Annotated in this window: 48 protein-coding genes (2 of these 48 running past the window's edge); 19 read left to right on the plus strand and 29 right to left on the minus strand. The window is 43.4% G+C overall.

Annotation, left to right across the window (positions count from 1 at the left end; genetic code table 11):
- Both KSMBR1_RS08210 and KSMBR1_RS08215 read left to right on the plus strand, forming a co-directional pair.
- Positions 1–405 carry the end of an IS4 family transposase gene (locus KSMBR1_RS08210; RefSeq protein WP_099324880.1) on the plus strand. It extends 1,020 nt beyond the left edge of the window, so 405 of the gene's 1,425 nt are visible here — the last part of the coding sequence; the start codon falls outside the window, past its left edge; it ends in the stop codon at positions 403–405.
- A 460-nt stretch (positions 406–865) separates the two neighbouring features.
- The gene (locus tag KSMBR1_RS08215; protein WP_099324881.1) at positions 866–1,207 is read left to right on the plus strand and encodes a hypothetical protein; all 342 of its coding nucleotides are present in this window, start codon (positions 866–868) and stop codon (positions 1,205–1,207) included.
- A 162-nt stretch (positions 1,208–1,369) separates the two neighbouring features.
- Here KSMBR1_RS08215 and KSMBR1_RS08220 read toward each other — a convergent pair whose 3' ends face one another.
- From KSMBR1_RS08220 to KSMBR1_RS08270, 11 genes are all read right to left on the minus strand, one after another.
- The gene (locus tag KSMBR1_RS08220; protein WP_099324882.1) at positions 1,370–1,720 is read right to left on the minus strand and encodes a hypothetical protein; all 351 of its coding nucleotides are present in this window, start codon (positions 1,718–1,720) and stop codon (positions 1,370–1,372) included.
- 412 nt (positions 1,721–2,132) lie between these two features.
- Positions 2,133–2,411 (minus strand): hypothetical protein, encoded by a 279-nt coding sequence (locus tag KSMBR1_RS08230; RefSeq protein WP_197705381.1) that lies wholly within the window; start codon positions 2,409–2,411, stop codon positions 2,133–2,135.
- A 1-nt stretch (position 2,412) separates the two neighbouring features.
- Positions 2,413–2,559, minus strand: coding sequence for a BrnT family toxin (locus KSMBR1_RS23330; RefSeq protein ID WP_099324884.1), 147 nt, complete (start codon positions 2,557–2,559; stop codon positions 2,413–2,415).
- Positions 2,560–2,571: 12 nt separating this feature from the next.
- Positions 2,572–2,829, minus strand: coding sequence for a hypothetical protein (locus KSMBR1_RS08240; RefSeq protein WP_099324885.1), 258 nt, complete (start codon positions 2,827–2,829; stop codon positions 2,572–2,574).
- Positions 2,830–3,021: 192 nt separating this feature from the next.
- Complete coding sequence (locus KSMBR1_RS08245; protein WP_099324886.1) at positions 3,022–3,222, minus strand: type II toxin-antitoxin system HicB family antitoxin; 201 nt, start codon at positions 3,220–3,222, stop codon at positions 3,022–3,024.
- A 212-nt stretch (positions 3,223–3,434) separates the two neighbouring features.
- A complete protein-coding gene (locus KSMBR1_RS20915; protein ID WP_172953478.1) occupies positions 3,435–3,578 on the minus strand; it encodes a hypothetical protein in 144 nt (47 codons plus the stop codon).
- A 138-nt stretch (positions 3,579–3,716) separates the two neighbouring features.
- On the minus strand, positions 3,717–4,187 hold the full coding sequence (locus KSMBR1_RS08250; RefSeq protein WP_157820475.1) for a hypothetical protein: 471 nt from the start codon (positions 4,185–4,187) through the stop codon (positions 3,717–3,719).
- Between the two features lie 243 nt (positions 4,188–4,430).
- Positions 4,431–5,315, minus strand: a complete 885-nt coding sequence (locus KSMBR1_RS08255; protein WP_099324888.1) for a hypothetical protein — start codon at positions 5,313–5,315, stop codon at positions 4,431–4,433.
- Between the two features lie 611 nt (positions 5,316–5,926).
- The gene (locus tag KSMBR1_RS23335) at positions 5,927–6,217 is read right to left on the minus strand and encodes a DUF559 domain-containing protein (RefSeq protein ID WP_099324889.1); all 291 of its coding nucleotides are present in this window, start codon (positions 6,215–6,217) and stop codon (positions 5,927–5,929) included.
- 55 nt (positions 6,218–6,272) lie between these two features.
- The gene (locus tag KSMBR1_RS08265; protein WP_099326979.1) at positions 6,273–7,928 is read right to left on the minus strand and encodes an IS1634 family transposase; all 1,656 of its coding nucleotides are present in this window, start codon (positions 7,926–7,928) and stop codon (positions 6,273–6,275) included.
- Positions 7,929–8,046: 118 nt separating this feature from the next.
- On the minus strand, positions 8,047–9,900 hold the full coding sequence (locus KSMBR1_RS08270; RefSeq protein ID WP_230408060.1) for a DEAD/DEAH box helicase: 1,854 nt from the start codon (positions 9,898–9,900) through the stop codon (positions 8,047–8,049).
- A gap of 103 nt (positions 9,901–10,003) precedes the next feature.
- Here KSMBR1_RS08270 and KSMBR1_RS08275 point away from each other — a divergent pair, with 103 nt between their 5' ends.
- Positions 10,004–11,107, plus strand: coding sequence for an IS4-like element ISCku3 family transposase (locus KSMBR1_RS08275; protein WP_076611654.1), 1,104 nt, complete (start codon positions 10,004–10,006; stop codon positions 11,105–11,107).
- 182 nt (positions 11,108–11,289) lie between these two features.
- Here the strand turns inward: KSMBR1_RS08275 and KSMBR1_RS08280 are convergent, their stop codons facing one another.
- The 6 genes from KSMBR1_RS08280 to KSMBR1_RS20925 form a co-directional block, all read right to left on the minus strand.
- Positions 11,290–13,437, minus strand: coding sequence for an AAA domain-containing protein (locus tag KSMBR1_RS08280; RefSeq protein ID WP_230408061.1), 2,148 nt, complete (start codon positions 13,435–13,437; stop codon positions 11,290–11,292).
- 275 nt (positions 13,438–13,712) lie between these two features.
- The gene (locus KSMBR1_RS08285; RefSeq protein WP_099323573.1) at positions 13,713–15,449 is read right to left on the minus strand and encodes an IS1634 family transposase; all 1,737 of its coding nucleotides are present in this window, start codon (positions 15,447–15,449) and stop codon (positions 13,713–13,715) included.
- Positions 15,450–15,938: 489 nt separating this feature from the next.
- A complete protein-coding gene (locus KSMBR1_RS20920) occupies positions 15,939–16,088 on the minus strand; it encodes a hypothetical protein (RefSeq protein WP_157820477.1) in 150 nt (49 codons plus the stop codon).
- Positions 16,089–16,112: 24 nt separating this feature from the next.
- On the minus strand, positions 16,113–16,520 hold the full coding sequence (locus KSMBR1_RS08290) for a hypothetical protein (RefSeq protein ID WP_169703193.1): 408 nt from the start codon (positions 16,518–16,520) through the stop codon (positions 16,113–16,115).
- A gap of 14 nt (positions 16,521–16,534) precedes the next feature.
- Positions 16,535–17,203, minus strand: a complete 669-nt coding sequence (locus KSMBR1_RS08295; RefSeq protein WP_099324892.1) for a carboxypeptidase-like regulatory domain-containing protein — start codon at positions 17,201–17,203, stop codon at positions 16,535–16,537.
- A gap of 111 nt (positions 17,204–17,314) precedes the next feature.
- The gene (locus KSMBR1_RS20925; protein ID WP_157820478.1) at positions 17,315–17,638 is read right to left on the minus strand and encodes a hypothetical protein; all 324 of its coding nucleotides are present in this window, start codon (positions 17,636–17,638) and stop codon (positions 17,315–17,317) included.
- A 247-nt stretch (positions 17,639–17,885) separates the two neighbouring features.
- On the opposite strand from KSMBR1_RS20925, the gene KSMBR1_RS08300 reads away from it, so the two are divergent.
- Together KSMBR1_RS08300 and KSMBR1_RS08305 are read left to right on the plus strand one after the other, a co-directional pair.
- On the plus strand, positions 17,886–18,503 hold the full coding sequence (locus tag KSMBR1_RS08300; RefSeq protein ID WP_099324893.1) for a sigma-70 family RNA polymerase sigma factor: 618 nt from the start codon (positions 17,886–17,888) through the stop codon (positions 18,501–18,503).
- Between the two features lie 366 nt (positions 18,504–18,869).
- The gene (locus KSMBR1_RS08305; protein WP_099324894.1) at positions 18,870–22,532 is read left to right on the plus strand and encodes a serine/threonine-protein kinase; all 3,663 of its coding nucleotides are present in this window, start codon (positions 18,870–18,872) and stop codon (positions 22,530–22,532) included.
- A gap of 962 nt (positions 22,533–23,494) precedes the next feature.
- Here KSMBR1_RS08305 and KSMBR1_RS08310 read toward each other — a convergent pair.
- Positions 23,495–25,045 (minus strand): sensor domain-containing diguanylate cyclase, encoded by a 1,551-nt coding sequence (locus tag KSMBR1_RS08310; protein WP_099324895.1) that lies wholly within the window; start codon positions 25,043–25,045, stop codon positions 23,495–23,497.
- A 383-nt stretch (positions 25,046–25,428) separates the two neighbouring features.
- Here KSMBR1_RS08310 and KSMBR1_RS08315 point away from each other — a divergent pair, with 383 nt between their 5' ends.
- Complete coding sequence (locus KSMBR1_RS08315; RefSeq protein ID WP_099327017.1) at positions 25,429–26,382, plus strand: cytochrome-c peroxidase; 954 nt, start codon at positions 25,429–25,431, stop codon at positions 26,380–26,382.
- Positions 26,383–26,498: 116 nt separating this feature from the next.
- On the opposite strand, the gene KSMBR1_RS08320 is transcribed toward KSMBR1_RS08315, so the two are convergent.
- The 5 genes from KSMBR1_RS08320 to KSMBR1_RS08340 all read right to left on the minus strand — a co-directional run bounded on the left by KSMBR1_RS08320 (position 26,499) and on the right by KSMBR1_RS08340 (position 37,927).
- The gene (locus KSMBR1_RS08320) at positions 26,499–27,266 is read right to left on the minus strand and encodes an MBL fold metallo-hydrolase (protein ID WP_099324896.1); all 768 of its coding nucleotides are present in this window, start codon (positions 27,264–27,266) and stop codon (positions 26,499–26,501) included.
- A 166-nt stretch (positions 27,267–27,432) separates the two neighbouring features.
- On the minus strand, positions 27,433–29,358 hold the full coding sequence (locus KSMBR1_RS08325; protein WP_099324897.1) for an NAD(P)/FAD-dependent oxidoreductase: 1,926 nt from the start codon (positions 29,356–29,358) through the stop codon (positions 27,433–27,435).
- Between the two features lie 139 nt (positions 29,359–29,497).
- Positions 29,498–30,619, minus strand: a complete 1,122-nt coding sequence (gene mqnE / locus KSMBR1_RS08330; RefSeq protein WP_099324898.1) for an aminofutalosine synthase MqnE — start codon at positions 30,617–30,619, stop codon at positions 29,498–29,500.
- 683 nt (positions 30,620–31,302) lie between these two features.
- Positions 31,303–36,033, minus strand: coding sequence for a DUF7948 domain-containing protein (locus tag KSMBR1_RS08335; protein WP_099324899.1), 4,731 nt, complete (start codon positions 36,031–36,033; stop codon positions 31,303–31,305).
- A gap of 238 nt (positions 36,034–36,271) precedes the next feature.
- Positions 36,272–37,927 carry an IS1634 family transposase gene (locus KSMBR1_RS08340; protein WP_420886561.1) on the minus strand — a complete coding sequence of 552 codons (1,656 nt, stop codon included), beginning with the start codon at positions 37,925–37,927 and terminating at the stop codon, positions 36,272–36,274.
- A gap of 419 nt (positions 37,928–38,346) precedes the next feature.
- On the opposite strand from KSMBR1_RS08340, the gene KSMBR1_RS08345 reads away from it, so the two are divergent.
- Positions 38,347–38,760: a hypothetical protein gene (locus tag KSMBR1_RS08345; RefSeq protein WP_099324901.1), complete on the plus strand. Its 414-nt coding sequence runs from the start codon at positions 38,347–38,349 to the stop codon at positions 38,758–38,760.
- Between the two features lie 718 nt (positions 38,761–39,478).
- Here the strand turns inward: KSMBR1_RS08345 and KSMBR1_RS08350 are convergent.
- Positions 39,479–40,261, minus strand: a complete 783-nt coding sequence (locus KSMBR1_RS08350) for a hypothetical protein (RefSeq protein ID WP_157820480.1) — start codon at positions 40,259–40,261, stop codon at positions 39,479–39,481.
- A 342-nt stretch (positions 40,262–40,603) separates the two neighbouring features.
- Here KSMBR1_RS08350 and KSMBR1_RS23340 point away from each other — a divergent pair, with 342 nt between their 5' ends.
- Complete coding sequence (locus tag KSMBR1_RS23340) at positions 40,604–40,945, plus strand: DUF1837 domain-containing protein (protein WP_261341706.1); 342 nt, start codon at positions 40,604–40,606, stop codon at positions 40,943–40,945.
- The gene (locus KSMBR1_RS20935) at positions 40,866–41,042 is read left to right on the plus strand and encodes a hypothetical protein (protein ID WP_157820481.1); all 177 of its coding nucleotides are present in this window, start codon (positions 40,866–40,868) and stop codon (positions 41,040–41,042) included. Before KSMBR1_RS23340 ends, KSMBR1_RS20935 begins: the two co-directional genes overlap by 80 nt.
- Positions 41,043–41,221: 179 nt before the next feature.
- Here the strand turns inward: KSMBR1_RS20935 and KSMBR1_RS08365 are convergent, their stop codons facing one another.
- Genes KSMBR1_RS08365 through KSMBR1_RS08380 form a run of 4 tightly spaced genes read right to left on the minus strand, consistent with a single transcriptional unit; the run spans position 41,222 to position 47,178 of the window.
- Positions 41,222–41,458, minus strand: coding sequence for a sodium/glutamate symporter (locus tag KSMBR1_RS08365; protein WP_099324905.1), 237 nt, complete (start codon positions 41,456–41,458; stop codon positions 41,222–41,224).
- A complete protein-coding gene (locus KSMBR1_RS08370) occupies positions 41,455–42,936 on the minus strand; it encodes an efflux transporter outer membrane subunit (protein ID WP_099324906.1) in 1,482 nt (493 codons plus the stop codon). Before KSMBR1_RS08370 ends, KSMBR1_RS08365 begins: the two co-directional genes overlap by 4 nt.
- The gene (locus tag KSMBR1_RS08375) at positions 42,933–46,028 is read right to left on the minus strand and encodes an efflux RND transporter permease subunit (RefSeq protein WP_099324907.1); all 3,096 of its coding nucleotides are present in this window, start codon (positions 46,026–46,028) and stop codon (positions 42,933–42,935) included. Before KSMBR1_RS08375 ends, KSMBR1_RS08370 begins: the two co-directional genes overlap by 4 nt.
- Entirely contained in the window at positions 46,021–47,178 is a 1,158-nt protein-coding gene (locus tag KSMBR1_RS08380) for an efflux RND transporter periplasmic adaptor subunit (RefSeq protein ID WP_099324908.1), read from the minus strand. Before KSMBR1_RS08380 ends, KSMBR1_RS08375 begins: the two co-directional genes overlap by 8 nt.
- 1,172 nt (positions 47,179–48,350) lie before the next feature.
- On the opposite strand from KSMBR1_RS08380, the gene KSMBR1_RS08390 reads away from it, so the two are divergent.
- Together KSMBR1_RS08390 and KSMBR1_RS08395 are read left to right on the plus strand one after the other, a co-directional pair.
- Positions 48,351–48,782, plus strand: a complete 432-nt coding sequence (locus KSMBR1_RS08390; protein WP_099324910.1) for an FKBP-type peptidyl-prolyl cis-trans isomerase — start codon at positions 48,351–48,353, stop codon at positions 48,780–48,782.
- A 353-nt stretch (positions 48,783–49,135) separates the two neighbouring features.
- Positions 49,136–49,414: a carboxypeptidase-like regulatory domain-containing protein gene (locus KSMBR1_RS08395; RefSeq protein WP_172953479.1), complete on the plus strand. Its 279-nt coding sequence runs from the start codon at positions 49,136–49,138 to the stop codon at positions 49,412–49,414.
- On the opposite strand, the gene KSMBR1_RS08400 is transcribed toward KSMBR1_RS08395, so the two are convergent.
- Positions 49,395–50,513, minus strand: coding sequence for an XdhC family protein (locus tag KSMBR1_RS08400; RefSeq protein ID WP_099324912.1), 1,119 nt, complete (start codon positions 50,511–50,513; stop codon positions 49,395–49,397). The genes KSMBR1_RS08395 and KSMBR1_RS08400 overlap by 20 nt on opposite strands.
- Positions 50,514–50,666: 153 nt before the next feature.
- Between KSMBR1_RS08400 and KSMBR1_RS08405 the strand changes: the two genes are divergently transcribed.
- The 8 genes from KSMBR1_RS08405 to KSMBR1_RS08440 form a co-directional block, all read left to right on the plus strand.
- Complete coding sequence (locus KSMBR1_RS08405) at positions 50,667–51,914, plus strand: NAD(P)/FAD-dependent oxidoreductase (protein WP_099324913.1); 1,248 nt, start codon at positions 50,667–50,669, stop codon at positions 51,912–51,914.
- A gap of 203 nt (positions 51,915–52,117) precedes the next feature.
- Positions 52,118–53,059, plus strand: coding sequence for a UDP-glucuronic acid decarboxylase family protein (locus KSMBR1_RS08410; protein ID WP_099324914.1), 942 nt, complete (start codon positions 52,118–52,120; stop codon positions 53,057–53,059).
- A gap of 172 nt (positions 53,060–53,231) precedes the next feature.
- Positions 53,232–53,804, plus strand: coding sequence for a flavodoxin family protein (locus KSMBR1_RS08415; protein ID WP_157820483.1), 573 nt, complete (start codon positions 53,232–53,234; stop codon positions 53,802–53,804).
- Between the two features lie 27 nt (positions 53,805–53,831).
- Positions 53,832–55,340 (plus strand): phosphomannomutase/phosphoglucomutase, encoded by a 1,509-nt coding sequence (locus KSMBR1_RS08420; protein ID WP_099324916.1) that lies wholly within the window; start codon positions 53,832–53,834, stop codon positions 55,338–55,340.
- The gene (locus tag KSMBR1_RS08425) at positions 55,340–56,197 is read left to right on the plus strand and encodes a HEAT repeat domain-containing protein (RefSeq protein ID WP_099324917.1); all 858 of its coding nucleotides are present in this window, start codon (positions 55,340–55,342) and stop codon (positions 56,195–56,197) included. The genes KSMBR1_RS08420 and KSMBR1_RS08425 overlap by 1 nt, the downstream gene beginning before the upstream one ends.
- Before the next feature lie 160 nt (positions 56,198–56,357).
- A complete protein-coding gene (gene nusG / locus KSMBR1_RS08430; RefSeq protein WP_099324918.1) occupies positions 56,358–56,867 on the plus strand; it encodes a transcription termination/antitermination protein NusG in 510 nt (169 codons plus the stop codon).
- A gap of 68 nt (positions 56,868–56,935) precedes the next feature.
- The gene (locus KSMBR1_RS08435) at positions 56,936–57,508 is read left to right on the plus strand and encodes a winged helix-turn-helix transcriptional regulator (RefSeq protein WP_099324919.1); all 573 of its coding nucleotides are present in this window, start codon (positions 56,936–56,938) and stop codon (positions 57,506–57,508) included.
- A gap of 99 nt (positions 57,509–57,607) precedes the next feature.
- Positions 57,608–57,671 carry the 5' end (the start) of a sulfite exporter TauE/SafE family protein gene (locus tag KSMBR1_RS08440; protein WP_099324920.1) on the plus strand. The gene runs 653 nt beyond the window's last position, so 64 of the gene's 717 nt are visible here — the first part of the coding sequence; its start codon is at positions 57,608–57,610; its stop codon lies beyond the right edge, outside the window.

Genomic DNA, 57,671 nt, shown 5'->3' on the forward strand with positions numbered 1-57,671 from the left:
GGTTGCAAGATAGAAGAGCGTCAATTGGAGACAGCGGAGCGTATCAAGCCGTGTATTGCTCTTTATATGATAGTGGCATGGCGGGTATTGTTTGTTACCATGCTTGGAAGGGAATGCCCGGATTTGCCGTGTACAGCGCTTTTAGAGGATGATGAATGGAAACCCGTGTATATGATTGCCAAAAATGAAGCTCCACCCGAAACCCCGCCATCGCGCGTAGACTTTACCTTAATGGTATCAAGTCTGGGAGGATACTTAAATCGCAAATGCGATGGCCCACCAGGCCCAAAAACCATGTGGGTTGGCCTGCAGCGAATGGTAGACTTCACATTGGCATGGAAAGCCTTTGGGCCTGTGCAACCGAAAACACGGAATGGAAAAGATGTGTATAAACATAAGGGTTGAGGGGTGGGTAAAAAGCCGTTGAAGTGCATGGTGCTTAGGGAATTGGATTTTTCTATTGTACCGTAGCGCTCAGCAGTCTAAAGTCGGCAAAATTGCAGATTGAGGACTGATTTCGTGCTTGTTTGGTTCTGGCTATGCCAACTTAGGATTAATGAGGACTCTGATATTACATTCCCAAATTCTGGCGACACCATACTTAATTTTGAATACTCCCATTTTTTAGCAATTAGTAAGCCTCATCGTGTTTCCCAATATCAACAAAAACGTAACACTTTAGTTTTTTGAAAAAACTCTATAAAATTAAGGATTGCGTGTTTTATAGGAAATATAGAAGTATGGACACTTCCTTTATTTTTCCCCCAGATCAAGCAAGAAATATGGGATGTGTCCCTAATTCTCCAATTCAGGAGTTTCACCGGAAGAGAAAAGCACTATAGTCAATAAAGTTCCGAATGCTCTTATGGTAGGCGATGGAGTAAACGACGCCCTTGCCATGTCATCCGGTTCCATTGGCATTGCGGTTCTGGGCAGCATAGAGGCGAGCTTGGTCGCAGCGGACATCTATTCAACGAAGGAGGGGGTTTCTCCTGTTTTAGACCTGATTTTATTAAGCAAAAACACCCTCTCTATTATTAAGAGAAACCTTGTAATTTCGTTTCTTTATAACTTTGCCGGCGGAATAGCCGCTCTTTTCGGAGGTATCTCGCCCCTTGTTGCGGCAATACTTATGCCTGTAAGTTCTCTCGTTATACTACTTTCTACGGTAACAGGCACAAGATTTACCAGAAAATTCAATAAATGATAACACTTGCAACACTTTAGTTTTTTAAAAAAGACTAACGTGTTACAAAATTGCGTGTTTTATTGAAATATAGGGACGCATCCCTTATTTTTCCACCAGATCAAGCAAGCAATATGGGAAGTGTCCCCTAATTCCCTTTCGCGCGTCGGCAGCAGTGCCGTGTTAGCTGCGCTGTTGGCACTCAATTGCTTGGATATTTTCTATCTTAAGCTTGCGTGTATCCGGCCAATAAATAGTTGTTACATTAAACGAAAAACGATGCTTATCAAAAAACCGATGAAATTCTTTTTTTAACAATGCAAAGATAGTAATTGAGATTCTCTTCGACGCCTTGAGTGGATCAATCTTTAGATTAGAGTATTTAAAATTCCATGCGGTCCTACCTTGTAGAAATAGTTGTTCTTCGACGAGGTCAGGCAGGGCCGGAAGATACTTCGCTTCCAGCTCGCGCTTTACCCAAAACCGCACGGTATACAATTCTTTGGAAAGGATAAGATCATTTTCTTCTGGCATGTCCGTTATCACTTGAAGCGGTTAAATTTATATCAGACTTCCCAAATGTCACATTATTTTACGGCAATTATGAAATATATTTTTATTTGTATGCCTTACTGCTAAGTGCTTGAATCATATTGGCGAACTCCAGAAATATAATCATATATGCAGTTGCAACTTGTTCATGATCTTTGTTTATAGTTGACAAGTATGCTACGGTTGCGGGAATACATCTTGTGGTCGGGTTTAAGTACGCGGCTCCCTCGTAATGATCGTCGACTTCATCAACATTGATCATGACCCGCCCTTCCGCACTTCCTTGATAGTAGCCGATCCATTGCCCCTTCATAATCCTCCCTTCAGTGCATAACGACCAAGCTCGCCTGCCGCTATGGAGCGTAGCGGAATAGCGGTCAGGTGGAGTGCTTTGTTAGGCTTTCTTTGTTTTTACCTTACGCTTTTGTGACAGCAGCGGAATTAAACAACGCAAAGCCCTATTCACAGATTCTGAGTCTGGGAAATACGCTCTAACATCTGGTTCTAGTATAACCGACCCCTCTTTTGGCGTCACATCCTTAACAACAGTTGTGCCATTTGCTTCATGAACAGTAATTGTATATCCAGCCTGCATGGCTCTATAATGCTTACCACGTACTCCACTACTGAAATCATATTTAGCGCGCATATCGTTATTCTCAAGCTGTGCCATTTTATTTACCTCCTTCTTCATAAAGTGACAGCTCCGACTGACTTGCCTTGCGACAACTGATAATACGAATATTTGAACTTCGCTCAGTATAAACCACTACCAACACATGACCCTTATCAGAGCTTCCGATGTCAATATTCCTCGGCATCGGGTAAAAACGTTATTTTATACAGAGTTCTTCCCAGAGGGATTGCCAGTCTTTTCCTTTTACCTGCATATCATCCTGTCTTGCTTTGCGCATGTTTTTTATAAACTCAGGATTTTGTGATAAAAGCCAGTCTTCAAGGTCTTCTTTTGTATCAGCGGTTTCAAAAACACTCAGTGGAAATGTAACTGTCTGCTTTTTTGATTTTTTCCTGGTTAATGCCATGCAATTTTTCCTTTCTTTTTCTTTATACACCTTCAGAATTAAAACCATCTGCAATCAGAATTCCACCGTCCAAAATCCTGACACAGCGAAAGCTTAACCATCTTTCAACACAGAATCAATAATCAATAATTAAGTATGGTGTCCCCAGAATTACCTCATGGCTGCCTTTTCGATTAATTTCTTTAAATTCCATCCGTTTTAAAGCTGCCAAAACCTCTCGTCCTGATAATATCTGGAGTTTCATATCGCCACTTCATAAACTTTGTGTTTACTGTTTTCTGTTAAGTCCTCGTCAGGTTCTAAATATAATTCTATTGCTTCCCGAATATTCTGCAATGCCTCATCTTCTGTCCTTCCCTGACTCCAACAGCTTTTTAACGATGGACAATATGCAGCAAAGTAACCATCTTCTCCTTGCTCCAGTATAACTTTTATTTTCATATCTTTTATTCTCCTCGTTGAGTTTTATTAATCTATCATATTTATCGAGTAGTCATGGCAATAGTCGTTGATTCTAATTCCTACCGCAGTTACTTTGATTTGGTATTCTGCCATCCAAAACTATCTCAAAATAACTGAAATCCACAACAATGACACGTCTCTTTGCCGTACTAAAACATTTATGAATATGGGGAAAGCAACCTTTTTCCTCTTTATTGGTTGAGTAACTGTTCTATTTCCTTTTCCAGTTCTTCTTTTCTTACTGGATCAATAGTTTGTTGCCATATTTTTAAGAGGTTGCTTGATTCATAAATTTTTTGCCGTTCTTCGGGAGTAACTTCAATAGTATCGAGCAACGATTTTGCCTCATTTTGCATAATTTTTGGAAAAAACTTTAATACATCAAAGCTATCAAGACTAGCCTCTAGCGTGCTTTGGGCAAGAAGGACTTTTGCTATAGCTTTGCTGGCATCGGAAATTTTTTTCTCGGCTTGTTAGGCATGTTCTAAAGCCTTTTTCGCATCTTCACGCTCTTTTTTTGCTTCATTATATTGCCAATAAGCAACAACTAAAAGAAAAATAGAAATGAACGTCGCAACATGATTAATATACTGGTTAAACCACTGGATACGCTTTTTCTGATAGTGCCCACAGTGAAAGCATATCTTTGCATTTTGTTTAATTTTCTCTTTGCAATAATAGCAGTCTACATTTTGATTTTCAGTAATTTGTTTTTTGTGATAATTGGTGTATCTATCAATCGGATATCTAATCGCCATAATAATCACAAAGACAACGATACCTGAAAATACTCCACCGTAATTATTGCACGTGATCTCAAGGAAAGCAGCGAATTCTGGCCTACTATGAATTAAATAGTACAATAAGTAATCTCCAGGATAAAAACAAAGCCACTTAAACCACAACCACACGTCACTAATTGTGGTTGAGCCGCTACAGTTCATATCCGCTACGAACCCCCATTCCCTTGGATCGGACACTTATTATGTCTCCTATTTACGATCCACATATAAAAGTTTTCAAATTACGGCATATCGCTCATAAATTATTTTGAGCAATTTTTCTTCCATTTCCTTGTTAATTTTCTTCGTGATCACAAAGACTCCTAACTTTAAATTATGGGGTTTTGGTGGAGCGCCAGCGCAACCAAAATCCCTCTTGAACAATTTGTTAGATATCAAATTTTCCTAATAATAAAGTTTTGAAAACCAGTCTTGAAGGTCTTTCAATGAGTCCGTTTTATAATGCTCTCCATTTCTTAAGAACTTACCTTCAATAGAAACAGAATACTTCCATTCAAAAGTCCTTCTTGGCCAGATAGCTATAGATGATTTCCAAAAATCTGAATTAATAATACTATGCCCAAGAGGGAAATAATTTTTCCAACATTTAACAATTTCCTCTTGTTTTTTTATATCAATAATTTCCGCATGACAAAACTGTTTGAAATTATTTGTTGGTGTAGGATTCCAATTTTCAAGTAAAAGCTGACGAGCATTAAAATCTGTGGCTGGTCCAGAATAACCAAATATGGTTATTTGAAATGCTTCTTTTAATTTTTCTGTAACCTTTTCCCAATCTCTTTTTATTAAATTATCATTAGTATAATCTTTATTTTCAACAGGATAAAATAGTTTGCTTTGTTTTAATGTTGTATTACATATTGTGCATATCTCAGATGGTACACCTAAAATATCATGCTCATTGCATGTTGCAAAAGCTACACAACCATGTAAAAAACGTATATCAGGTAACTTTGCTACATCTTTATTTCTTCTATAAGCTTGGATTAGGAATGGATCCCAATTAAATGTGGCAATAATGTCTTTTGAACGAAGTCCTAATACAAGATAATCATATATCGTTGGATAATCAGGTAAGTGCAAACTTTCAAAATAAGATACAATTGTTTTTTCAATTTTTAATAATTGAGAAGAATAAATGTCTTTTTGTTTAAGCCATGAAAATTGGCTTTCAAAGTTTCCAGGTGGCGGGCAAGCATTTTCCATTAACTCCTTCCACTCTGCAACTACCCCTTTTATATTGGGTAATTCGTCTTTCTCTTGTAACATTTTAACCAATGTATTTATTGCAATTTTTATTATTTAACGGCTTGGGTAACGGGCGCGCCGTAAGGAGCATCCTGTTGACCTAATGGTGAAGTCACTTTCTTTCCAATGGTTGCGAGGATGAAATCTTCCAGCTTTTCTCTCAATTCCGGTTCATTTTCCCATACGATGTGATTGTATTACCTTGTATCGAAATTGATATTCTGCGAGTCATCATGTCGGACACACCAGATGACAGGCAGCCCTAAGCCGTATGCAAAACCTGCCTCATAATAGACTCCAGGCTTTTGCTGCGTTACATCCGCTACAATAAATCCAGAGTTTCGTATCGCGGCACTGGTTTTCGCATCAATTCGTTCAAGATGCGGCTACGAGTCCACCCGATATGGCCGATAACCCATGGCTTCAATGTCCGGTGCTATTGCATTCTCGTAGACGGGGAGCAAGGTCTTATCAAATGACATCGCTACGAATGCTTTGGTTTTTAAATATAGGGACACTTCCCTTATTTTCCCAAACATGATCACGCAAGCAATATGGGAAGTGCCCCCTAATTATCCAAACACATAATCACTAATCAAGATGTGACCCCATGCTCTCCTTGTATTCGCGCTTCATGACTTGGGGAAAATCTCTCGTTCCTCCAGCGCACGCCAAAGCCCTTTTAGCGCGTCATCTTTGTTAGAGTAGAAGGCCGATTCTCTGACGCGGAAGAACTCCCAGCCGCACCGCTTTAATTGCAGCTGGCGTTGCATATCCTCTTCGTATCGGTTGGGGCCATGCCAATGGTCACCGTCACACTCGACTGCCAGGCGCGCGTTGCCTCCTTCTATAACAATATCGATTCGCTTGCCAGCGATTTCATACTGCGGAATGACGTTGAAACCCCGCCTCGCCAACTCCAATGCAACGGATGTTCACCCCAAGTCAAAAAACAAAAGTGCCGTAAAAGCCTTATATTTATTGACTTTTACGCCGAACAGCAAGCTTTTTTCTAGTGACTACCCGTATGTTCCGGCTTGGCAATACTTCTGGCAACTTTATCTGTAATGCCTCTAATAATTCATGTGATTGTTGCCGCGGACGCGGGATCTTCTGGCAACTAGCTTTTTGGCCTTTGATTGTTACTTCCATCGAACAAATGGTCGTCAATTGTGCGAGACCTTCCTCTACCGTCAAGTCAAAATTCTTCCACGCTCTGCGCAGCCTTCGAATTATCATGTACGCAAGCATTACCACAAACACATGTCCCCGTGTACTATCCTCCTTTCTTACATACACCGGACGAACCTCCAAATTCACCGTCTTACAGTCCCGAAACGCCTTCTCCACTTCCGTTAAATCCTTGTATCGTTCATGTACCAGATTGGTATCCGCCTCGTTCTCCTCAAGATCAGTCTTGATTGCGTAACAACCATCAAGGTATGATGCCTCCTTTAATGCTTCCTCATCTCTCTCTATCTTTAGCGTCCTATCCTCTTCTTTTATCTGCACCCACCCATCAAGTTTCAATCTCGTTAGCCTTTCCCTTGTTGTTTCCAGTGCCTTCGATACTGACGACTTAGGATGTTCCTTCAGATAACTGTTCTTCTTCGCGATGTATTTCTCTATACTCTGTAATTTTGATACACGGGTCTTTGACATCTCTTCCGCCCTTACCGGATTGCGCCTCAGAATATATCGAACCTCATCATCCTTTATCTCGCAGAGCTTTTCTTCGAACAATCCTAATTGCAGTATCCCTTTATTTATCAACGACTCTATCTGCGGCTTGGTTATCGCCGTTATGTAATGAAACCCTTCCGGTAAACTTTCGATTTGCACCGTCTTGATCATCCCACGATCTCCTACAATCGTTACATCTTTGCATCCAAACCGCTCTAATACCTTCTTTACCTGAGATTCAAAGGTCTTCGGATCCTGGGTGTTGCCCCTAAATACTTCTGTTGATACCGGCTCCCCGGATTCATCACAAAGCATACCGATCACTATCTGTTTTTTCCTCTTTTTGCCGTCACGATTATACCCGTACTCACCAAAATGATTCGACTTCCCCTCTAAATAACTGCTCGTCACGTCATACAAAAACAACTTCGGCTTATTGCCTCCTCGTCTTAACTCAAACAGCTTTCGCTCTATCTTTGCCTGATTCTCTGACAACCATGACAAATTATCGTACAGATTGTTCTCGTCAAACCCACGCTTCATATCCAGGACGTCACCCGCAGCATGTATCTGCGCCAGCCTTACTGCAGACAGTCTTGACCCCTGGCCTATTACCCTTGCCATTACTTGCCAAAGCGCCAGCTTTCCTTCAAAGTCCTTTCCCAATGCCTCTTCTATCCCTAATTCCTTTGCCACTTGGTACACGCTCCACGCTGCTCCCACAGACAAACCCTCATGGAGTTTCACCGATTCTGACAATGCGCCCAATGCACAGAGATCGTCTTTATGTGCGAGTGCAAGTCTTATCGCTTCAATCTCCAGGGGAGTGCAATTCGACAGATTCGCAATGGTGCGTTTCTTGACCTTCCCATCCTCACGGTACGATTCCCGCAGAAGGGTAGATCGATAGATTTTTTTACCGGATTTTGACTTGTTCTCTACAATATGCATGTCCACCATTGTACAGATAACAACCATTATCCGTCAAGTATATTGTCGGATAATAACAATATATTAGTGACTACATATTTATTAAAAATACAGCCTTAACAAACTATGTATTAAGCACTTATGCGTTTTGGCAGGGGTGAACATCCGATGCAACATCAATCTCAAACCAACTTTCAAATGGCGCGGGGGGATTTACAACTCGTCGATTATCTTGAAAGGTGCGCCGCTCAAGCTCATTACGCTCAATTCCTGCAATCTGTTGTGGTTTCGTGTTCTCGAAGAAACTAAGGAGTCGTCGACGAAGACAGGAGGCGCTGAGTTCGTCACAAGTGACAGAGTGGAACAAAATCATCTGGTCGCGGGCACGGCTGGCGGCAACATTGAACCGCCGTTCGTCCGAAGCCTTCGTTAGAGGGCCAATTCTTTCATTGTTGGCCGCAACAAGCGATAGCAACATAATGTCTCGCTCATCACCCTGAAAACTGTATGGATTACCGCAGACCAAATGCCGCTGCTCCATTTCCTCGGCGCCCAACTGTTCAAGCAATTGGTTCTCAATCAAAGCCGCCTGTGCTTCGCCCTGAAGCACAACCACACCCATCGACTTGTCGTCATACCTGGTGTCGCCACACAGTTCGACGATCTTTTTAACGATGGCTTCGGCCTCAGGGCGATTGATCGTCCGGTTGTATGAACCTTCGCGATACCCTCCATTTACAAAAACAAGTTCAAGGGGAGCTAATCGGTTAGGCCCATATTGCCTCAAGGGAATCAACGGCGTATCTGAATAGCAAAGGTCATTGCTGAAACGAATAATCTCCGGCATGCAGCGGAAGTGCTCGCGTAGGGTAATTCGTTGCGTTCCATAGCGAAGTTTACCGTGATCAAACAGGCTGCTTTCGACATCGAATGACGACTTAAATTGGAAATCATGTAGGAATTCCTCCATCAAACGATGCACGGCATCTCGAGGCAAGCCTACAGCAGCCGGGCTGATCTGCTTATCATCGCCAACAATTAATACCTTCTTGCCTAGATAAAATAGAGGAAGTGCCTCTACTCCACATTGCGATGCCTCATCTATGATAATGACATCAAACATACCAGGTATGGGATCCACCGTGTCCCAAACTCGGTGGAGAGGCATAACCCATGCCGGAACCGCCTCACGGCACTCATTGAGGTGCTGTTGAGCTTCACGCCTGTGGCGTGGCGCGTGTTTTCCTGTGCCTTTACCAAGCCGCCTCATAGACTGCTGCCAGGCTTCCATATGGCGTCGATGATTGCTATTGAGTCGGGAAAAGCAAAATGACCAGGCATGGAGCGAGGCGAGTTTAGCTATAATGGCGTTGATCTCGTCCTCGATCTGTTTGGCGTGCTTGGCGAGGGCAGGGATGTCCTCCTGCCGTATGTATTCCTCAATCCAATATTGCGCCTGCGCCCAATGCCAAGCGTTTCCAATTTGTTGAAGTCGCTCATCCCAATATGGCTCGTCACAGGTTCGCATCAATTCATCCGTGAGACGTGGGAGTCGGTGGCTCATTTCCGAGAGGTATTCATCCATCTTCTGAAGGCGCTGACGCTCCTTTTCCAATTCCTGAATCTTGCTCGCGGCATTCGCGAATCCATCTACATTGCGGTCACGAATCGCGTGTAGCAATTCGTTCGTTACCGGATGTGCGTTGCCCATGGCGGCAACGTACGATACCGGAGCCTCAATGCTTTGTATTTCTTCAGCTACAAGCCGCTTGCGGAGACGGATATGCGCAAGGCCGCATGACGCGATTATCCTTTCAACCTGAGATTCGTCAGCCCAAAAGGGTTCGCTTATAGCCTGAAACTGGCGTATGATCCCACGGCATTCTCCAATGAGCGTTTCAAGCGACAAGGCATTTTCAAGAGCGTCACACAGTGATTTGAGCGCAGTCAATTGTAGAGCATAAGGGCCTTGAATCTTATCGGTTCGCCCCACCCAGAACCCCCATAAGCGCTAACTTGTTTTATTGACAAATTTTATTCATCATGGTATTTTTATGTTAATTATCCCGCTAATCACTCTATAGGAGGATAAAGCCATGATGAGAGAAGATTGGGATCTTCTAAGAACTTTCTTCCCAAACGATTGGAAAAGTTTAGCCGTTGATACAAATGCTTTAAAAGGCTTGCGCAAGGATAAATCTGAAGAAAAGCTTCTTCGAACATTATTAATTCATTTAGGATGTGGCTATTCATTGCGTGAAACAGTAGTTCTAGCCAAGCGTGCTAACTTAGCAGATTTATCCGATGTTGCCTTATTAAAGCGATTAAAAAAGAGCAAAGAATGGCTATATAAATTATGTTTATCTTTATTCCGTGAGCGTGGCCTCCAAATTAATAAACGGAATAATTTTCATCTTCGCTTATTTGATGCAACAACAGTAAAGGAACCTGGGAAAACAGGAAGTCTTTGGCGCATTCATTATAGTATTGAGGTTCCTTCATTATCTTGCGATTTCTTTAAACTTACGGGAACTGAAGGAGAAGGCACAGGAGAATCTTTTCGGCAGTTTCCGATGAAAAAAGATGATTATATTATAGCTGACAGAGGTTACTGTACTGGCCAAGGAATTCATCATGCAACAAGGAAAGGCGCTTATCTTAGCGTTAGAGTTAATTCGCAATCTCTACGGATATTCGGCGAAGAAAAGAAACCCTTTCCTTTATTGAAAGAAATCCAATATTTAAAAAGACCCCTTGCTATAAAATCATGGAACGTTTTTATTCCAAACGTTGATAATACTGAATATGTCAAAGGTCGTCTTTGTATAATACGCAAAACAGAAGAAGCCATTAAAATAGCTCATAAAAAACTTAAAAGACATGCAAGCAAAAAGGGCATTGAACTAAAACCGGAGACCCTTATTTATGCCAAGTACGTAATAGTATTCACAACGTTTCCTGAAAATCAATTTACCGCTTTTGATATCTTAGAATGGTATCGAGTTCGATGGCAAATTGAACTGGTCTTTAAAAGATTTAAACAAATAGCACAATTTGGACACTTACCTAAATACGATGATGATAGCTCAAAAGCTTGGCTTTATGGCAAACTATTCGTTGCTCTTTTGACAGAAAAACTAATAGATTTTGCTACGTCTTTTTCCCCCTGGGGATACTTCATTGTCAAGCAAGAAGACTAAAAGCAAATGGCGTGAATTTGCTTTTATGCTTAATCAAGTAAAACGGGCTATAGAACCAGCGTTATCATTACAGGAAGTTCTTAAGTGCTGGAATGACATTGCTTGTTCTTTAGCAGAAAATACAAGAATCCGAAAAACACAGATATCAAAATACTTCGAGCATACCTAAAACAAGTTAGCGCTTATGCCCAGAACCCCCACGCCTTCTCACACTCGATCCGGACATGCAATGCATCGGAAAGATTTGAAAAATGTTCGACAGCGGAACAAGACCGTCCTCCAATACGCACAGTCTTGATTACATGGAGGCGCTCTTTGACCTCTTTGGGCCGAAATGGGCCCCAACCCAGCTTCCCTCCACCCTCCATGTGCTCTTTCAGTTTTCTGGCATCTTCTCGTAGCGTACTGATATTGGTATTGTCTGGGAAAACAATACTTGTATTGTCAGCGATTGTGACTACAGTTTCGACTGATGCAATAGCATCTCCCGTGATACGGAAAAGCTCGCGCCACAAGGATGAATTACCTCCCAAGATATCGCGTAATGCATCTGCCATCCATGAATGGGGCGACGCCATCATCCTTCTTCGTGCGTCGCGAAAATTGGAGAAAGCGTCACGAATCGTTTCGATGGTCGCGAAATTGCCCTTTGATATCAGATCGGCGATACGTTCATCTGCCCCGATTACCGAGTTGCTTTCGTCCTCAGTCGCTTTCACCTCGTTCTCAGCAAGATTGGCCAACTGTTCTGTGGAAGGCAAGGCATTTGGCCATTCAAGGCTCAATTCTTGACGCTTTTCTGGTGCAAAATAACGAATGTCCTCAAGAAAATCACGCAAATCGCTGGCGGATAACTGACAGGTCTTGTCCAAGGGGATGGTGTCCGCGAACCATTCGTAAACGCTTCTGTCACGGTTGACGGCCTCCGCTATTCGGGCTGCCGTACCTCGATATGTTCCGTCCGCAATGGATTGGGATTGGGTTTCGGATTCCCTGATATCGCGGAGCCGTCGATTAACCTTGGCTTTCTCCTGCCGGAGGCGTTGGAGTCGATCTTCTAGTTCCGTGCGCTCATGTTTAGCCCGATCCTCTTTCCATTCATCATTCTTGCGAAGTATGCCGCCGACGCTGGATTCCAAAGATCGCCGCTCCTCAAGACCGCTGCCAAGCAAGTTGATGCAGAGAGGGCGTAATTCTTTCGGGATAAGTCCTTCAAGTACCTGAAGAGCACGCGGCGTCTTGGCGGTGATAAGCGTTCGCTGGCCAGTGGCGAGCAAATGGCAAATGAGATTCGCGATAGTATGAGATTTTCCCGTACCGGGAGGCCCCTGCACAAGAACGCCATTTTCCGCACGAATCTTGTCAACGATACGTCGTTGATCTTCGTTCGATGGCTTTGGGAAGAAAACTTCTCCATCGAATGCGCTGCTTGATTCTTCTAAACCATCGCCCGTTTCGTAGTCATTCTTGTTGGAAATCTCGGCAAGGTCCGCGAATAAGTCAGGGATACCTTCGGCATTTTCGATCCGCCCCTTGATCCGTTTCAAGGTTTCGGTAAGACCCTTTGCGGAGCGCTTTCGTAGGATCAAAGCGGGAGCATATTCGACAATTGGCTTCGCTGATGCACGGATGCTTTTCGCCGCCAAGGAGTCGTCATACTCACCTTGGGAGTCGATCGAATGCACCAACGCCTTAAGCACGCTTTCAATGCCCCCTTTTTCCCATGGATCGTCTTCTTCTCCTGCCAACGAAGACTTCGCAGTTTCTTCGGCGCGCGGCGGTTGTTCCTCTACATCCAACATGTCGAATTCTGGCCGGAGTTTTGCCCCTTCGGTATGAGGCCGAACGGTGAATTTACCCAGATGAGCTTCAAACTCCAAAATGGCATCCGCGACAACCAAGTGACGTCTGACGCGCTGCCCAGTGGGCGTCTGCCATGTAAGCAGACCCAACCCAAGTACGAGTTCGTATTCCTCGCCAAGCCTGAGTTGCTCTTGATGAATGGCAAAAAGCTCGGAATAGACACGGTGGATTTTTTCCCACGCATTGTGATCTTCCGTCCATGGTAGCCACTTGTCTTCAACATAACGTTCCCATGCCCGCAGAACTTCGGGATGTTCGCCAAGGCGTTCGGTGCGTGGCATGGTTTCCGGCTGATGCGATCCTTCGCGCCAGTCGGGATTTTGGACTTGTTGGGTGATTTCCGGGAGGAGTTCCGGCAAATCACTCTTATTGCAGAGCGCCGACTGGTTAAGCCAGTCTCTGCATTGAATGGGAATGGCATGCAATTCTGGCTCGCGCCGGTTTTGCACTTCCAGCCATTCATCCATCTCATGTTCCTCATCGCTCCCCCATGCCTGCGTAAAGCACCCCCGCTCATGTGGAACGTTTGATACCCAAAGGACATTCTCGTATTCGGCAATGTCGCTGATCAGCTTCGCGCGAAGTAAAGCAAGTCGTGTCAAATAGTCGAGAAGCCTAACGGCTTTCTGCACCCTATGGCTATCTGCCTGTTGATCGTTTAAGAGTTCCCTAGCGTGAGTTTATCACAAAATAAGGCATGAAGCAACGTAACATAAATACAGTCAATGCGTTAAGCACAACATCAATTGTATACACTGAGTCCTTGAAGTTTCAGCCGATGTTTGTGGAAATCCATAATGCCTAACGCATTCATCAACAGAGATTCCTTGTCGGACATTTCTTCCAATTTGTAGGTAGCCTTAACTCTCCCTCTGGCCTTTGTTTCTTCAAGCATAGCAGAAAGCCTTATATTATTAAGGGTGTCTAACAGGGTATCTAACGTTCCACTAAATTGTGCGTGCGCTTTTGCCTGATACCACACAATCGCCGCCATTAGGTATCCGAGGACGCAAATAAAAAAATGCACCCTGATTTTCTGATCCGTCCAGTGAAATTGCGGTTTTAAAGCAAGGTGATAGGGGTTCTTGAGATTTCTAAAGGCATGTTCAATTTTTGATTGCCCATAGTAGGCTTTTATAATGTCCGCGGTATCCCAATCGTGATGGTCTGTCATAAGAATCCTGAACCCCAGTTCCCCTTCTATTTCTTCGAGCTTTTTCTGGTCGATTGAAAAATTCAATTGAAACTTGCCTTCAGATACCTCTTTTAACGACCAATCGATAACATCCTTCGCAAATTGACATTTCACTACACTTCTTATCGTATCCTCCAGACCCTCTTTGTCCCGCATCTTTCCCTTTGGATTACACAGATGCTGCTGTAAGAGCTTTAACTGATGTTCTGCCTTTTCCAGAGACTGAGACATTCCCCTTAATTGCCCAACCTTTAATTTCTCGGAAATAAATACGACAACGGTTCTTTCCTGCCCCCAAATAACCCGTTTGTCATGGTACACCTGTATCTTACTGCCGTCAACGTCATATTCCCTGAAATTACACATGGCATCCCCTACCAACTGCTTGTGATGATACGGTGTAAGCGCTCCAACGTAATGCAATGCCAATCTCTCTACAATAGCCATATTGTCCATGGAATTGTTTCCACGATCAAAAACAATAGTGTGCTTTTTGCTGTCGAAACCTAATCCGGTCATCCTGTCTTTTATCGTCTCAAGAACCGCGCTGAACACCTTTGCATCCGCCATGTTCCCCTGATAGGTATGGTGAAACAACGGTATCATGTCGTTACGTGTAACGACCATCGCCAACCCGACCTGCCTGAGATCGTATCGCTTTTGTTTGTTTTTCCCCCGCCGGGCAATAGTGCATCGCAGATTAGTTGTGTCGATATACGTGAAAAAATTGGTTGTATCAAAAAACAGTGTGTCGCTTTGAAGGTTGTATGTTTTAAATGTCTTTTCAATTAATTCGCGCTCGATTTCTGCAATGGATTCTTCAGGAAGTGCATCCATCAAATCCCAGAAATGCTGACTGTCTATTTTACTCAAGCTGTGTCTGAGTAAGTATTCGGCAGTAGTCGTCTTTGCCCAATCCCACCATCCTCTTTTGCTGGTAGGCACACACACTCTCCCCACGGCACCCAACAAGAGGGTACTTCCGGCGGTCAGATTATTTCGAACAGGTTTTTTAGCACAATACTGCCGTGGCGACTTTATATATTTATTAATCACGGAAGGGACGTCCAGGGCATTGGCCACACTTAGCAATGCGGCTACCGCGCCATGTGAATAAGATTTGAGCCGTAATTTTTCGGTAAGACCTTGCAGTTGTTTTAATAAATCGTCTGCCTTGCCAAGATAGGCCAGGACGATGGGCCTGGGCTTGCCGTTAACGCGCCGCGATTCGACAATATACCAATATTTATAACCTCTGGAGTTTTTAGATTGAATGGTAGCCATGGCTATTAGTTGTTAGTGTATACGTAATAGATTAATACTCCGTGTATAATAGTATATACAGGCATATAATGCAATATAAATATAGTATTATTCAGTGTATACATAATTTTTTAGACAAAAAAAGTCGCAACCCGATACAAATCATTGGATTGCAACTTGATGTCTTTGTCTTACACCTTATTTCGTGATAAACTCACGCTAGTCCCCATAACTTTTCGCCTAACCAGTAATTGTTAAGTTTATAGCTAACATCGTATTAAATTCCCTCATTGCTTTTTTACTATTGCCTACTCTTCAAAAAAAACAGATAATTTCACATGGAGAATCCATCATTTTGCATATTATCGGTAAGGAGTTGGGATTATTACATTTTCCTTGATGCTCCGCAAGAGGTTACTTTTGTATGTTTCGCGGACAGCCTGATTAGGTGTGCCCCTCATCCTCAATAATCAGCCTTTTGATGCACGATACTTTAAGAAAACTCAATCACTACTCATTGCCATTATGTCCGTGTTCATCTCTTGTGCACCATACATAATTGAAGGCGCTATTTCTGTGAACGGAGATTGCCAGGAGACTCAGGATGTCACTTCTGCACTTCTGGATACTGAGTTCTCTCTCCACAACTCCCAATTCCATAAGCTTTGCCCGTCCTGACAATCTCTATTGTTTTTCCACATACCCCTCTCCGTTTTTGTGCGACCCTGAGCAATCGTTGCCGGTAAAATCGAATTCTATATATGACCCATCATTGTTTGTTATATTGCCTCTGTAAGAGCCGGAACAACCTGATGTGGTTGATTTCATTTTTATCCTCTGCTTGCCGGTGTCCTTTATTTTCAAGATAATCTTTCCCTTTGCGCCATTTCCTGCCTTATAAGTACCGCTGTATTTTGTGCTGCTCTTTTTCTTCAGCTTTACAGTTACACTTGTGCTGGAAAGTATACTCGATGAATAATAACCCTTCCATGTTCCCTCTAAACCATCACTTACTAAGGCGTATGCATCACTTTTTACCGTAAAAACAATACACACCAAAGACACAATAAATAACAATATTCCCCTTTTCATATTACCCTTCCTTTCTATATTAATCTTAATTTCCATTTACTCCGCTTTCCACAATTCACAAATTCACAATTTCCAACGTTTTGTTCGCCCTGGCAATCCCTGCCATCAGTAAATACCAGTATAATTTTTTCTTCTGTAACAAATCCATTTCCTTCGATAAATCCCCTGCATGGCGCTGATTTCTCAATTTCAAATTCTATATCATCGCCGGATATCGTTCCCGTTAATTTCCCAAACGGGCGGCCATTTGCCAATATCGTTCCCGATATAGTTTCGTCGGTTTGTGTTATGGTTATTGATACATCTAAATCCCATATACAAGTTTTCAGATATCCTTCCCATGCGCCAGCCATGCCAGATGCAATATCTTTTTCTAAATAAAAACTTCCGATATTCATTTCATAACTATCGCCATTGATTGTTATTTCTTGCGTGGATGTTATATATCCTTGTTTCTCAAATGTAGCAGTATAAGTGTTTACTGCAACGTCATATAGTTCAAAATCGCCGTTCCAGTCGGTCGTTGCCCTGTAATGGTCTGAATCGTTGTCGAGTCTTATAACAACATCCTCAAGTTCCATTCCTTCCATATTTTTTACCTTACCAGATACATCTACGTAGTCATATCCAAAGGCAACGCTACAGGCAAACAAATATGGCAATACAAATAACAACTTTTTCATATTTACTCCTTCCTTTTAAAATTAAGCTTTAGGCGGCTTTCAATACTGTAGTGACAGGTTGACTGCTTGTTCCCAAACAAGAGTTTGGGAACAAGTCGTGAAATAATTAATTTATCTTCCTCCAAAAAAATTACCGAAAGAGTTTGAGGATGAATATTGTCTCCCTGAGGAATAAGAATACTTTGGCGTAGAAAATGAATTACTTATTTGATAATTTGTAGTTCTTCTTGTGCCTCTTGTTCCTGAGTATGGGTTGATATTCGGGTATGTACTCCAGTTGTTATAAAAATTTCTATCAGGGTTTGACCTATAATGTGGTTTAACATAGGTTCCATTGTTTCTATAATATCCATGAACGTAATCATCTGCTTTAGAAGTCAGTGCGGCTATAAACACACTTGCTACAATAAGTGAAATTGCGATTGTTTTTTTCATTTTTATTACTCCTTTTAAATTTATGTTTAAAATATTTTTAATATTACTTGTCCTTCTTACTGGCTAAATAATTCGTTAAACGATTTAATACCTCCTTTCAAAAAGGTTTTTTTGACAACTACAATTTTTATGCTCCTACTCTTAATAGCGGAAAAATTTGTAAAACCGAACGAAGTTAATTGACTTTTTTAGAAAAATAAATATTATTGCGGCTATAACTGGCTTTATTTATGGAGATTATGAAAACATGCCTGAATCCGTTAATCCACAAACACTTCATTTGGTTATGCTTGCAAAGTCTGGTGATCAACCGGCAATTGAAAAACTATATGAAATATACTGCGGGCGTATTCTAAGAATCGTCAGGATGCGCATGGGCAATGAATTGCGAAGTAAGATGCAATCAATGGATCTGGTTCAGGACGCATTATTGAGTTCTTTTCGTGATTTGAAACAGTTTACCTATAAAAATGAAGGTGATTTTTTACGATGGTTGTCACATATTGCGGAAAACAGAATACGTGACAAAATAAGTGAGATGAGGGCACAGGTGCGCGACCATAGAAGGGAACAGCCTTTAAGCAGCAATAAACAATTAAAAGATGATAGCAGTGTACATACATATGAACCAATGGATTCAGCAACACCCAGCAAAATATTGTCTAAAGAGGAGGACCTTGACAAACTGGAAAAGGCTATGCAAAAACTAAAGCCGGAATATCGGGAGGTAATCCTGTTAACAAAGGCAGAAGGACTTTCACAAAAACAAGCTGGTGAAAAATTGGGCAAAAGCCCGGATGCCACCCGGATGCTGCTAGTAAGGGCGCTTAATGCCCTAAATAATGCTTTTGGGGAGAATAGGTAGCACTTTAGTTTTTTGAAAAATTCCAATAGTAACATTGTTTGCTGCACGATGTAGGGGCGAAGCATTTGCCCGTTTGGGCATGAACGCATGTATGCCCGTTATAGCAAATGCTTCGCCCCTACGGTTTCAAAAAAACCAAAGTGTTACGAGAATAAAGAATAATAATTCCTAAGCGGGCATAGCCGGAACCAAACAAGCATAAATTACAAAGTCCTCCCCCATATCCCCTCCGAGGGGGGAGAATGTCCACCGCTGGCGGGGGTGCAGGGGGTGGAATTGAAATTATGAATTTATTTCAGATTTCACCATTAAATATTTTGCCAAAAACTTCGAAGAAATTACTGACAAGGTACTAAGATCTGTAAAATGAATCAACTTGACCAAATCGTCCAACAATTTATAGATGATACGTTGCAGGGGAAGGATCCAGGGCTAGATGATGTCCTGAGAAAGTACCCTGACATAGCAGACGAGATCAAGAAACGGATTGAAAATCTTGAAAAAATCAACAGTTTATTTGCTTCCCTTACAGGAGAGGATGAAAACGACCGTTTAGCACATCAGCTTATTGGCCAAAAGATGGGTGACTTTGAAATACTTGAGCTAATAGGCTCAGGCGGCATGGGAACTGTCTTTCTCGCCAGGCAAACCTCGCTGGACAGGCATGTGGCGCTTAAAGTTATCAGCGACGTCAGCGGGATTCGTAGTAAAACGCTGGAAAGGTTTAAACGAGAGGCAAATCTGCTGGCAAAGATATCCCATCCCAATATTGTGCAAATTTATGAAACCGGGCGGCACGGGCCATATTTCTACTTCGCAATGGAATACGTAAACGGCGATTCATTAGGCAATGTGCTTGCAGACATGCGCTCATCAAACCAAAACACAAACGCCAGCGCTCTATTTTCTGATTATGTCAGGTCGAAGAATACCGCTTCTGTTGATACATCGCAGACGAAACAAGGAAGGCCGGTAATTGACGACGAGTATATTCAAACCATTAGCAAAATAATCATAGATATTGCGTCTGCATTGGATCATGTACACAACAAGGGAATTTTACACAGAGATATTAAGCCGTCAAACATCCTGATTGACACAGATGGCAATGCAAAATTAGTTGATTTTGGGCTGGCGAACAGCGAGACAAATCAGTCTATTACCATTACCGGCGAACTTTTTGGAACTCCGAATTATATGTCGCCGGAACAAATCCAATCCCCGGATAAAGTTGACCGCAGGAGCGATGTATATTCATTAGGCGCAGCTTATTATGAGTGCCTTACATTCCATACCCCATTTGAAGGCGCTTCGATAAATGATGTTTTAACGAAGATCATATCAAAAGAACCGACTTCTCCAGGAAAATACTGTCCGAAACTTTCAAGGGATTTGGGCACTATTTTGCTGCATACCCTTAAAAAGAATCCAGGCGAGAGGTACGATTCAGCCCTTGAATTTGCCAATGATATAAGAAATGCCTTAGATTTTAGGCCTGTCATTGCAAGAAAAACTCCTTTTACAATCAGAACCTATAAAACTATACGCAGAAATCCGGTTAAAACCGTTATGGGTTTTCTGGTTCTGTGTTTAATCTTCGCATGTTTTGCTCTATATCACCATAACCGGAAGAAAGAGGGTGAAGCTCACAGGATTGCCTATGTTAATCAACTGCTTGACGAAGCGGACGTACTGCTGTGTCAGGCGGCGCTTAATTCCCTGCCTTGGCCATTATTAGCCAGAGAGACGCTTACAGAAAGAGCAATTAAATACTATGACGAAGTATTGCAGATAGATAATAAAAACTGGTGGGCGTTAATTCAAAGGGGGATAGCATATCTGGTATCAGGGGAAAATAGAGAAGGCGCATTGAAGGATTTCGAAGATGCCGAAAAAATTAATCCGGATTTCAGATGCATTCAATTATTACAGTCCGGGCCGTTAGGCAGTAATATTGAAATTTATGAAAGAGGTATTTCATCAGACCACCTGGAATCCCTGAGTTCCAGGGAAGCCTACATATTAGGCCTGTTAATATGCCAACAACCCGATATCCCTGAAAGAGAGCAGAAAAGCCTGCGTTTGTTTGAAATGTGCGTGGAAAAAGAATCTGATTTTTATCCTGCCATGCTGTCAAGAATATTTGCAAAAAACCGCCTGTCAGGAGAAAGAAATCTGGACGAGTGTTTGGCAGTATCCAACCTCAGGCCCAACGTTGCGCTTGGGCACTTGTTATGCGGCGAAATTCTTGGAGACTACCTTGGCAGATTTGAAGAGGCGATAACCGAATATAAAAAAGCCGCCGGATTACAACCGTGGAATCCCCTGTGTTATTTGGGTTTGGGTAGTTTGTATGAAACTACCGGCGATATTAATAATGCAGAAAAATGTTATCTTAAAGCACAGGAACTTGATATGAGCTGCTTATCAGATTTCGCTTTAGCATTTTTTTACAGAAAGCAAAGTAGCTATGAAAAATCACTTGATATATGCAATAAGGGTATCGCAAAAAAATGTAACCTTATTACATTAGATATGCTGCTTGACACTAAACTTTTAATCTTAAAAGAAACAGGTTCTCAGGGGCAAATCCGGGAATGCCTTGCGGAAAAAGAAGATTGCCTGAAAAGATTGCTGTTAGAAACAGAAGGCAATAAAAATTTAAGCAGAAAGTACCATATTAATTATCTTAAATTCTTGTTCAATAACAAGCCCATGTCTGAAACAATATCGTTCTATGACAAGGCTTTAATAAATAAACCAGCGTTCAAATATTGCTTTGGCAGTGTGCTGAGTGAATATTATCTGTCCATCGGAAATGATGCCGCCTGTATGAATCTTTGTCAGGCATTATATGAAAAAATGTTAATGGAAGAATTTAATGATGATTACGATTTTAATGATAAGGTAAACATAATCAGCCACTTAATACGACTAAGGTTAAAATCCGGCGATAGCATTGAGAATGTTACAACACTATGCACCGGCATCCTTGATAAACACCCCCATACCAGCGTACTCTGGAAATATTATGGAATGTTTCACGAAATATATTCACATGATTACGAAAAGGCAAGCGAGGCATATCGCCAGGCACTGCGATATCTGCGGGACGAGAAAGACAGGTTTGGAATTACTTTTAAATTCGCATGTGCGTTATATCGTGCAGGCAACAATGTTGAAGCAGAGAAAGAATTCAATGCGCTGATGCATAAACTGGACAACATGAAAATTGTAGAGACGGGAAACTCATGGCGTTATTTAGGGCGCAGCGATACAGCAGATAAATATGTAGTTCAATCCATTTATACAAATTTATCTGACTTATACATGGCTAAGAAAGATTGCCAAAGCGCCGTGAATACGCTTGAAAAGGGTTTGGGCCGATTGCCAAATCACCCTGAAATGTATCGTAAAAAAGCCGTTGCACACTTATCTGCCGGCGACAAAAACAAGGCCATTCAAACTTATTTCAGATATTTTGATACATTGCCAACGAATATAAATGATTGTTACCCTCCCGACCAGGTTCACATAGGCATCACTATCATTGCGCTGACGGCGCTTTTGATAGAAGAGAATCAACTTGATAAGGCGGAAGAATTTATCAAACAAGAGGAAGATTCTAAACGAAAGACGCCTGCGCATACGGCAAATGACCTATTGCCTCATCATGAAACATCGCTGTACATTTCACGCTCAAAAATAAACTTTGCAAGAAACAATTTCGATGATGGAATAAATGCATTAAACAATGCCCTGAAAATCCAGACGGAATTGCCGTTAATTTGGGATGAATTGGAAAAGGCGTATCTACACAAAGGCCTTCTTCAAAAGGCAAAGGAAACGGCTGAATACGCAATCAAACTTCTTCCTAAGCAAAGGACTGGTTATTTATGGTTGGCCATTGTTTATCAATATTTAAGGGATTCCGAGAAGGCGATAAACGTGCTCAGGCAATATTTGTCCCAAAACCCGGATGATGCCTTTGTACAAGAGAGTCTCGATAGTATCGTAACTTCTCAATAAGTTGAGGGAAACAACCCCATTACCCCCTTTATTGATGGGGAATAAGGTGAAAGTTATGTAACTATTCAGCGTAAACATTACACGACTCCCGACGGGTTCTGGTTTGCAATCGTTCGGCAGAGCTCGCGACGAAGCCTGAACCCATGAGTTTATGCGGATAATGGGGCCATGTACTACGGTAAAATTCCACTGCCCAAATCACAAAATCCCTGCTTGGAATTTGGAATTTATTTGTCATTTGTCATTTGTTCTGCTTATAGAAGGCAGGATTGAAAGTATAAAACGTTTGGTTCAGGTTCTAATGAGTGAACCCGCGAAGACCACACTGTCCATTTGACCCATTCTGTGGAGCTTGGAAACGAGAGGAAGGTTCGGTTGATGCGTATGGGGAGAAGCTCACTTGTTTCAGCGCGAAGAACATCTTCGCTCTACATGAAAAAGTAACCGAAGGCATAATTTAACGTACAGGAATTTCAAACCATTCTAATGGAGGCAAAACGTGTCGCCTTACCCCCCCAACCCCCATACGTGTTAAGTTAAGCGATTCTTTGGGGTAGCATGGACTGAAGAAACACCATGGCAGGTCGTCTCTACGTTTATCCGTACCTGCTTGTGGCCCACAATGGTATGAAACTTTTAGAGATGTGGCTGGCTACTGTCCCCCGCTGGCGGGGGATCAAGGGGGTGGACTGGCAGAAGCATGAATTTTGGTAGGCGCATAATCTGCATATCCATAAGTATTTTTAAACCGTAGCTCACTATGCAATGATTGGTGACTCAACATCAGGTAAGAAGGTGAAAATTCGTATCCAAAATAAAGGGTATTTGAAGCGATGGAGAAGTCCCTTCCACCCCCTGCACCCCCGCCAGCGGGGGACATGGCAGATGCAACACACATAAGGATTTACCGGTGATTGTTGATTCCTTAACTTAACACGTATGCCCCAACCCACCGGTTTGTACTAACCCTTCCCAAACCACCTCTTTTTATGGGTATATGCGGTAATTTTGTTGCGGCCTTTTTTCTTTGACTCGTATAGGGCCTTGTCCGCAAAGTCAATAAAATCACCTTGTTTAAATTCATCCTTAGCAGGACTCATTGTTGCCACTCCAAAACTTGCTGTTACCTTGTATTCGTTAATATCATCAATAAAGATATGAGAGGCAATGACCTCGCGTAATTTTTCAGTAATCTCTGCGGCATCTTCCGCTGCCGTTTCTACCAAAACAAGAATGAATTCTTCGCCGCCGTACCGGGCAATAAGATCGTAATCACGGAGGTTTTTTTTAACCAGTTTGCACAATTCTTTTAATATAAAATCGCCCGCCGGATGTCCGTAGCTATCATTAAATTTTTTAAAGTGATCAACATCAAAGAGTACCAGGCTCACAGATGTTTTCTTGCGCAGTGACCTGCGGATTTCCGTTTCAAGAAAATTTTGAAAGTACCGATGGTTGTACACATCAGTCAGTCCATCTATATTGGCAAGTTTTTCTAGCCGTTTATTTTTTTCTTCCAGGTCATTAGCCAGCTTCTGCAGTTCCATCTTGGCGGCAATGAGTTCCTTGTTCATCTGTTCGTATGACAGATTAATAAGGCTTAACGCAATGTTGGCTTCCTGCAGGATTTCCTCGACGGGTTTTGGATTCTGTATCTGGAAATCAAAAAAACTGGCAACTTCCGCTATTTCCGTATGTACCTTTCTGAGTATCCTGTTAATAACCGTATTATCGAAGCCAAGCATTTTTCCGGATTTTTCTAAAAACTGCTGATGGTAGTCCTGCGGCTTATTGGAAAACAGTATATTGGTAATCATCCCCGATAAGTAAACTACATTTGTAGCAGTTCTGAGTTTGTTATTGCCTTCTTTGTAACTTTCAGGGTTGTGATGAAATTGTATAGGGACGAGCAATTCCGCCGGGAACCCCCAATTTCGTGTGACTTCGTACCCAATAAGTGCATGGTCCGCACCGATAATTCGCCGTTCAATTTCTATGATATCTCTTTTGTCATCGGTGAGCGCTATCAGTGTTTGTTCATATTGTTGTGGAAAGGCTCGTGCAAGAATTAATCCTCCGATATCCTGCAGGAGTGCGGCAATAAATATTTCTTCAGGGTCTGTTTTATCTATTTCTGCCATAATAAGTTTTGCAGCAACTGCAGCAGAAAGTGATTTTTGCCAATGTTTTTCGTAATCAAAGACTTCATTTTTGTAATTGGTTTTGATGGTAAGAAATGAAACAGAGAGGACGAGGCTTCGTATCGCATTTTTTCCGATATTCGACACAGCCTGATGAACTGTGCTGATTTTACTAGAAAAACTGTAAAAGGAAGAATTGGCAATTTTTAATATTTTAGCCGAGATGGCGATGTCTTTCGAAATCAAATGAGCTATTTCTGCCATACTTGTTTCCGGGTTCGACGTAATCGAGATAAGTTTTGATGCAACGGTGGGCAACGTAGGTAAAGAGGGTGAATCGAGCACAGTTTTCAAAACTTCTCTATTTGCCATTGAGGAATCCTTTTTCAAAAAGGGCCGTTTAAAAATGCCTATTCTTTTGAGGCATATTATACAGGAGAGGATACAAAAAATCTATAGCGCAGCCTTTGAGTGCAACAAAATTCGAAATTCGAATGACAAAAAATCAACGTGTTATGCTAAATATTGTTGACATTCATTTTGTAATAAATAGTATTAAACGTGTGGGAAAATATTGTGTGACCTGTATGCGTTCTTACAAATGAATAGTACTTTTTAAAACCGCTTTCGCATTACAATTTAAATAAGGAGGACATATGAAAATTGTTAAATTTGCCGTAATGGGTTATCTGTTGTCTTTTGTAGTTATCAGCGCCGCAATACTGCCATTTGCTTCTGCCGGTGGGTTGATTGATATGGCTTTTGGAAGAGATATAAAATCAGACCGATCAAAAGAACCTATCAAGCCTATTCCAATTAATTTTGACAACAACAGGGCAAAGACTGATTTGGGGAAAAGATTATTTTTTGAACCTCGATTGTCCAAATCCGGATGGATTACCTGCAATTCCTGCCACAACCTTTCAACCGGCGGAGCGGATAACCTCCCAACTTCTATCGGACACAAATGGATGTCGGGATCCATAAACTCACCGACTGTACTGAACTCAAAATTTAATCTGGCGCAATTCTGGGACGGGCGTGCCAGGGATTTGAAGGAACAGGCAAAGGGTCCCATAGCAAATCCTATGGAAATGGCTTCCAGTCACGACCTTGCGGTAGAGGTACTGCAATCAATACCGGAATACGTGAAGTGGTTTAAAGAGGTTTACGGTGAGGAGGGCATTACCATTGATACTGTTGCAGACGCCATCGCTGCATTTGAAGAAACGTTAACCACTCCCAATGCAAGGTTTGATTTGTGGTTAAGGGGGTATGACAGGATTTCCAAAACAGAGGAAGAAGGGTATGCCCTCTTTAAGGAAAAAGGTTGTATCGTTTGTCATAACGGAGTTGGTGTTGGCGGCGGTTCCTTTCAAAAGTTTGGTATCGCAAAGCCCTATGAAAAAGACACCGGGACGCTTGGACGGTATAATGTAACAAAGGCAGTTGAAGATAAATACGTATTCAAGGTTCCACTGCTAAGAAACATTGAACTCACTGCCCCCTATTTCCACGATGCCAGCACATGGAGACTGGCAGAAGCGGTACAGGTAATGGCAGCATATCAGCTTGGAATAAAACTTACCGAGGATGAGACAAACAAGATTGTCGCATTTCTAAAAACCCTGACCGGAGACCGGCCTGAAATTATTTATCCCGTTTTGCCGCCTTCGAATGTGAACACCCCGCAGCCAAACCGGAATTAATTTTCTGCGTTGGTTGTCACGGAGGTTTTCCTTTATTATACGGGGGCGCTGTTTTCTTCGTGGAGAAAAGGTTTTTTTTGATATGAAATTATTTTGCCCTGCAATATGCGGTCATTTTATATTTCAAACCTGTCAAAATCTTCTGCAATAACTATCTCTCCATCATAAATAATTTTGAGTTCGGCAAGCAGGTTTGCGTTATTTTTTATAGCTTCACTGCAAACGGGGTAGAAATGTGTGAGTATCAGCTTTTTGCATTGCGCTTTTTGTGCGATTTGAGCGCACAGATGGGGAGTAAGATGCCCTTCAGTTTTTTTATCATCGGGAAAAGAGCATTCGAGAACGAACAGATCGGTATTTTTTGCCAGAAGAATTATGCCTTCACAGTAATCAGTATCTCCGGAATAAGCAATTGTCCTGCCCGCAGAAGATTCTATCCTGTAACCGATGCTTTGTGATGAATGCCGCACGGGTTCTGCAGTAATTTTCCATCCGTCATAAGTGAGTACGCCCCTCTCTATTTCTTCCAGATGGAGGTCAAATGTCTTTGGAGTAATCGTGTTGCCATAAACAGAAACTAATCCCTGATGGAACTTGTGCAAACCACAGGGGCCTGTAATGTAAAGAGGTTTTGTCCTCACAGGAGAATCATATTTCATGGCGAAAAGGAAGGAGACGAGATCCAGGGAGTGGTCGGGATGGAAGTGCGAATAGTAGATATAATCAACATCCGCATACGTAACGCCGGCAAGAAGCAACTGGCGTAATGAACCTGGGCCTGTGTCAAATACAAGGTGTTTGTCTTTTACTTTTATCAAAGTACACGGATATGCCCTTGTTTTTGAAGGTGCTCCTGTGCCAGAGCCGATGATGGTCAATTCCATTTTTAAAAATTATCGCTGTACATCAACCAAAAAGAATTTAACCACTAATAAAAACTTACCTCGAAAGTCGGCAATCGGCAAATTGCAGATTGCCGACTGTTTTCCACTTTTAAATCTATGCCCCCAGTCCCTTTCTGGATGGGATTTCCGGGTGGGTGTACTATTGCTATATCTTTAACCCTATTTCAACCCCCTCAGCAATTGCCTCAAGGGCTGTTCTGCCTTCTTTTGCATCGCCAATGGTATATACTTCAGGAACGAAGGATTGAAGCATTGGTTCAAGCTCCGTGTTGTGCTGATGCAGTGTGGGAATGACTATCGTGTCAAACCCCTCAATCTTTTCGTCAGGCTGCCTCCTGCGGCTTATGACAATGTAATCGCTCCCTATTTCAGTCACTTTCGCATTTACAATAAGCGTGGCCCTTTGTTTTCTCAGGCGTTCGCATACATGAAACCTGGGGTGTGCAACCAGTCCAAGCCCCAGAACACGCCTCATTTCAATAACGGAAACCTTCTTTCCCCGCGAAGAAAGAAAGTCAGCTAATTCGCATCCTTCTGCGGCGCCACCGATAATTGCTACGTTATTGCCAATAGTGTCCGGAGAGGAAAACGCCTGCTTGACGGTTAATGCGCCGTTTTCCTGCATACCATTTATTTCGACAGGAACGTCTTTGGCTCCCATCGCAAGGACTACTACGTCAGCCGCAAATTGTTTAATGTTATCCTCGTTTGCTTCTTTGTTTAGCGCTACCGGGATATTATTCTTTTCTACTTGTTTTGTTATATACCGGAGATACTTCTTTACAGGTTCCTTTTTCGGAGGCATGGAAGCATAGCGCAAATTACCTCCGAGTTCGCCGCTTTTTTCCCACAACGAGACGTCGTGCCCTCTGCCCGCCAGTGTTATGGCCGCAGACATACCCGCAGGGCCTCCACCGACAATCAACACCTTTTTTGGTTTTGTGGTTTGTTGCAAATGAAAGCGTTCGTCTTTTCCAATATAGGGGTTTACCGTACAAATGAGTTTTTTATCCGAGATGCTTTCGATACATCTGTTGCAGCTTAAGCACACCTGTATATCATCAAGATTTCCTTCTTTTACCTTATTCGGCCAACAGGGGTCGGCAATAAGCGAACGTCCCAGAACAATAAGATCTGCCTTGTTTTCTTTCAGCACTTCTTCCGCCATTGCGGGATCCTGAATCCTTCCCACGGACAACACAGGCATGTTTACAATTGCCTTAATCCCTTCCGCGAGGTGAATGAAACATCCTTCCTCCAGATAATAGCAGGGTATGTTAAAAAAGGCCGATGCATAATTACACGCTGATACATGAATGGCGCTAGCCCCCGCCCTTTCCAGTATCTTTGCAATTTCTTTGCTCTCTTCCAGCTTCAGTCCTGTTTCGGTATACTCATCCGCGCTGATCCGGCAAATAACAGGGTAATCCGCCGGAACCTTTTTTCTTATCTCTTCAACAATTTCTCTCCCGAACCGTGCCCTTCGCGAGGTGTCGCCTCCATAATCGTCCGTTCGTGTATTGGACTCAGCCGAGAAAAACTGATTCACAAGATACCCGTGCGCCATGTGAATTTCTACGCCGTCAAACCCGGCTTTTAACGCCCGTTCCGCACCGCAGGCAAAGGCATTGATAATCGCTTTAATCTCGTCGATGGTCAATTCCTTCGGCATTTCCTTTGTTAAAGGACTGGGTATAGCCGAAGGGGCAACTGTTCCCGTTCCGGTAAAATACGGAAGTGCTTCTCTGCCCGCATGGCTTAACTGAAGTACGATCTTCCCTTCTACCGCATGAACGGCATCAACAAGGTTTTTTAATTCAGGAATGAACGTATCATTGTAAATGCACATCATGCCGTCATTGACCCTGCCTGCAGGGTCAACAGCAGTGTTTTCCACCGTAATATATCCTGCGCCGCCAAGGGCGCGTTCTCTGTAATAATTGATGAGTTCTTTAGTGACAAAACCTTCCGCATTGCAGAGATGCGTCTCCATAGGAGACATCACAATACGATTCCTGATATTCAGGGAACCAATGCGAAAGTGGCTGAAAAGATTGGGAAATGCTGTCATTTGTAATACGGTCTCCAAAAATAGGTGAGAGAAAAACTGTGATATACGTGCCAATAGTCAGTCGGCAATCGGCAGCCGGCAAATTTCAGATTTAATATTGCAGACTGTGGATTGCCAACTGACTATTGGCTTCAGAAACTCAAACCCCCTGCAATACTGCATCCCGGGATTTTCCTGTCACGGGATTGTAGAGGGTGTCCCTTTCAACAGGTTCACGCCCAGCCTCCCTGATCAATCGAATAATTTCAGTTACGGAAAGTGCTTCAGGAGTATTAGCTCCCGCGGCATGGGTAATCTTTTCCTCCTGCACGGTGCCGTCAATATCGTCCACCCCGAAACTGAGGGAAATCTGGGAAAGTTTGATGCCCAGCATGATCCAGAACGCCTTGAGGTGGTCAAAATTGTCAAGCATCAGACGGCTGATGGCAATTACCTTTAGATCAAGCATAGCAGTCGTGTTTGCATAAAAAGACAATTCAGTGTTTTTGGGGTGGAATGCAAGCGGAATAAAAGACATAAACCCGCCTGTTTCATCCTGCAATTCCCTAAGTTTTATGAGATGATTGATTCTGTCTTCCGGTGTTTCCACATGGCCATACAGCATAGTGGCATTGCTTCTGAGGCCTAGATTGTGGGCTTCTCTCATTACCTGAAGCCATCTTTCCCCGCTGATCTTTTCCGGACAGAGTTTTTCCCGAACATGCGGAGAGAACACCTCTGCGCCTCCGCCGGGAAGAGAACCCAGCCCAGCCTCTTTCAGTTTTTTCAGGGTATCCGTTACGGAAAGCCCTGCTATTTGTGACAGGTGTTCAATCTCTACGGCAGTAAATGCCTGTATGTGAATATCAGGATGTTTTTCGTGAATTGCATTCAGCATTTCGACATAAAAATCAAAGGGAAGTTCAGGGTGTAAACCGCCCACGATGTGGAATTCCGTTGCTCCCTCCAGCGAAGCAGCAGCGGCCTTGTCCATGATTTCCAGCATGTCCATGGCATATCCGTTGGGGTCTTCCTGTTTTTTGCTAAACGCACAAAACTTGCACTGGTTCTTGCAAATGTTGGAATAATTGATATGGCGGTTAATGATATAGTATGCCGTGTTGCCGTTCTTCCACTCCCGGATGCTGTTGGCAACAAGACCTATATGAAGGAGATCATTCGATTTGAAAAGCCGCACGCCGTCTTCAAATCCTAAACGTTTCTGCTGTTCCGCCTTTTGAAGAATGTCATAAATAGAAGATTGTTTTAAAAGCCGTTCCATTATTGAAAAAATATCAGAAATGTACTTTTAAATCAAGGACTATAGTATTGCTCTGCAAAAACCTCTTTTTTTGTAAGTTTTTGTAGATTGAAGATTGTTACCTGAATCTTGTGCCAAACAGACCGCTTCCGTTTGATTGCCAATTCCAAGTCGTTTTATGCGTACATACCCGTTTTTTTTCTCAAAAACAGTAACAGGTAGCGGCAAGGTGTGTCTTGCCGCTACCTGGAAACGTACTGGCGCTGGAAACTACATTTGCGGGTTCAGGTTGCAAGCCAATGTCATTAAGTAGATAGGATACCATAACAGATCGTAGAGACAGGTTTGAAACCTGTCTCTATAATCAGGAGCAGCCTGTCTTCCTGTCAATCATATACAGGCCGCTCCTACGGAGCTATTTACCTGTTGAATTTTATTGCGCTACAAACAGACCGCCCCTAAAGAGGCTACATTGCTTTTTATGTCCCCTTGGATTTTTCAAATAACTAAGGTGCTATGAATTATTTAATCAAAAACAATACCCTTTTTCCGCCTTTATTAAGGGGGACTTTTGCGGCCGTTTGCTTAACTTAATGACATTGGCTTGCAAGCCTGAACCCACAAAAAAAACCCTGTCAGGGTTGACCAACATACGTCCGGTTATGGTTCTGGATTCAACTAATCAACCGTTAACAGCCTTACGCCTATTCCACCAGCCAAACAGTCACTCCGGCCTTTTCCTTCACCCCCTTTGCCTTAAAGTTCACCTTTGCATTGCAATTATCCTTCAGGTTGCATTTATCCTTCTTTGCTGTTATGGTAAATACCGCCTTGCCCTCTGCGTCTGTATTCTGGTTTGAAGGCTTCACCTTTATTTTTTTATTGTTACTCGTGGTTACTTTTCTCTTTACCTTGACCCCTTCAATACCGAAGCCATCCACATCAGTAACCATTACCGTCACCTGCCCTTCCTCACCCTTTTCCAGAAATAGTGAGTCCGGCGATACCGCTATTTTCTCCGCATTGCCAGGCACCCCGGGGGCGGGTGAAGAAGAAGGTGTAGGTGTAGGTGTAGGTGTAGGTGTAGGTGTAGGTGTAGGTGTAGGAACGGGTACAGTTGCTACAGGGGTAATTGACGGTGAGGGAACTGGTGTTGCCGGTGTGAAGGCGGGGGACTCCGTTGGCACAGGCAGAGCCACTACTGAACAGGTACCCGTCATCAATTGCGGGAACCCGGTAATGGTTGTCTCGTCATAAAAACTCGCCGTCAGGGTATCTCCGTCTGCCGCCTGTATGTGTTCATAGTCGAGTGTGGAATCGGCGCTTATCTGTATTGAACCCATGAATATACCCGTATCGGTGCCCATCTCCGCCATACTTACCCCTGCAATATTAAGCCGAGAGGTCTGCACATAAACTTTTTCTAAAAGCGTTTCCGCCTCTTTATGGTCTGCGTTCGACTCCGCATTATTGAGGGTGATTTCCGCATATTCCCCGAGAAGATATGCAGAACGGCTGAATGCAAGCGTTGCGTCAAAATTACTGAAAGAGAGTTTCTTTGTGACTGATACGGCGGAAGGCGGATTATACGCCACCGTAATCGCACCGTCCTGCACGGTTTTTACCGTACCGATATTTGACCGCGCCGTTGCACTTGCCTCTCCGCTCGTGGTAGTACCTGTCTTTATGGTCGCTATAAATGTGCCGCTGTCAGCGCCGTCTTCGTTTAAATCCAGCAGGAGGTCGCTTCCGATATAATAGTTATCGCCCGAAACCTTTATGGCAGTGGTGAGTATATCCTCTGCCCTTGCATCGGTGTTTCTGTCGCCGTCCGCTACCGTGACAATCACCGTATCACCGGAGAGATACGCCACATCCTTGCTCAGTGTCATAACGTCCTGCGATACCGTCGGGGTTGACGAGGGCTGTGGTGTGATTGTGGGGGTCGGCGTTAATAAAACCGTGAGTGTGGGCGACGCCGCTGCTGCGGCCGGGGTCGGTGTGGGTACTATCGGGGAGGATTCTGTGGTGAAACTCCATGAATGGTTCGATTCTATTGTTGTTCCCGCCCAGTTTGCCGCCTGGATTTGCGTAGTGGCGAATGCCGTATAGGTAGTATCGTAAGAAAGAGCGTCTGTGGGTGTAAATATGACGTCATAGGAATCGGTACTTGCAAAGCCATCTATCTTATTTCCGTCAGGATTGGTCACATAAAAACTATCCGTATTCACCGTAGAGCCGTTGATGAGCATGGAAAAGGTTGCGGATATGGCGGCATCAACGGGTACATTTACCGCGTTGTCTAACGGATTGGTTGAGTTGATGGAAAGCGTCGCTGCCTTCGGCTCCCCGCCGCCTCCGCCTCCCCCGCCTGAGCTTGACGTGGTAAAGGACTGTTCGCTGCCGGTTGAGGTGCCTGCGCTGCTATTTGCCGCACTGCGGTAATAATAGGTTGTGGCCGCGGACAGGTCGCTTATGCTGATGCTCACTGCCGTATTTTCACCGGTTACGGACTGGGTGGTTGACGTGCCGGTGTACACGCCGCTTGAGACGCCATAGCTGAACAGGGCTGTGGTAGGCAACCCTATCGTGCTTACCGTTGCAGAGAGCGTGACGGAGCTTGTCGTTACACTGGTGGCAGAGCCGGTTATCACCAGTGGTGTGAAGAGGAGCTTGGTAACAAAGGCGTCATCACCAGATTTTTTAGCCGTCGACGTCCCCACGATCGGGAAGTTGCTGGAGCCGGTATACCCTGCTATGTATGCAGAGTCGGTACCATCCACGGCAATTCCAAGGGCAACATCACTACCACTTCCACCAATGTAGGTAGAGTAGAGAATCGAAATGGGCACCCCCGTGCCAAGTTTAATAACAAAGGCGTCTTCTGTACCTTCTGCATGGCTTGTCGTTGTTCCCACAACGGGAAAATTAGTGGATGTGGTATACCCGATGATATACGCAGAGCCGGAACCATCAACGTCAATTTCTAGTCCACAATAATCATTACCACTTCCCCCGATGCAGGTGGAATAGACAAGCGCAAGGGGCGTCTCTGTGCCAAGTTTGGTGACAAAGGCATCGTATATCCCTCCTGCATGGCCTGTCGTTGTCCCCACGACGGGAAAATTGGCGGATGTAGTATGCCCGCTGATATACGCAGAGCCAGAGCCATCTACCGCGATTCCTATTGCCAGATCATCGCCGTCTCCCCCAATATAGGTGGAGTAGATAAGCGCAAGGGGCGTCTCCGTGCCAAGTTTAGTGACAAAGGCATCGTATGTCCCCCCTGCATGACCTGTCGTTGTCCCCACGACGGGAAAATTGGCGGATGTGGTATACCCGCTGACATACGCAGAGCCGGAGTCATCTAAGGCTATTCCTCGTCCAAGTTCACTACCGGTTCCCCCGATGTATGTGGAGTAGATAAGCGCAAGGGGCGTCTCCGTGCCAAGTTTGGTAACAAAGACATCGTCTGTCCCTCCTGCATGGCCTGTCGTTGTCCCCACACGGGGAAAATTGGTGGATGTGGTATATCCGACGACATACGCAGCGCCAGAGCTATCCACGGCAATTCCTTGTCCATAATCACTGCCACTTCCCCCAATGTAGGTGGAGTATTCGAGGCTGTCGCCCGATGCGCCAAGCTTTGTAACAAAGGCATCATAATTGGTTTTTTTGGCCGTTGATGTCCCCGCGCGGGGAAAGTTACTGGATGAGGTATACCCGGTGATATACGCAGAGGCGGAGCCGTCCACTGCGATTCCAATACCATAATCAGCACCGTTTCCCCCAATATAGGTGGAGTAGATAAGCGCAAGGGGCGTCTCCGTGCCAAGTTTGGTGACAAAGACATCTTCATTAGCTTTCTTGGCCGTTGATGTCCCCACGACGGGAAAATTGGCGGATGTGGTAAACCCGGTAACATACGCATACCCGGAACTATCCACGGCGATGCCATAGCCACGATCAGTATCGTCCCCCCCCAGGTAGGTGGAGTATTCGAGGATGGGATCTATGACGAGGGAGGAGGATTTTTCGTATGAGGCAACGGTAAAGCCGTAGACGAATTTATGATGGCGTCTTTCGGGATGTACACTCTTGGATGGTTCGGGCGGGATCAGGTTTGTAACCTGATCCCCGTTGTTTATACCCTTTAAAACCTTAGCTATGGTGGCGCAAGTATCCGTTCCTTCCACCCCCTTCACCCCCGCCAGCGGGGGACATATTTCAACCAATAGCGTATCCTGCGGCTCTGCAAGCGCCTTCACCCCCACCAACGGGAAATATATATCCGCCACCCGTTGGAGGGTGCCCGGTAAAGCAAGGCACTGCGCAAGAACCGGACGAGGATCTGTCCCCCTTTGGAGGGGGTTAGGGGGAGGAGCTTTGGGCGTGGTCAGGTTTGGTACAGGCTCTGCACCCTTTGCGTCTTTGCGGTGAATCACCTCCACCTGATGTCCCGGTTGGGTGCGCCCCGTCCATTCGGCCGTCGCAGGACTGGATTCATCCAAACCACATACCCTGTTCAGTATCCTGAACGAACCTTCAATCTCTCTCTTTTCTCCGTCGATTATCTGATAAATATACGGTTTTTTATGGATGATGCTGCCTTCTTTAAGGATGATTTCCATGTCGCCGTCTTCCCTGATGCGTAAGTCTTCTATCCCTTCATAACACAACTGAACACGGGACGGACTGACTCCGGGCTTCACGATGACGTCATATTCCATCTGACGGTTGTTGCCGTAAAACCGCATATCGACGCCGTCGTAAATATTTTTGTACACAACCGCGCCAAAGGTGGGGATATTGGTACGCCACTTCTCAGGGCTGCCTACAAAGTAATTGATCTTGCATTCCTGCATATCCTCCGCAACGATCCCGGGGTCTTTGTTTGCGCCAAGGGGAAATAGCCGTATGTGCTCCTGCGGCTGTGGGCTAGGGATTGCAGATTGAGGATTTACGGATTCCGTTTTTTTGCCGCGTGTCAGCGAGAGATATATCCCTTTTTTGGTAAAGAACATGCCCTGTCCGCTGCCTTTTTCATAATACTGTACCCGCGCATCCACCTGCCCGTCATTCTGTATGAAATAGAGGGGCAATTTACCGTAAGATTCCTGCACGGAGGTGCGTACCGCCTCGCCAGGTTCCGATGTGCCGCTGACGTCTTCGGGGGTGAATAGAGCGTTTAAGCCGTTCAAGTCATTTAAAATGTTTGAACCGGATTGTTGGGTGCGCTCGCCCGACCTGCATGGCTCTGCTGGAACATTTACGGCGCGTCCGTTTATCGTGAATACCGGGTCGCTGTGTACTCCGATATCCCATTCATAGGCAGCCGATACGGCATCCTCCATTCCATGCCCGATATCTGTATAAATCCCTACAGCCAAAGCAATAAAAATCACTGTACGCCACAAGCGTACTATCCTACACATAATACACTCCTTTCGATAATTTAACAGAAGTCAGAAGACAGAAGCCAGAAGTACAGAAGGCATCGTACTATTTGAATGGCTGCGTAGCTGCGAAATCTCTGTGGCTCACATTCATACCATTCAAATAAATAACATTCACCATAAACAATTTTATCTTTTTTCAGTAAATCAGGGTAAAGCCTTTGCATCGGATGTTCACCCCAAGTCAAAAAACAAAAGTGCCGTAAAAGCCTTATATTTATTGACTTTTACGCCGAACAGCAAGCTTTTTTCTAGTGACTACCCGTATGTTCCGGCTTGGCAATACTTCTGGCAACTTTATCTGTAATGCCTCTAATAATTCATGTGATTGTTGCCGCGGACGCGGGATCTTCTGGCAACTAGCTTTTTGGCCTTTGATTGTTACTTCCATCGAACAAATGGTCGTCAATTGTGCGAGACCTTCCTCTACCGTCAAGTCAAAATTCTTCCACGCTCTGCGCAGCCTTCGAATTATCATGTACGCAAGCATTACCACAAACACATGTCCCCGTGTACTATCCTCCTTTCTTACATACACCGGACGAACCTCCAAATTCACCGTCTTACAGTCCCGAAACGCCTTCTCCACTTCCGTTAAATCCTTGTATCGTTCATGTACCAGATTGGTATCCGCCTCGTTCTCCTCAAGATCAGTCTTGATTGCGTAACAACCATCAAGGTATGATGCCTCCTTTAATGCTTCCTCAGCTCTCTCTATCTTTAGCGTCCTATCCTCTTCTTTTATCTGCACCCACCCATCAAGTTTCAATCTCGTTAGCCTTTCCCTTGTTGTTTCCAGGGCCTTCGATACTGACGACTTAGGATGTTCCTTCAGATAACTGTTCTTCTTCACGATGTATTTCTCTATACTCTGTAATTTTGATACACGGGTCTTTGACATCTCTTCCGCCCTTACCGGATTGCGCCTCAGAATATATCGAACCTCATCATCCTTTATCTCGCAGAGCTTTTCTTCGAACAATCCTAATTGCAGTATCCCTTTATTTATCAACGACTCTATCTGCGGCTTAGTTATCGCCGTTATGTAATGAAACCCTTCCGGTAAACTTTCGATTTGCACCGTCTTGATCATCCCACGATCTCCTACAATCGTTACATCTTTGCATCCAAACCGCTCTAATACCTTCTTTACCTGAGATTCAAAGGTCTTCGGATCCTGGGTGTTGCCCCTAAATACTTCTGTTGATACCGGCTCCCCGGATTCATCACAAAGCATACCGATCACTATCTGTTTTTTCCTCTTTTTGCCGTCACGATTATACCCGTACTCACCAAAATGATTCGACTTCCCCTCTAAATAACTGCTCGTCACGTCATACAAAAACAACTTCGGCTTATTGCCTCCTCGTCTTAACTCAAACAGCTTTCGCTCTATCTTTGCCTGATTCTCTGACAACCATGACAAATTATCGTACAGATTGTTCTCGTCAAACCCACGCTTCATATCCAGGACGTCACCCGCAGCATGTATCTGCGCCAGCCTTACTGCAGACAGTCTTGACCCCCGGCCTATTACCCTTGCCATTACTTGCCAAAGCGCCAGCTTTCCTTCAAAGTCCTTTCCCAATGCCTCTTCTATCCCTAATTCCTTTGCCACTTGGTACACGCTCCACGCTGCTCCCACAGACAAACCCTCATGGAGTTTCACCGATTCTGACAATGCGCCCAATGCACAGAGATCGTCTTTATGTGCGAGTGCAAGTCTTATCGCTTCAATCTCCAGGGGAGTGCAATTCGACAGATTCGCAATGGTGCGTTTCTTGACCTTCCCATCCTCACGGTACGATTCCCGCAGAAGGGTAGATCGATAGATTTTTTTACCGGATTTTGACTTGTTCTCTACAATATGCATGTCCACCATTGTACAGATAACAACCATTATCAGTCAAGTATATTGTCGGATAATAACAATATATTAGTGACTACATATTTATTAAAAATACAGCCTTAACAAACTATGTATTAAGCACTTATGCGTTTTGGCAGGGGTGAACATCCGTTGCATAATTGGGTTTAAATGTATTCGTGCCCACTATAGCAAATGCTTCTCCCCTACACAATATTGAAATGACAAATTATGAATTTTAGATTGTTATCTGTTTTGAATCTACAAGGAAGACAGAAGTTAGAAGACAGGAGATAGAAGTACAGAAGGGCATAGTACTATCTGAATAGCTGGGAGAAAGTAGGGGGTCAAACCTAATCTATTGACAATTTTATGTGTTTCGTCCCTAAACGATTATGCATTTAACGGTTTTAATTACAAAGATTATGTTGGAATTGATTAATATTCAGGTAAATCCCTTTACCCCTATTATAAATTCCTGTTTAATCTCATTAACAAGTCCTCTCGATTTTGACGGCTCTGTTCTGTATGGCTTGGCATTCTTTAACACTTTCCCATGCCCCATTACACGCATAAACGCATGGGTTCAGGATCGGAAAATAATAAAAAAATTTCGTAAAAGAGGCGTATGTTCTTCTGGTCTTAAACATCAGGATTTAAAAGCAAAAGAAGGCAATAACAGGATTTTTGTGTCCTTCGGCAGCATAACCGTTGATATGGTGGATGAATTCGTAGGCGTTATCCTCGGCGTTTTAATTGGCGTGCCTGTCTTTGCCGGTGGCATTATACAGACGTCAGCAATCAACGGCAGCGGCAACGGGGATTCGAAAGCCGTGTAGTTGCGTAAGGTGGGCAATTAGTATTTTTAGCGGGCAATGTCCCATAAGCACTAATCCGAAACTCCTTATTCGTTATTCATTGCACGTTTCAAGTGTCTCGGATATTTTACTGTTTACCATACTTACCGGTTCCAATCTTTACATCCAGGTGTTTATGGCAGTCGGCGCAGGTCTGTCGCAATCGGCCGACTTGCCATAATACATCTTCCAACGTAACAGACTCTCCCTTATCCCTAAATATACCGTCTATATTTTCAGATGCTGCCAGTATTGCAAAATTAATTTCGTAATATTTATCGTCGTCCGTCCGGGCAAATTTTGTTGTAGCGGTCTTGCAGAGCGCTGTAAGATTAGCGCTTGCGTCACCGTAAATTTTCCGTTCTTTTTCTATTTCTTCAATAGAAAAGTAGGTGGAAAGCCGTTCCGGAACCTTATAATTCCTTCTATTTCAGCCATAAGCACAACCAATTCGCTTTCCCCCTTTTCTACACCTTTTACCGGCGCTCATCCGGCAAAAACATTGAAAATAGCGCAGAGCAACATACCTGTCAAACTCACTAAAAACGCCCTTATCAATACCATTATCTCCTCCTGCAAACAAAATTATTCACACCCACTTTTACATCAAGTATAATTTCAGTACATGCCCCGAATTATTATCATACATGTACGGATTTCTATAGGGTAAAGTATCGCCTTTCCTCTCATACCAAAAATACTATAAAGAATTACCATATAAAATATTTTTCATTTTTTCCTTAAGTCTGTATGAAAACCTTTTATCTTTTAACATTTTTTCCAAAGGCTCACGGATTTTATCTTTTGGAGAATGGGATAAAAATTCAAAAATTGCTGTTATCCATTGACGAGTGGTATTGTTTGAGGGTGTATTGTACAATTCGTTAATAATGTAGGGAAGTATTTGCGATTTCATATCATCACGTACTAAATGTCTTAAAACTTCCTTTTTCAAATAAACCTCCTCCAACGTTTTGGTAGGAGGTAATTTGCTGAAATATTTTAGTAATTCCATAAACGCCTCTTTATTTCCTAAGGAAATCATCCCGCCAAGACTGGATATACCCGCATTCCGGTCTTTTTCTAAAGGACTTTGCAATTGGCGGACATATCTATCTACCGGCATAGTTGCCCAGTTAATGTTCTTTACCTGTTCATATAACAACCATTCCTTAAGTGCTTCAAAATCAAGTTCACCGGTTTCAGATAAACGTTTTAGCTCATTACTCAATCCGCTCGTGTTATCCATTTCTATAAATTCCATTTCCTCATAATCTTCACAACCATTACGTTCCCCCGAAAATTTTTTTGTATCGACTAAATTTTGGCAAGAAGAATAATTGAAGTTCTCCAGTAATTCATCTATAAATGGTTCAAATTCTTTATCATTCAGGCAGATGCCATATTCTGTATTTCCATCCATACTTGCAGGGAAAAAAACGTTACAGTTAAAACATATTCGTTCCATGATTTCTTTTTTCATTTTTTATCGCACCTATTTTTTGAAAAATGCCCAATACCTTATATAATCTTTTACAATATATCGAAAACAAAACCCACTTTCCTCTTCCAAAAACGGAGGGCTTTAGTAACTGTTCAGCGTAAACGATACACGGCTCGTTCCCAAACCTTGTAATGAACATAGTGTAGTATCTGTTTGGGAATGCGTTTGTTCGAGAAACTCCGGTTTCTCGCCTGTTTGCTGATAGATAGGGAATAAAATCACAGGGTTAAGACAGTTTGCAATTTGTCAAGTCTGACCCTCATTGGAAACAAAGTTTCCAGTGCAATTGCGTTCTGATCTCCGGTAGTTTAATAAATTACGCTGAATAGTTACGGGCTTTATGCAAAAGCAGCTTCGAAATTCAGGGATTATAACCAGAATGATGGCGAAGCGGGTGTATTGCTTTTGTTATGCTTTCTCGAAGCACATCTGCAAGCACCAGAAATTTCGACTAAACTGGAAATAAAACTTTCATCAAACGATTATGCCAAAGGTTCAGATGCGATTCGCTTGCCGGTTGAATGTCCTAAAAAAATCTATCGCTTTAAAACCGTAATTTCACTGGACGGATCAGAAAATCAGGGTGCATTTTTTTATTTGCGTCCTCGGATACCTAATGGCGGCGATTGTGTGGCATCAGGCAAAAGTGCACGCGCAATTTAATGGAACGTTAGATACCCTGTTAGACACCCTTAATAATATAAGGCTTTCTGTGATACTTGAAGAAACAAAGGCCAGAGGGAGAGTTAAGGCTAACTAAAAATTGTAAGAGTTGATGAATACGTTAGGTATTATGGATTTCCACAAACATCGACTGAAACTTCAAGGACTCAGTGTATACAATTGATATTGTGCTTAACGCATTGATTGTATTTATGTTACATTGCTACTTCTCTTCTTTTGAGATAAACTCACGCTAGACAACTCAATTTATCCAGGTCAGCCTGAAAAATAAACCAGCAGCGAGTCACGAGTTTTCAGTTGGTAATTGATCTCTATGTCAGCAAAGAGACCAATTAAAAACACGATGACGGCAGCGAACAGTCCGTCCGTCACTGTCTCAGGAATATTAAAGTCGCGTAAAATAGTGAATTTTCGATTGATGTGTACGCCAACAAAGAAAACTACAATGCCCATCGTATGAGCGATAAAATCAGGAACCTCAATAGATATCATTCCGTTTTCCCATTGATGGGTTGCTCAGGAGTCCAGCCTCCCCCCAACGATTTATATAAGCGAACCAGATTGGACATAATCGCTCCCTGGCTGGCAGCTTGTCGATTCTGGGTGCTCAGCAGGGTTCGTTGCGTATCGAGAACCGTTAGAAAATTGCTTGCTCCCGCTTCATAGCGCGTCTGGGCAATATTTGCTGCTCGTTCAGCTGCTGCAGCCGACTCCACTAGCGAGCGATAACGAAGTTGCTCCTGGGTAAACGCGGTAATCGCATTTTCTACTTCTTCCAGCGCATTGAGAATACTGGCTTCGTATTGTACCATCGCCTGTTCTTGCAGTGCATTTTGCACTGCAATTTTTTGCCGGGTACGACCGCCATCAAAAATATTCCATTGCACACTCGGGCCAATACCCCAGGTTCTGCTATCACTTGCAATGAGGTTTGACGGAGATAAAGACTCGAGGCCGATCGTGCCAGCTAAGGTGAATTTCGGATAAAGCACGGCTGTGGCAACGCCAATCCGTGCCGTTTCTGCGGCAAGCTGACGCTCGGCACGGCGCACATCAGGCCGTCTGCGCAATGTTTCAGCCGGCACACCAACTGCAATTTGTACGCTGGGCGTGGACATCAGCCGCAACCCGTCTAACTCTTTATCAACTGTGCCGGGGGTCTGACCAATCAATACGGCGAGACGATTTTTGGCTTGAGTAATAGCCTGGTTTAGACGGGGTAGTTCGGAGCGTGTAGTTTCTGCATTTGATACCGCACGCTCAAGATCAAGCTCCAACACCGCACCAGCATCGAATTGTGCCTGTACAATTTCTAACGTATCAAGTTGTACCAATAAGTTTTGCTTGGCAACAGCGTACTGGGCCTGAAAAGTGCGCAACTCAATATAGTTAACAGCCACTTCTGCTAACACCGAAACCAGCACATCACGTCGCGCTTCCTGGGCCGCTTGAAAGTCAGCTTCGGCGGCCTCAAGAGCACGGTGCCGGCCACCAAAAATGTCCAGCTCCCAAGCGGCATCAAAGGAGGAAGAATAAAGTTCAGAGGTTGAACCCGCGCCGGTGTTCTCACTGCTTCCAGTACGAATCGCAAAGCCTTCGGCATCTATCGTTGGAAAGCGAGTGCTGCCAATGATGCCCCTTTGGGCTCTGGCTTGGCACAATTGTGCTTCCGCTGTTCTGAGATCAAGGTTGGCAGCTATTGCCCTTTCCACAAAACCACTAAGTACAGGGTCCCCCAGGGATTTCCACCATTGCGAGAGTGTCTCCGGATCGAGTTGTTGCTGGGTCAAACCGCCTTCAAGTTGACCGACCCACGCTTCAGGTGATGCTCTATCAGGTTTTTTATAATCGGGGCCTACCGTGGTGCAACTGGCCAGCAAAGTAAATAATAATAGCCCTGCAAATCGGCACCTGGGTCTGCACTTGGGTCGACACCTAAATCGATTGTTATTCATAAGGTAATCAATCATATCGCGTGTTCCGTTGCGGTGGCCGGTGCTGCGTCCTTGTAACGAAACATTAAGCTGTATAAAACAGGCACGAAACCCAGGGTCAGAATAGTACCCATTCCAAGACCGCACATAATGACAATGGCCATGCCATACCAGAACTCGCCACCAAATAATGCCAACGGTAATAGTCCCGCAATAGTGGTAATGGTGGTCATGATGATGGGCCGTGCACGGGCTAGTGCCGCTATGGTTACGGCTGCATCAACCACCAAACCCTCGTCTCGTGCCTGATCAATTCGATCGATCATGACAATACCATTGTTAACAATAATTCCCGCCAAGCTAAACAGGCCCAACATAGCGGTAAAGTCGAAGAAGGCGCTAAATATCATCAAACCAAAATTGGCACCGATAATAACCAGGGGTATGGTGAGCAGGATAATGGCAGAGCGGCGGAAAGAGTTAAATTGCAACACCAGCAACAGCATAATCAGGAAGAGGGCATGGGGAGCGTAGCCAAATAGCTTACTGTTAGATTCCTGAGCGCCTTTGATTTCACCTTCCAGCTCTAACGTATAACCGCTTGGCACCTCGATGGCATTCAATCCTTCTTGCATCGCGGCGTAGAGTTCGATCGCCGTTAAACGCGGGTGTTTGCCAGCGATAGTGAGGGCGCGTTGCTGGTTATAGCGGCGAATCCGGCTGGCCTCGACGACGCCTTTGAAGTCCGCTATTTGTAATAGCGGTACAGGAACACCAGCGTCAGATAATATCTCGACGGTTCTCAAGCGATCCAGATTACCGCGATCATCTGACTGCGCACGAATAGTTACCGGTATGACTTTGTCGTCCTCACGATAACTGGTGATCTGATAGCCATCAAAGGAGGCGGATAAAGTGCGCGCGATCGCTTCGCTTGTTACGCCGGCACGCCTGGCCCGTTCCTGGTCAATATCTACCACCAATTTAAACACCGGGTTTTCCCAGTCACTGCGGATTGTTTGAGCACCGGGCACACTGTAAAAGGCGTCTTTCACCTGCGCTCCCAGCGCTCGCAACACATCCGCATTGGGGCCCCGCACACGTATTTCGACGGAGCCAAGCGCTCCGTGACCGAGAAACAGGATATCCGCTCTGCCATTGGCCTGCGGCAAATCTTGCTTAATAAACTCCTCAACACGCTGCATAACCCTGGCTATTTGATCACTGGTTTGAGTGTTAACCACAAGAAAGGCCTTGTTGGGTTGCGCATCATTGGGGCTTAAAGCCAGAAAAAATCGGGGTCCACCGGAACCCACATAAGTCAAAATACCGGTGACTTCCGGGTTCTTTCCCTTATCGTTCAAATAGGCCGCTAATTTGTGGCTGGCAATCAGTGTTTCACTGATATCGGCTTCGGCGGGCAAATCAATATAGACAGTAAACTGGTTACGCTCTGACGGCCCCAGCGATCGCTGTTTAACAAACTTAAAAACCTGACTCGAAGCAAACAGGCAAATAATCATCAAAACAATGAACGCAACCCGCCATTTAAGTAGGATGCCAAGTAGCTGGCGATAGAACTTGTAAACTGGAGCCTTATAGGTGTTGGCGCTATTGTTTGTGGAACCGGTATTTTTCGAATTAGTATTTGTCGAGACAGGCAAAAACCAGTAACAAAATGCAGGAATGACGGTAATGGCTAATACCCAGGAAGATAGCAGGGCAATGGCTAATACCTGGCCTAATGAACGCAGAAATTCGCCCGTAGTATCATCGATTAATACCAATGGAAGAAATGCAATTACGGTGGTAAGGGAGCTGGTAAGCAGCGGGATGGCCAGGATTTTGGGTGTTGCGAGTGCAGCCTCAAGCCGCTCCACTCCATTATCCATGCGCTGACGAATATCTTCGGCTATAACGACACCGTTATCCACCAGCAAGCCCAGAGCAACAATGATGGCGGCGATCGATACCCTGTGTAACTCGATATCCCATATGTACATACCTATCAAGGTTGCCATCATGGTCAGAGGCACCATAGTGCCAACAATTAAACCGATACGCCAACCTAGAAACAGCATCACCACGACCAATACCACAACCATGGTCTGCAGTAGATTGTTGGTGGCGTCATTCACCGACGCTTCTACCAGATCAGGTTGGAAAATCGCAACGTCCAACTGCATGCCAACAGGCAACTTGGGCTTAAGGGTGCCTAGCCGGGCATTAACCTGTTTGCCCAGCTCAACCACATTAGAGGCAGTCATCATAGATACGCCCAACACAATCGCCGGCTGGTTATTATAGAAAGCCGGGGCTTTGGGAGGATCCACATAGCCCCGCCGGACAGTTGCCAGATCACGCAGATAGACTAATTCGCCGTCATCCGTTTCAATGGCTAAATTACGAATTTCATCCACTGAGCGAAAGTCACCGGAGGGTTCAATGACCACCGTCTGTCCGGCGGCATTAACCGTTCCGCCGGGCAACACAATATTTTGTGCCCGCAATGCGGTCACAATGGCGGTCGGAGTTAACTTAAACTGAGCCATAAAATGTGCATCAAACTCTAACCAGATACGTTCGTCCTGAACCCCATACAGGTCGACACGCGCTACCAGTGGCAGGCTACTCAAGCTATCTTTAATATCTTTAGCGACCTCGTTGAGTTCGGCCATGGAATAGTCGGCTCCAGTCAGTGCCAGTGTGACCACCGCAACACGGCCGTAATCGTCATTAACGGTTAGGCCCTGGGTACCCTCTGGCAAGCTATCACGCAGATCATTCATCTTATTGCGCAGGTCAGTCCAAATCGTGTCCATATCGTGGTAACGGGCATGGGCTTCTGGCGTAACAATTGATAGGCCCGTCATTGAGACGGACTTAATTTTGTCGATTTCAGACAACTCCTTGATTTTGTCTTCAATAGGACTCGTGATGAGCTGTTCTATTCGTTCGGGCGATAAACCTGGAAAAGAGGTGATCACCTGTGCGCTGCGCAAGGTGATTTCGGGATCTTCCTGCCGGGGCTGGGAAACGAAAATAGCAAGCCCACCAAGCAAAATCGCGACAATCAACAAGCACGAAAACCTGGCATGACTAATCGTGAACCGTGTAAGTTTATCCATCCGTTAAACCCTGTTCAGGCGTCCACAGTTCAACCTTCATATTTTCATGCAGAAAGGTGACGCCTGCGCTGACAGTCTTCTCACCCGCTTCAAGGCCTTCATAAACTTCCAGTTGATTTCCTCGCAGGTCACCGATGACCACATCCCTGACTTGCAGCCGGTAGTTATCGTCAATCACAAATACCGGTGCTGTCTTTTGAGGCACCTGCGAACTACTCTCTTTCGCTTGCCTGAGCATGCTAAATTCTATAGCAATCGCTGCAAGAGGTATCAAATACACGGTACTACCCTCAAGATACTCGTTGAAGTTAAAGGTGACACTGGCTGTCATGCCAGGAAGTAATTTGGTTTGCGATGCGGATAATTGGATCTTTACGGGAAAGGCATTACCTGCTCCAACTCGCGAGCCGATTTCACTTACAACGCCAGTTAAGCTTGTGCCCTGGATTGTTGGGAAGGTGACCTGGACTCGCTGACCATAATCAATATCGCGAATCATCGTTTCAGGGATGCGGACATCGACTTCCAGGGCATCAGAGGATTGCAGTAAAAAGGCACCCTGACCAACCGTTGTTTCCTGGAAAGGATCAATATTCCGTTCGGCAATCGTGCCTGCAAAGGGTGCGGTTAATTCGGCATTTGAAAGATCGCGCTGCTTGCGATCAAGGTCACTCTGGGCAGCCTTTAAATTGCCACGTGCCGCTGCGTGATTTGCAGTTGCGGTGTCGACTTCAGCCTGTGACGATGCACGTTTGTTAAACAGCGTTACGGTACGGTCATAAATTTGCTTGGTTTCCGTAACCTTTGCCCGCGCGATATTGAGCTGCGCCCGTGCTTGTTCCACGGCGAGTCGTAGCGGTTCCATATCCAGCACGGCTAATACCTGGCCTTGTAGAACCGTATCTCCTCTGCTGACCAATACCTGCTCTATAGTACCGCTAACACTGAAGCTGAGTACCGACGTATCAGCCGCTATCAATTTGCCCGAAATACGCCTGGACTGTCCGGTTGCCTGTTCACCAACCTCAAAGTATTTAACACGCGGTGTCGTCTCAGCCAGTGGCTTGACGTCTGTTCCGCAGCCTGAGAGAAAAATGATACTGAATAAAATAACCGGTAAGCTGAATTCTATGGAGGGGTTTATTATCATATTTTTATAGTCTGGCGGTTAAAATAAGTTATTGGCCTACCCCAACTTTATATTAATGCACATTTAAAGGCTCTCTTAATAAAATCCAGCGCATTGATTATTGGCTTATCGGGTTTTTCTGTCAGTTTCCGGTCATAATAATAAGCTGCAAGTTCGGCCGGCCCCTCCATGCCAAAGCTGAAGTGTCAGGTCAGGAACCAATACACTTTAAACGATACTTATAACAAACCAGATATTAACTTGCACCTGTGCGCTAATGCAGCGGCCAGGATTAGCGACAATAGATCTGCCAACGGCTTTCAACAACCGATAGATAATGGGAATTTGCTTATTAGATATTTTGTAATGGTAGTGAAAGTATTACCAAAATTCAAATGTTTTTTGGTAATTATCACGGCAACGTCAAAGTCCCCCTACGAAAGACGCGGATCAAGAATTTGTGCCAAAAGATCCCTTCAATAAGTGTAGAAAGAAGTAAAAAACAATAGAATTTCCATATAAATAGGCAAAAATGAGCAAAACAAACAAAATGTAACAGGAGTATCCCAGTAGTAATGAGAGAGAGAAATAAAGTGTTTTTTTGTTCTCTACATTACCAGCGGAGCATTTGAAATGAAAGAAAAGGTATTGCCGCAAAATTTCTGAGTGCCTTTGCAATATTTGGTACATTGAGAAAATGAAAAAGCACAATCACAAGATTCCTCGTAACTATTCAGCGTAAAACGATACACGGCTCGTTCCAAACCTTGTACTAAACATAGTGAAGTATCAGTTTGGGAAAGAGTTACGCTCTGATCTCCGGTAGTTTAATAGATTACGCTGAATAGTTACAATTTCTTTCATTTTTGTTTAACGCCACTTATGCGCTGCAATCCATTTACCTCTTGATATGAATGGAGAGAAATGTTATTTTTTTTGTTACTGAGAAAATGACATACATTTCTCTGGAAATCTCTTCCGCATTGTTATCAGGAAAAGACCTGTTTATACAGGCTAAATCATCGGCTTGTCATGCATTCAAATTACGTGGAATAGCACTACCGGATATTTTTTATTCCTGCCATGTAAAACCTGTCATTTTTTGACTCTGCAAATAGTGAATGTAATAGTTGGTGATATATTTTTAAACTTTTTTACTTTTACCCTTAAGTCTGAAATGAAAGGAGAAAAAAATGGCACAGGTAAAACCGGGCGATACCATTCATGTTCACTATACTGGTAAATTAAAGGACGGCACGATTTTTGATTCTTCCGTGAACCGTGAACCATTGAAATTTATCGTTGGAGAAGGGCAATTAATTCCTGGTTTTGAACAAATGGTAGTAGGGATGAATCCCGGCGAATCAAGGACGACAACAATTCCACCAGGCATGGCTTACGGCCCTTATTATAATGAAATGGTATTAAAGGTGGATAGAAGCCAGGTCCCGGACAACGTAGAACCAAAAGTAGGCCAGCAAATACAAATGCGAAACAATGAAGATGGCAGAGAGGTAATTGCGACAATAACGGAGGTCTCTGCGTATAGCGTCACACTGGACGGCAACCATCCTTTAGCAGGGAAAGACCTGACCTTTGATGTTCTTCTTGTAGGAATTCTTTAAATGTTTTATCTTATTGTCCCATAAAATACCGTTGAAGAAACGCCTTTTGAACTGAAGAAGCTTGTTTATTTTGTTTAACGTTTGGAACTGCAAATAAACTACAGTTTTATTGTGTTTGAAGGTACAGCCCTTTATGAATTTAAAAATATATATAATTATGTCCGGCGCCTTGATCTTTGTTTTGGTAGGTTTTATGATATTCTTTGAATTTTTTGTCAGGGCACACTGACCGATAAATGGTGTATATGCCAAAGAAAAATGTGTGTGAAAAAGTGGTTTTTGTTTTAGGAGTATTATCTTTTTTCCTATTAAACTCATGTGCCCAAACACCTGCCCCCCGCGATGAAATAAATTTGTTTGCAACTCCTTTTAAATTGAATGCACACTCCGGATCGATAAATAAAGGTTTCATTGAAGTGCTGGATAAACAAGGCATGCCAATTTCAGGCGCAAAAATTAAAGTATTCAGCACTTCTCCAACGGTAGCCGTGGTAAAACCGGAAGAAATTACGACAGACTCTTTGGGCAAAGCCAGTGTATCGATATATGGCATTTCCCCGGGAGGAACGAAAATTATCTTTTCCGCTGAGGGGAGGGATGCTTCGATTGACGTTATTTTTTCGGAACATTAAGGGAATTTGCATTTACTTTTGATGCTGGCATTTTTAACGAACAACCGTCGCCGCCATAGCGAATCATTATAATTTCAGCCATAATGCTTACTGCTATTTCTTCCGGGGTAACGGCTCCGATATTCAGGCCTATAGGGGCGTGTATTTCTTTGATCTTCTCAGGGGAAACACCTTCTTTCAAGAGACTTTTGAATATTTCCATCGATTTCCTTTTGCTGCCCAAAAGCCCGATGAAACGGGCTTGCGTTTGCGCGGCGGCAAACAAGGCCAGATCATCGTAACGATGCCCGCGTGTGGCTACAACTATATAACTATTCCGGGTAAACGGAATATTCTCAAAGCACTTCCCGTAGTCGGAGACGATACATACTTTTGCATCAGGAAAATCTTCTTTTTGAACATAATCCTTACGGTCATCCACAATAGAGATGTCAAAGTCCAGCATAGCGGCTATTCGCGAAACCGCCCTGCTTACGTGTCCTCCCCCGATTAGGATAAGTGCTGGCCGCGTCTGAAATCCTTCTATGTATATATCTGTTCCGTCACTTGCCTGAAAAAATATTTTCCCCCCGTGAAGAGCAATATTTCCGGCAACCCCGATTGTTTCCCTTTCAAGTGTTTCATTACCCAGGCTTCCCAGTTTTATGCCGTTTGCCTTAACAAGAAATTTTGCCCCCGGGACATGTTTCCCCCTTCTATCGTTTACGATTGTTGCAAGGGCAAGAGAGGCATATCCTTCGTAGGCAAGGAGTATTTCTTTTGCAAATGTTTCAAAGGAGTGTGGTGTTGTCAGTGGGTCAATAAAAAAAGACATAGTTCCTCCGCATACCATGCCGTCTCTTGCGGAGAAGTCCTCGTTCAAATCATACGTGCGGAGCACAGGCCTGCCATGCTCTTTCAGGAGTTGTTTTGCCTGCGACCATATTTCCCCTTCTATGCACCCGCCGCCGAGAGCGCCAACACCACTGCCATCCTTGCGGATTAACATTTTTGCTCCGTCTTTTTGCGGGGTAGAACCCTTTGTGCAAACAACAGTAACCAGTACACAGGGTTCTTTTGTTTCTGCTAAGTGAAGAATTTCTTTAAAAATTTCGTACATGTCGTTAAAAGCGCATAAAGAAAAACCCCGTCGGTAATTATGTGCAGGATGTAAGAATAATTTGATTATACATAGCTGTTATAATACCATGTATTTGGTTTAATTATAATCATAATAACGCCATTTATTTTACGTGAATGTACTGGAGGCTTTATGACAAAAGCATATTTAATTGTGGGCAGCGGGCCTGCCGGTATTACCGCAGCGGAGCGCATACGTAATCTGGACAGTGATGCGGAAATTATCGTAATATCTGAAGAAAAGACCCCCATGTTCTACCGTCCGAGAATTCCGGAATACTCTGTGGGAAAGATAGGCATTGAGGAGATTATGGTGAAAAAAAAGGATTTTTACGTGCAAAAAAAAATCCAACTTCATTTAGGAACAAGGGCAACAAAACTTGACAAGAAGAAGAGGGTTGTAGAGACATCTGAAAAGAATATCTATGGATATGATAAACTTCTTATTGCTACGGGAATCTCGCCAATAGAACCTAAATTTCCGGGAAGCCACCTCGAAGGCGTTTTTACTATGCATGATTTGATTCAGGCTGAAAGATTAAAGGTTGCCGTCAGGGATGCAAAACAGGTTGTTGTGGTTGGCGGAGGTCTTTTGGGCATGGATATGGCAGAAGAATTCAGGACAACAGGATTGCATGTTGTCTTTCTCGTAAGGAGAAATAGTTTAGGCGATCCCTTTTTTGATGAATATGGCTGCAAATTAATACGTGATGAATTTAAAAATATGGAGGTTGAAGTCATTACCAATGCAGAGGTTCAGTCACTCGAAGGGACAAACAATCAATTAGCATCGGTACTGTTAACGGACGGAAGAAGATTTGACAGTAATCTTTGTTTTATAGCAATAGGCGCAACCCATGCGGTTGACTGGCTAAAAGACAGCGGCTTGAAAATAGAGAATGGCGTTTTGGTTGACAGGTATCTGAGAAGCCATGATGACGATGATGCTGTTTTTTCAGCCGGTAATGCGGCGCAAATCATGGATCCTGTTTTTGAAAAACATATTGTTCAAACCAATTGGATAAATGCAATAGCGCAAGGCGACATTGCCGGCAACAACATGGCGGGAGGAGGGCTGAGGAAATATGAGACAACGTCAAATTATTTCAAGCGGGTAGGGGATCTTTTTTTTAATCTTATTGGAACAGGCAATCTACGGATGAAAGGGGGGAAAAGAAATTATTTCAAAGGAAAAACCCCGAAGGAATATGTTATGGTCACGACAAAAGAGGGAAGAGTTGTTGGTGCTGTTGTTTGCGGCCGACACAAAATCACCGTAAAATTAAAAGACTCAATAGAGAAGCAAAGTGATTTTTCAAATATGGATAAATTAATCGATCAGGAAGAAAAGAGCATAGAAGACCTGTCAAAATTGTTTTAACTTCTCAATAAATTGAGGAAAACACTCCCCCCGTCCCCTTTATTAACGGGGAATAAGGTAGAAATTATTATAAAAACCTCAACTTATTGAGAAGTTACAGATTATTTTAACAAGATTTCACGCTTGAATATAAATGGAAAAGCGGTAAAATCCAACGTAACACTATTTAATAATGATATTTGCAGAATTTGGGAGAATATTGATTGAGAACGCTAATAACAGGAGGTGCCGGATTTATTGGTTCGCATCTTTGTGATTATTTTATAGAAAAAGGACATGAAGTTCTCTGTATAGACAATCTTTTGACAGGCAGTCCGGATAATATTTCTCATTTAATTGGAAATAACCGTTTCCGGTTTATAAAACACAATGTAAGCGACTATATATACGTAGATGGTCGCATCGATAATGTATTGCATTTTGCTTCTCCCGCCAGCCCCTTTGATTATTTAAATTATCCCATACAAACGCTAAAGGTCGGCTCCCTTGGCACTTTGAACAGTCTGGGGCTGGCAAAGGCAAAAGGGGCGCGATTTCTTCTCGCCTCTACTTCTGAAACATATGGCGACCCCCAGGTACACCCCCAAAGGGAGGATTATTGGGGACATGTTAATCCGGTAGGTCCCAGGGGCGTATACGATGAGGCGAAACGATTTGCGGAAGCAATGACGATGGCATACCATCGATATCACAATATGGATACAAAAATAGTCAGAATATTTAATACCTATGGGCCGAAAATGCGCATTAAAGACGGGCGTGCCCTCCCTAACTTCATGTGCCAGGCAATAAGAGGCGAAGATATTACCGTATATGGAAACGGTTCCCAGACAAGGAGTTTTTGTTTTATATCGGATCTTGTGGAAGGCATTTACCGATTGCTGATTTCAGGGGAAAATAATCCTGTAAACATAGGGAACCCTGAAGAAATAACGATTTTGCAACTGGCAGAAATGATACTCTCTCTTACTAACAGCAAAAGCAAGATTGTATTTAAGGAACTTCCTGTAGACGATCCGAAAGTCCGGCAGCCGGACATATCCAAAGCCATGAGCCTCTTGCATTGGGAGCCAAGGGTTTCCAGGGATATTGGTCTGCAAAAGACCTTAAAATATTTCCAGGACACGTTGAACAAAAATAAATAACAGTAAATTCTATATGCGAATTATCTTCATATATGAATCAAGTTTTGGAAGAAATTTCGTGAACCATTGATTGCGCAGATTTTAACAAAGCAATCAGCACTACATTGTTGAGTGATTTTAATCTGTCCTTATAAATATGAGGCTTGTCCTCACATATCACTGAGGTATTTTTGTGAAAGTTATTGCGGTCTTTGGCAGTCCCCGCAGTGGTGGGAATTCTGATATAATACTCGATCATCTTATTAAGGGCATTGAAGCGAATGGCATATGCGTAGAAAAGATTATTTTGCGGAATTTGAGCTTCAGCCCATGTATTTCATGCGGAAGATGCATGCAAACGGGGATTTGTGCAGTTAATGACGATATGCAAAAAATATATCCCCGTATTGTTGAAGCCGGTGGCATAATCGTGGCGTCTCCCATTTATTTTATGGGCGTGAGCGCACAGCTAAAGGCATTTATTGACCGTTTTCAGGTATTTTGGTCGCGTAAATATATTTTACATTTCCCGGTAAGGAAAGATGGGGTTGCCGCTAAAGGTTTTTTTATTGCCACTGCCGCACGCCATGAGAGTGAGGAACTTTTTGCCGGGGCAATAAAAACAGTGAAATCTTTTTTTCACGTCATTGATGCGGAATATGCCGGTGATATGCTGTGTTCAGAACTGGAAGAAAAAGGGGCGGTATATAAAAAACAGGCCATCCTTAAACAAGCATTTGATACCGGCAAAACATTATTTATCTGATGTATTAGATTTTAATTGAGTAGTTTTATGGGAAATCAAAAAAGAAAACATCGTTGTCCGGGGGAGCCTTACGAGATCAGCGATTCAGTATGCAAAGGCCGGCAAGGGGTAAATTACCCAAAATGCAATGTATGTCTGGAAAAAGTAGAAGCGCAACACGATACTGAACAATCAAAATCAGAAACAACGGTATCAACGGGTATTTTCAAAAGTTATGATATTCGGGGAAAATATCCTTCAGAACTTGATGATCTGACTGCCCGGAAGATAGGAACTTCCATTGCCTTGTTTTTTAAAGAAAACAACCCTCGTTCAAAAAACATCGTTGTTGGCAGAGATATGAGGACTTCTTCCAGGTCATTGGCAAACGCACTTATCGAAGGCATTTGTTCCACTGGAACAAACGTGATAAATATCGGCGTTGTGCCGACGGAAATGACTTATTTTGCCGTGGGTTATTACGCTTATGACGGAGGCGTAATGGTAACGGCATCGCATAATCCCGCGGAATATAACGGATTTAAGATATGCAGAGAGCAGGCAATGCCGGTCAGTTTTGAAACAGGAATAGAAAGAATCGCAAAATTAACAAAACAATACCATCCGCCCCGCATTGACCAGCTTGGAAAGGTAATCTTAAATGATGTTTTTAAAGATTATAAAAAACATGTAATGAAATTTGCAAACAACCTAAGACCCCTTCGCATTGTTGTGGACGCGGGAAATGGTATGGCCGGAAAAATTATTCCTTTCGTTTGTGAAGGGCTTCCAATAGAAATTATTCCGTTATATTTTGAACTTGATGGGAGCTTTCCAAACCACGAGGCAAATCCACTCAAACCTGAAAATGTTGAAGATTTGCAAAACAAAGTAAAAGAAACAAAGGCACACCTGGGGGTTGCCTTTGATGGAGATGCAGACCGGTGTATTTTTGCAGATGAAATGGGGAGGATAATAGGATGCGATATTATTACCGCGCTGGTAGCGCAAAAATTTCTTAAACAGGAACCAGGCGCTGCGATTGTATATGACCTCCGGTCGAGCAAGGTCGTTCCGGAAGAAATAAAAGCCGCAGGTGGAATTCCCTGTCGCGAACGGGTAGGCCACGCATACATGAAAGCCGCCTTACGAGAAAAAAACGCACCATTTGGCGGAGAACTTTCCGGACATTATTATTTCAGGGATAACTACTATTCCGACTCGGGAATTATCATATTTTTTTTGATCCTGGAACTTTTAAGTTTAAGACGGGCTCCTTTTTCCAGCATACTCGCACCGCTAAAAAGATATTGCTCCTCGGGGGAAACAAATTTTAAGGTGAAAGAAAAGGATGCGAAATTAGAAGAAATTGTTAAAAAATTTCCTAACGCAAAAATAGACTACCTTGATGGAATTACCGTTGAATACAACGATTGGTGGTTTAATGTCAGAAAATCAAATACAGAGCCTCTTCTGAGATTGAATGTAGAAGGAAAAACACCGGAAATAATGGAAAAGGGGAAAAAAACGCTTACCAGCATTATTGAGGGGAGATAATGTACACACCAGCCTTTCTTATTCGACTTAGTTTTTCACAAATTGCCATGTATGCTGCGATTGCAGCCTTTTTCCTGCTGTCCCTCCCTCAATTTACCGGCATAGGAACAAACGCCGATGCGGAGGTCTTTGATATTAAATTTACAAATGGGAAATTATCCGTAAAACTGGAAGATTCCCCGCTGGAAAAGGTGTTAAAGGAAATTATGACGCAAAGCGGCGCAAGAATATGGCTGACCGATTCAATTGACACAAAAGTCACTATGGAATATCAGGATGTTCCTATCAGAGAAGGGATACGCAGGATTTTGAAAGACAAAAATTACGCCTTCAGTTATGATCCCAACGAATTAAAAGAAGGAAAAATATCAATAGTCAGCGCCAATAAATCGAAAGAAATTTACACGCCAACAAGCCAAAAACCACCAGAAAAATTAATCAAACGAAAAGATAAAAAAAAGAAAAAAGACCCTGAGTTTGAAGCGCTTGCCAAAGACGCATTGGAAAATGAAGATGCCGAAAAAAGGGAAGATGCTATAATAGCCCTGGGAGAAACTGAAGATAAAAAAGCAATAGAAATTATTGCTAAGGCATTGGAAAAAGATACAAATGTAGACGTACGGTTAAGCGCCATCGATGCATTGCTGGAAATAGATATAGATGACGCATCTATAATAAAACCAATTTCCAAAGCCGCTCTAAAAGACAAAGATCCGTGGGTTCGCGAAAGCGCCGTAGAGGCATTGGGCGAAATAGAGAGCAAGGAGGCTATAGAAATCATTAAGCAGGCGCTTAATGATGAAGATGGCTCCGTTCGGGAAATAGCACAGGAAATTCTGGACGATCTAAACAAGTAACCATTTTTGTTTTTTATATTGACATTCAATAAATAATCGTTTAAATTAACTAACGTTTATATTTTTAAACAGTAGAAATTGCACAATTTCTCACATCTCCCAATTGTGAGGCCCCGCTCCTCCCGCAGGTTTATTACCCTGCGGGAGGTTTTTTAAAAACATGGAAAAAAACGTTGCCTACTGGTTTGCAGTTCACACAAGATCTCGTCACGAAAAGCAAGTAGATTCCTTCTTAAGGGAAAAGAATATCAGCTCCTTCCTTCCACTAGTGAAAACAATCAGCCGCAGACGGGACAGAAAGAAATTTATTGATGTTCCTCTTTTTCCAGGGTATTTGTTTGTCAATATAACACTGGATAATCTATATGAAATAAAAAGCACACGGGGAGTGGTAAGGATTATTGGCAACGAGGATGACTTTATTCCTTCTCCTATTCCGGATGCAGAAATAAACAATTTAAAGACCTTGATAAACAGCAATGTTGCGATAGACCCTTACAAATATTTGCAAAAAGGCACGAAGGTCCGGGTTGTTTCAGGCCCGCTCATTGGTTTAGAGGGACTACTGGTCAAAAGGAAGACGAATTATCGCGTTGTAGTTTCTATAGACATTTTGCAAAAATCTACGTCAGCAGAGATTAGCATAGCGGATATTGAATCAATTGATTAGTGTTGCCTCAAATTAATACCGGTAATCTTTTTTCAGATTAAAATCAGATAGATAATAAATAAAGATGTATGGCAAACGACGAAGAAATCACACAATATAATATCCTTGAAAAATTGTCGGACAGCGACCGGATTTCCCAGCGCCAATTATCCACGCAGTTGGGCATTAACGTTGCTTCTATAAACTTTGCGATAAAAAAACTTACAAAGAGGGGGTTGATAAAAGTTTTGGGTACAAACCCAAGAAAGATTCGCTATATTTTAACTTCAAAAGGGATTACAGAAAAGACGCAGATTGCCTATAATTTTTTAAACAGAAATTTTCGTTTTTACAAGGCGGTGAGAAAAGATGTTGAAAGCAAGGTACAAGAGATCCCTTTTAACGGTCAAACCCGTGTTGCACTTTATGGCGTTACTGACCTTATGGAAATTGCGTATTTAGTGATCCAGGATAAAGAATTAGATCTGGTCGCTGTGGTTGATGATGAGATGAAGATTCGAATTTTCGGTTACCATGTCATCGGACTCGAAGAAATAAGTATCTGCTCTCCAGATTACCTGCTTTTAACAAAAGAGCCGGATATTGCTGCTGTAAAAAAATATGTACCGGATTCAGTCAAAATTGTAGATATACGGGTATAACGCCTCCCCCCCCGGTTTCAGCCGAGAATGCATACCAACGCACATGTCTGTTTGTTTGTAGGTTAACTTGCCCAATTTGAGCCAGAAAATAACACTATAATGGAACAATGGCTACTTATTTTATCTTCTGCGCTTATAGCATCTGTTGTTGCTGCAATTGCCG

Origin of the sequence: Candidatus Kuenenia stuttgartiensis (assembly GCF_900232105.1) — a bacterium.
Taxonomy (GTDB): Bacteria; Planctomycetota; Brocadiia; order Brocadiales; family Brocadiaceae; genus Kuenenia; species Kuenenia stuttgartiensis_A.

Coding starts and splice junctions, on each gene's coding strand:
- KSMBR1_RS08280 (WP_230408061.1), bottom strand. CDS start 13,437: ATGGATGAATGGCTGGAAGTGCAAAACCGGCGCGAGCCAGAATTGCAT.
- KSMBR1_RS08285 (WP_099323573.1), bottom strand. CDS start 15,449: ATGGCTACCATTCAATCTAAAAACTCCAGAGGTTATAAATATTGGTAT.
- KSMBR1_RS08240 (WP_099324885.1), bottom strand. CDS start 2,829: ATGGTTTTAATTCTGAAGGTGTATAAAGAAAAAGAAAGGAAAAATTGC.
- KSMBR1_RS08420 (WP_099324916.1), top strand. CDS start 53,832: ATGGGAAATCAAAAAAGAAAACATCGTTGTCCGGGGGAGCCTTACGAG.
- KSMBR1_RS08265 (WP_099326979.1), bottom strand. CDS start 7,928: ATGCATATTGTAGAGAACAAGTCAAAATCCGGTAAAAAAATCTATCGA.
- nusG (WP_099324918.1), top strand. CDS start 56,358: ATGGAAAAAAACGTTGCCTACTGGTTTGCAGTTCACACAAGATCTCGT.
- KSMBR1_RS08255 (WP_099324888.1), bottom strand. CDS start 5,315: ATGTTACAAGAGAAAGACGAATTACCCAATATAAAAGGGGTAGTTGCA.
- KSMBR1_RS08290 (WP_169703193.1), bottom strand. CDS start 16,520: ATGAAAAGGGGAATATTGTTATTTATTGTGTCTTTGGTGTGTATTGTT.
- KSMBR1_RS08365 (WP_099324905.1), bottom strand. CDS start 41,458: ATGATATCTATTGAGGTTCCTGATTTTATCGCTCATACGATGGGCATT.
- KSMBR1_RS23330 (WP_099324884.1), bottom strand. CDS start 2,559: ATGCCGAGGAATATTGACATCGGAAGCTCTGATAAGGGTCATGTGTTG.
- KSMBR1_RS08245 (WP_099324886.1), bottom strand. CDS start 3,222: ATGAAAATAAAAGTTATACTGGAGCAAGGAGAAGATGGTTACTTTGCT.
- KSMBR1_RS08275 (WP_076611654.1), top strand. CDS start 10,004: ATGATGAGAGAAGATTGGGATCTTCTAAGAACTTTCTTCCCAAACGAT.
- KSMBR1_RS08230 (WP_197705381.1), bottom strand. CDS start 2,411: ATGGCACAGCTTGAGAATAACGATATGCGCGCTAAATATGATTTCAGT.
- KSMBR1_RS08370 (WP_099324906.1), bottom strand. CDS start 42,936: ATGATTGATTACCTTATGAATAACAATCGATTTAGGTGTCGACCCAAG.
- mqnE (WP_099324898.1), bottom strand. CDS start 30,619: ATGGAACGGCTTTTAAAACAATCTTCTATTTATGACATTCTTCAAAAG.
- KSMBR1_RS08305 (WP_099324894.1), top strand. CDS start 18,870: ATGAATCAACTTGACCAAATCGTCCAACAATTTATAGATGATACGTTG.
- KSMBR1_RS08390 (WP_099324910.1), top strand. CDS start 48,351: ATGGCACAGGTAAAACCGGGCGATACCATTCATGTTCACTATACTGGT.
- KSMBR1_RS08345 (WP_099324901.1), top strand. CDS start 38,347: ATGTTGGAATTGATTAATATTCAGGTAAATCCCTTTACCCCTATTATA.
- KSMBR1_RS08435 (WP_099324919.1), top strand. CDS start 56,936: ATGGCAAACGACGAAGAAATCACACAATATAATATCCTTGAAAAATTG.
- KSMBR1_RS08425 (WP_099324917.1), top strand. CDS start 55,340: ATGTACACACCAGCCTTTCTTATTCGACTTAGTTTTTCACAAATTGCC.
- KSMBR1_RS08310 (WP_099324895.1), bottom strand. CDS start 25,045: ATGGCAAATAGAGAAGTTTTGAAAACTGTGCTCGATTCACCCTCTTTA.
- KSMBR1_RS08375 (WP_099324907.1), bottom strand. CDS start 46,028: ATGGATAAACTTACACGGTTCACGATTAGTCATGCCAGGTTTTCGTGC.
- KSMBR1_RS08380 (WP_099324908.1), bottom strand. CDS start 47,178: ATGATAATAAACCCCTCCATAGAATTCAGCTTACCGGTTATTTTATTC.
- KSMBR1_RS20920 (WP_157820477.1), bottom strand. CDS start 16,088: ATGGAATTGGGAGTTGTGGAGAGAGAACTCAGTATCCAGAAGTGCAGA.
- KSMBR1_RS08250 (WP_157820475.1), bottom strand. CDS start 4,187: ATGAACTGTAGCGGCTCAACCACAATTAGTGACGTGTGGTTGTGGTTT.
- KSMBR1_RS08320 (WP_099324896.1), bottom strand. CDS start 27,266: ATGGAATTGACCATCATCGGCTCTGGCACAGGAGCACCTTCAAAAACA.
- KSMBR1_RS08315 (WP_099327017.1), top strand. CDS start 25,429: ATGGCTTTTGGAAGAGATATAAAATCAGACCGATCAAAAGAACCTATC.
- KSMBR1_RS08325 (WP_099324897.1), bottom strand. CDS start 29,358: ATGACAGCATTTCCCAATCTTTTCAGCCACTTTCGCATTGGTTCCCTG.
- KSMBR1_RS08295 (WP_099324892.1), bottom strand. CDS start 17,203: ATGAAAAAGTTGTTATTTGTATTGCCATATTTGTTTGCCTGTAGCGTT.
- KSMBR1_RS08340 (WP_420886561.1), bottom strand. CDS start 37,927: ATGCATATTGTAGAGAACAAGTCAAAATCCGGTAAAAAAATCTATCGA.
- KSMBR1_RS08220 (WP_099324882.1), bottom strand. CDS start 1,720: ATGCCAGAAGAAAATGATCTTATCCTTTCCAAAGAATTGTATACCGTG.
- KSMBR1_RS20925 (WP_157820478.1), bottom strand. CDS start 17,638: ATGAAAAAAACAATCGCAATTTCACTTATTGTAGCAAGTGTGTTTATA.
- KSMBR1_RS08405 (WP_099324913.1), top strand. CDS start 50,667: ATGACAAAAGCATATTTAATTGTGGGCAGCGGGCCTGCCGGTATTACC.
- KSMBR1_RS08335 (WP_099324899.1), bottom strand. CDS start 36,033: ATGTGTAGGATAGTACGCTTGTGGCGTACAGTGATTTTTATTGCTTTG.
- KSMBR1_RS08215 (WP_099324881.1), top strand. CDS start 866: ATGGTAGGCGATGGAGTAAACGACGCCCTTGCCATGTCATCCGGTTCC.
- KSMBR1_RS08350 (WP_157820480.1), bottom strand. CDS start 40,261: ATGAAAAAAGAAATCATGGAACGAATATGTTTTAACTGTAACGTTTTT.
- KSMBR1_RS08300 (WP_099324893.1), top strand. CDS start 17,886: ATGCCTGAATCCGTTAATCCACAAACACTTCATTTGGTTATGCTTGCA.
- KSMBR1_RS08400 (WP_099324912.1), bottom strand. CDS start 50,513: ATGTACGAAATTTTTAAAGAAATTCTTCACTTAGCAGAAACAAAAGAA.